General features: G+C 65.7%; 48 protein-coding genes (1 of these 48 only partly in view). 20 read left to right on the forward strand and 28 right to left on the reverse strand.

Features of this window, described 5'->3' with window-relative positions; all coding sequences use genetic code 11:
- Positions 1 to 92: the 5' end (the start) of a pentapeptide repeat-containing protein gene (locus tag ACYVN4_RS12420; protein WP_460720412.1), read on the reverse strand. The gene continues 589 nt to the left of window position 1, outside the view; the window shows 92 of its 681 coding nt (coding positions 1–92); its start codon is at positions 90 to 92; its stop codon lies off the left edge, out of view.
- 116 nt (positions 93 to 208) lie between these two features.
- On the reverse strand, positions 209 to 445 hold the full coding sequence (locus ACYVN4_RS12425; RefSeq protein ID WP_460720414.1) for a hypothetical protein: 237 nt from the start codon (positions 443 to 445) through the stop codon (positions 209 to 211).
- Between the two features lie 56 nt (positions 446 to 501).
- On the opposite strand from ACYVN4_RS12425, the gene ACYVN4_RS12430 reads away from it, so the two are divergent.
- Entirely contained in the window at positions 502 to 669 is a 168-nt protein-coding gene (locus ACYVN4_RS12430; protein WP_460720416.1) for a hypothetical protein, read from the forward strand.
- 61 nt (positions 670 to 730) lie between these two features.
- Here the strand turns inward: ACYVN4_RS12430 and ACYVN4_RS12435 are convergent, their stop codons facing one another.
- Entirely contained in the window at positions 731 to 1,873 is a 1,143-nt protein-coding gene (locus ACYVN4_RS12435; protein ID WP_460720418.1) for a DUF1254 domain-containing protein, read from the reverse strand.
- A gap of 132 nt (positions 1,874 to 2,005) precedes the next feature.
- Between ACYVN4_RS12435 and ACYVN4_RS12440 the strand changes: the two genes are divergently transcribed.
- A complete protein-coding gene (locus ACYVN4_RS12440; protein WP_460720420.1) occupies positions 2,006 to 3,622 on the forward strand; it encodes a carboxylesterase/lipase family protein in 1,617 nt (538 codons plus the stop codon).
- A 4-nt stretch (positions 3,623 to 3,626) separates the two neighbouring features.
- On the opposite strand, the gene ACYVN4_RS12445 is transcribed toward ACYVN4_RS12440, so the two are convergent.
- Positions 3,627 to 5,081 carry a DUF1214 domain-containing protein gene (locus tag ACYVN4_RS12445; RefSeq protein ID WP_460720422.1) on the reverse strand — a complete coding sequence of 485 codons (1,455 nt, stop codon included), beginning with the start codon at positions 5,079 to 5,081 and terminating at the stop codon, positions 3,627 to 3,629.
- 185 nt (positions 5,082 to 5,266) lie between these two features.
- Between ACYVN4_RS12445 and ACYVN4_RS12450 the strand changes: the two genes are divergently transcribed.
- Both ACYVN4_RS12450 and ACYVN4_RS12455 read left to right on the forward strand, forming a co-directional pair.
- Complete coding sequence (locus ACYVN4_RS12450) at positions 5,267 to 6,124, forward strand: enoyl-CoA hydratase-related protein (RefSeq protein ID WP_460720424.1); 858 nt, start codon at positions 5,267 to 5,269, stop codon at positions 6,122 to 6,124.
- A 149-nt stretch (positions 6,125 to 6,273) separates the two neighbouring features.
- Positions 6,274 to 6,921 carry an NADPH-dependent F420 reductase gene (locus tag ACYVN4_RS12455; protein ID WP_460720426.1) on the forward strand — a complete coding sequence of 216 codons (648 nt, stop codon included), beginning with the start codon at positions 6,274 to 6,276 and terminating at the stop codon, positions 6,919 to 6,921.
- Positions 6,922 to 6,948: 27 nt separating this feature from the next.
- Here ACYVN4_RS12455 and ACYVN4_RS12460 read toward each other — a convergent pair whose 3' ends face one another.
- Positions 6,949 to 8,034 carry a GGDEF domain-containing protein gene (locus ACYVN4_RS12460; protein ID WP_460720428.1) on the reverse strand — a complete coding sequence of 362 codons (1,086 nt, stop codon included), beginning with the start codon at positions 8,032 to 8,034 and terminating at the stop codon, positions 6,949 to 6,951.
- 224 nt (positions 8,035 to 8,258) lie between these two features.
- Here ACYVN4_RS12460 and ACYVN4_RS12465 point away from each other — a divergent pair, with 224 nt between their 5' ends.
- Positions 8,259 to 9,932: a hypothetical protein gene (locus ACYVN4_RS12465; protein ID WP_460720430.1), complete on the forward strand. Its 1,674-nt coding sequence runs from the start codon at positions 8,259 to 8,261 to the stop codon at positions 9,930 to 9,932.
- Positions 9,933 to 9,940: 8 nt separating this feature from the next.
- Here the strand turns inward: ACYVN4_RS12465 and ACYVN4_RS12470 are convergent, their stop codons facing one another.
- Positions 9,941 to 10,324 (reverse strand): hypothetical protein, encoded by a 384-nt coding sequence (locus ACYVN4_RS12470; RefSeq protein WP_460720432.1) that lies wholly within the window; start codon positions 10,322 to 10,324, stop codon positions 9,941 to 9,943.
- Positions 10,325 to 10,434: 110 nt separating this feature from the next.
- On the reverse strand, positions 10,435 to 11,376 hold the full coding sequence (locus ACYVN4_RS12475; RefSeq protein WP_460720434.1) for an amidohydrolase family protein: 942 nt from the start codon (positions 11,374 to 11,376) through the stop codon (positions 10,435 to 10,437).
- A gap of 227 nt (positions 11,377 to 11,603) precedes the next feature.
- On the opposite strand from ACYVN4_RS12475, the gene ACYVN4_RS12480 reads away from it, so the two are divergent.
- From ACYVN4_RS12480 to ACYVN4_RS12490, 3 genes are all read left to right on the forward strand, one after another.
- Positions 11,604 to 12,635 (forward strand): fused (3R)-hydroxyacyl-ACP dehydratase subunits HadA/HadB, encoded by a 1,032-nt coding sequence (locus ACYVN4_RS12480; RefSeq protein WP_460720436.1) that lies wholly within the window; start codon positions 11,604 to 11,606, stop codon positions 12,633 to 12,635.
- 135 nt (positions 12,636 to 12,770) lie between these two features.
- Positions 12,771 to 13,928, forward strand: a complete 1,158-nt coding sequence (locus tag ACYVN4_RS12485) for an FAD-dependent monooxygenase (RefSeq protein WP_460720438.1) — start codon at positions 12,771 to 12,773, stop codon at positions 13,926 to 13,928.
- 150 nt (positions 13,929 to 14,078) lie between these two features.
- Positions 14,079 to 14,447 (forward strand): hypothetical protein, encoded by a 369-nt coding sequence (locus ACYVN4_RS12490; protein WP_460720440.1) that lies wholly within the window; start codon positions 14,079 to 14,081, stop codon positions 14,445 to 14,447.
- A 73-nt stretch (positions 14,448 to 14,520) separates the two neighbouring features.
- On the opposite strand, the gene ACYVN4_RS12495 is transcribed toward ACYVN4_RS12490, so the two are convergent.
- Positions 14,521 to 14,709: a hypothetical protein gene (locus ACYVN4_RS12495; protein WP_460720442.1), complete on the reverse strand. Its 189-nt coding sequence runs from the start codon at positions 14,707 to 14,709 to the stop codon at positions 14,521 to 14,523.
- A 361-nt stretch (positions 14,710 to 15,070) separates the two neighbouring features.
- On the opposite strand from ACYVN4_RS12495, the gene ACYVN4_RS12500 reads away from it, so the two are divergent.
- Positions 15,071 to 16,120, forward strand: coding sequence for an AraC family transcriptional regulator (locus tag ACYVN4_RS12500; protein ID WP_460720444.1), 1,050 nt, complete (start codon positions 15,071 to 15,073; stop codon positions 16,118 to 16,120).
- A gap of 3 nt (positions 16,121 to 16,123) precedes the next feature.
- Here the strand turns inward: ACYVN4_RS12500 and ACYVN4_RS12505 are convergent, their stop codons facing one another.
- Together ACYVN4_RS12505 and ACYVN4_RS12510 are read right to left on the reverse strand one after the other, a co-directional pair.
- Positions 16,124 to 16,564, reverse strand: a complete 441-nt coding sequence (locus tag ACYVN4_RS12505) for a hypothetical protein (RefSeq protein WP_460720446.1) — start codon at positions 16,562 to 16,564, stop codon at positions 16,124 to 16,126.
- 92 nt (positions 16,565 to 16,656) lie between these two features.
- Entirely contained in the window at positions 16,657 to 17,148 is a 492-nt protein-coding gene (locus ACYVN4_RS12510) for a beta-class carbonic anhydrase (protein WP_460720448.1), read from the reverse strand.
- Positions 17,149 to 17,416: 268 nt separating this feature from the next.
- Between ACYVN4_RS12510 and ACYVN4_RS12515 the strand changes: the two genes are divergently transcribed.
- The gene (locus ACYVN4_RS12515) at positions 17,417 to 17,821 is read left to right on the forward strand and encodes a hypothetical protein (protein ID WP_460720450.1); all 405 of its coding nucleotides are present in this window, start codon (positions 17,417 to 17,419) and stop codon (positions 17,819 to 17,821) included.
- Between the two features lie 48 nt (positions 17,822 to 17,869).
- Here ACYVN4_RS12515 and ACYVN4_RS12520 read toward each other — a convergent pair whose 3' ends face one another.
- Genes ACYVN4_RS12520 through ACYVN4_RS12530 form a run of 3 tightly spaced genes read right to left on the reverse strand, consistent with a single transcriptional unit; the run spans position 17,870 to position 19,531 of the window.
- Positions 17,870 to 18,709 carry a helix-turn-helix domain-containing protein gene (locus ACYVN4_RS12520; protein ID WP_460720452.1) on the reverse strand — a complete coding sequence of 280 codons (840 nt, stop codon included), beginning with the start codon at positions 18,707 to 18,709 and terminating at the stop codon, positions 17,870 to 17,872.
- On the reverse strand, positions 18,706 to 19,224 hold the full coding sequence (locus tag ACYVN4_RS12525; RefSeq protein WP_460720454.1) for a DUF6879 family protein: 519 nt from the start codon (positions 19,222 to 19,224) through the stop codon (positions 18,706 to 18,708). Before ACYVN4_RS12525 ends, ACYVN4_RS12520 begins: the two co-directional genes overlap by 4 nt.
- Complete coding sequence (locus tag ACYVN4_RS12530; protein WP_460720456.1) at positions 19,172 to 19,531, reverse strand: hypothetical protein; 360 nt, start codon at positions 19,529 to 19,531, stop codon at positions 19,172 to 19,174. Before ACYVN4_RS12530 ends, ACYVN4_RS12525 begins: the two co-directional genes overlap by 53 nt.
- A 193-nt stretch (positions 19,532 to 19,724) precedes the next feature.
- Here ACYVN4_RS12530 and ACYVN4_RS12535 point away from each other — a divergent pair, with 193 nt between their 5' ends.
- Entirely contained in the window at positions 19,725 to 20,210 is a 486-nt protein-coding gene (locus tag ACYVN4_RS12535) for a hypothetical protein (protein ID WP_460720458.1), read from the forward strand.
- On the opposite strand, the gene ACYVN4_RS12540 is transcribed toward ACYVN4_RS12535, so the two are convergent.
- Both ACYVN4_RS12540 and ACYVN4_RS12545 read right to left on the reverse strand, forming a co-directional pair.
- A complete protein-coding gene (locus ACYVN4_RS12540) occupies positions 20,203 to 21,111 on the reverse strand; it encodes a DUF3558 family protein (protein WP_460720460.1) in 909 nt (302 codons plus the stop codon). The genes ACYVN4_RS12535 and ACYVN4_RS12540 overlap by 8 nt on opposite strands.
- A 361-nt stretch (positions 21,112 to 21,472) precedes the next feature.
- On the reverse strand, positions 21,473 to 22,078 hold the full coding sequence (locus tag ACYVN4_RS12545; protein ID WP_460720462.1) for a hypothetical protein: 606 nt from the start codon (positions 22,076 to 22,078) through the stop codon (positions 21,473 to 21,475).
- 383 nt (positions 22,079 to 22,461) lie between these two features.
- Here ACYVN4_RS12545 and ACYVN4_RS12550 point away from each other — a divergent pair, with 383 nt between their 5' ends.
- Entirely contained in the window at positions 22,462 to 22,881 is a 420-nt protein-coding gene (locus ACYVN4_RS12550; protein ID WP_460720464.1) for a hypothetical protein, read from the forward strand.
- 385 nt (positions 22,882 to 23,266) lie between these two features.
- On the opposite strand, the gene ACYVN4_RS12555 is transcribed toward ACYVN4_RS12550, so the two are convergent.
- The 3 genes from ACYVN4_RS12555 to ACYVN4_RS12565 all read right to left on the reverse strand — a co-directional run bounded on the left by ACYVN4_RS12555 (position 23,267) and on the right by ACYVN4_RS12565 (position 25,783).
- Positions 23,267 to 23,485 (reverse strand): hypothetical protein, encoded by a 219-nt coding sequence (locus ACYVN4_RS12555; RefSeq protein WP_460720466.1) that lies wholly within the window; start codon positions 23,483 to 23,485, stop codon positions 23,267 to 23,269.
- Between the two features lie 222 nt (positions 23,486 to 23,707).
- A complete protein-coding gene (locus tag ACYVN4_RS12560; RefSeq protein WP_460720468.1) occupies positions 23,708 to 24,043 on the reverse strand; it encodes a hypothetical protein in 336 nt (111 codons plus the stop codon).
- A 312-nt stretch (positions 24,044 to 24,355) separates the two neighbouring features.
- Positions 24,356 to 25,783, reverse strand: a complete 1,428-nt coding sequence (locus ACYVN4_RS12565; protein ID WP_460720470.1) for a tetratricopeptide repeat protein — start codon at positions 25,781 to 25,783, stop codon at positions 24,356 to 24,358.
- A gap of 190 nt (positions 25,784 to 25,973) precedes the next feature.
- Here ACYVN4_RS12565 and ACYVN4_RS12570 point away from each other — a divergent pair, with 190 nt between their 5' ends.
- On the forward strand, positions 25,974 to 26,420 hold the full coding sequence (locus ACYVN4_RS12570) for a hypothetical protein (protein ID WP_460720472.1): 447 nt from the start codon (positions 25,974 to 25,976) through the stop codon (positions 26,418 to 26,420).
- A gap of 96 nt (positions 26,421 to 26,516) precedes the next feature.
- Here ACYVN4_RS12570 and ACYVN4_RS12575 read toward each other — a convergent pair whose 3' ends face one another.
- Positions 26,517 to 26,918, reverse strand: coding sequence for a hypothetical protein (locus tag ACYVN4_RS12575; protein ID WP_460720474.1), 402 nt, complete (start codon positions 26,916 to 26,918; stop codon positions 26,517 to 26,519).
- Between the two features lie 185 nt (positions 26,919 to 27,103).
- On the opposite strand from ACYVN4_RS12575, the gene ACYVN4_RS12580 reads away from it, so the two are divergent.
- Entirely contained in the window at positions 27,104 to 27,307 is a 204-nt protein-coding gene (locus tag ACYVN4_RS12580) for a cold-shock protein (RefSeq protein WP_460720476.1), read from the forward strand.
- Between the two features lies 1 nt (position 27,308).
- Here ACYVN4_RS12580 and ACYVN4_RS12585 read toward each other — a convergent pair whose 3' ends face one another.
- The gene (locus tag ACYVN4_RS12585) at positions 27,309 to 28,151 is read right to left on the reverse strand and encodes a helix-turn-helix domain-containing protein (RefSeq protein WP_460720478.1); all 843 of its coding nucleotides are present in this window, start codon (positions 28,149 to 28,151) and stop codon (positions 27,309 to 27,311) included.
- A 205-nt stretch (positions 28,152 to 28,356) separates the two neighbouring features.
- Here ACYVN4_RS12585 and ACYVN4_RS12590 point away from each other — a divergent pair, with 205 nt between their 5' ends.
- Positions 28,357 to 29,178: an alpha/beta fold hydrolase gene (locus tag ACYVN4_RS12590; RefSeq protein WP_460720480.1), complete on the forward strand. Its 822-nt coding sequence runs from the start codon at positions 28,357 to 28,359 to the stop codon at positions 29,176 to 29,178.
- Positions 29,179 to 29,199: 21 nt separating this feature from the next.
- On the opposite strand, the gene ACYVN4_RS12595 is transcribed toward ACYVN4_RS12590, so the two are convergent.
- Complete coding sequence (locus tag ACYVN4_RS12595; protein ID WP_460720482.1) at positions 29,200 to 29,343, reverse strand: hypothetical protein; 144 nt, start codon at positions 29,341 to 29,343, stop codon at positions 29,200 to 29,202.
- Positions 29,344 to 29,627: 284 nt separating this feature from the next.
- Here ACYVN4_RS12595 and ACYVN4_RS12600 point away from each other — a divergent pair, with 284 nt between their 5' ends.
- The gene (locus ACYVN4_RS12600) at positions 29,628 to 30,374 is read left to right on the forward strand and encodes a lysostaphin resistance A-like protein (protein WP_460720483.1); all 747 of its coding nucleotides are present in this window, start codon (positions 29,628 to 29,630) and stop codon (positions 30,372 to 30,374) included.
- On the opposite strand, the gene ACYVN4_RS12605 is transcribed toward ACYVN4_RS12600, so the two are convergent.
- Positions 30,355 to 30,549 (reverse strand): SDR family NAD(P)-dependent oxidoreductase, encoded by a 195-nt coding sequence (locus tag ACYVN4_RS12605; protein ID WP_460720485.1) that lies wholly within the window; start codon positions 30,547 to 30,549, stop codon positions 30,355 to 30,357. The genes ACYVN4_RS12600 and ACYVN4_RS12605 overlap by 20 nt on opposite strands.
- A 220-nt stretch (positions 30,550 to 30,769) precedes the next feature.
- On the opposite strand from ACYVN4_RS12605, the gene ACYVN4_RS12610 reads away from it, so the two are divergent.
- Positions 30,770 to 31,678: a DUF389 domain-containing protein gene (locus ACYVN4_RS12610; RefSeq protein WP_460720487.1), complete on the forward strand. Its 909-nt coding sequence runs from the start codon at positions 30,770 to 30,772 to the stop codon at positions 31,676 to 31,678.
- 10 nt (positions 31,679 to 31,688) lie between these two features.
- On the opposite strand, the gene ACYVN4_RS12615 is transcribed toward ACYVN4_RS12610, so the two are convergent.
- Positions 31,689 to 32,513: a helix-turn-helix transcriptional regulator gene (locus tag ACYVN4_RS12615; protein WP_460720489.1), complete on the reverse strand. Its 825-nt coding sequence runs from the start codon at positions 32,511 to 32,513 to the stop codon at positions 31,689 to 31,691.
- A 199-nt stretch (positions 32,514 to 32,712) separates the two neighbouring features.
- On the opposite strand from ACYVN4_RS12615, the gene ACYVN4_RS12620 reads away from it, so the two are divergent.
- Entirely contained in the window at positions 32,713 to 33,948 is a 1,236-nt protein-coding gene (locus tag ACYVN4_RS12620) for an FAD-dependent monooxygenase (RefSeq protein WP_460720491.1), read from the forward strand.
- 33 nt (positions 33,949 to 33,981) lie between these two features.
- Here ACYVN4_RS12620 and ACYVN4_RS12625 read toward each other — a convergent pair whose 3' ends face one another.
- Both ACYVN4_RS12625 and ACYVN4_RS12630 read right to left on the reverse strand, forming a co-directional pair.
- Complete coding sequence (locus ACYVN4_RS12625; protein ID WP_460720493.1) at positions 33,982 to 34,884, reverse strand: SDR family oxidoreductase; 903 nt, start codon at positions 34,882 to 34,884, stop codon at positions 33,982 to 33,984.
- 161 nt (positions 34,885 to 35,045) lie between these two features.
- A complete protein-coding gene (locus ACYVN4_RS12630) occupies positions 35,046 to 35,942 on the reverse strand; it encodes a LysR family transcriptional regulator (RefSeq protein WP_460720495.1) in 897 nt (298 codons plus the stop codon).
- A gap of 156 nt (positions 35,943 to 36,098) precedes the next feature.
- Here ACYVN4_RS12630 and ACYVN4_RS12635 point away from each other — a divergent pair, with 156 nt between their 5' ends.
- On the forward strand, positions 36,099 to 38,210 hold the full coding sequence (locus tag ACYVN4_RS12635) for a DUF6351 family protein (RefSeq protein WP_460720497.1): 2,112 nt from the start codon (positions 36,099 to 36,101) through the stop codon (positions 38,208 to 38,210).
- A gap of 78 nt (positions 38,211 to 38,288) precedes the next feature.
- On the opposite strand, the gene ACYVN4_RS12640 is transcribed toward ACYVN4_RS12635, so the two are convergent.
- Positions 38,289 to 39,497 (reverse strand): FAD-dependent oxidoreductase, encoded by a 1,209-nt coding sequence (locus ACYVN4_RS12640; protein ID WP_460720499.1) that lies wholly within the window; start codon positions 39,495 to 39,497, stop codon positions 38,289 to 38,291.
- A gap of 316 nt (positions 39,498 to 39,813) precedes the next feature.
- Here ACYVN4_RS12640 and ACYVN4_RS12645 point away from each other — a divergent pair, with 316 nt between their 5' ends.
- The gene (locus tag ACYVN4_RS12645) at positions 39,814 to 40,518 is read left to right on the forward strand and encodes an enoyl-CoA hydratase-related protein (RefSeq protein WP_460720501.1); all 705 of its coding nucleotides are present in this window, start codon (positions 39,814 to 39,816) and stop codon (positions 40,516 to 40,518) included.
- Positions 40,519 to 40,716: 198 nt separating this feature from the next.
- Here the strand turns inward: ACYVN4_RS12645 and ACYVN4_RS12650 are convergent, their stop codons facing one another.
- Positions 40,717 to 41,268: a hypothetical protein gene (locus ACYVN4_RS12650; RefSeq protein WP_460720503.1), complete on the reverse strand. Its 552-nt coding sequence runs from the start codon at positions 41,266 to 41,268 to the stop codon at positions 40,717 to 40,719.
- 126 nt (positions 41,269 to 41,394) lie between these two features.
- Entirely contained in the window at positions 41,395 to 42,687 is a 1,293-nt protein-coding gene (locus tag ACYVN4_RS12655; protein ID WP_460720505.1) for a lipase family protein, read from the reverse strand.
- Positions 42,688 to 42,925: the final 238 nt, after the last annotated feature.

Consider the following 42,925-nt stretch of genomic DNA (forward strand, 5'->3'; position numbering starts at 1 on the left):
CGCACGAGGACACCCTCCGATCCGAGATGGCCGATCGCGGCGCTGAATCGCTCTGCCAGTTGTTTGTCGCGGTCGACCCAGAATTTGAACACCGCAGCGACGGTATACATCCCGCTTCGATTCGACATCGGTCGTGCTGCCGGCGACGGATTCGATGCCCTATTCGCGAGAGAGCACCTACTCCTAGCGTTTTCGGAGGTGGGTGAGGTTACGGGACGGGCGACCCGACAATCGGCAGCGACGAGAAGGAGAAGCCTATGCGTATGTCCGACAAGACAATTGTCGCCGGAATAACGGCGGCGCTGGTGGCGATCCCGGCGGCGGGGATACTCGCCGCGCCCGCGAGCGCGGCGCCCGTCACCGACAATCCGAATCCGGTGGTCGTGGACGATCCGCCGACCACCACGCCCGCCCCAGCCCCACCCGCGGCGCAGGCCGCCGACATCGGCGGCCTGCTGCAGACCTACGGCACCGGCTCGGCGGGCGGCGGCGCGGGGCGCGGTGAGCGGCGCCCTGGTCGGCGGTGCGGTCGGCTGTGCGATCGGCCTCCCGTTCATCCTAGTCGGCTGCATTGTCGGCGCACCGATCGGAGCGGCCATCGGCGCGACGCTGGGCGGCCTGATCGGCGGTACCGGGGGCACCATTCTCGGAGCCACCGCGAGTGGCTAGCCGCCTTCCCGCATGCGACAGGGCCGACACCGATGACGTTGTCGGCCCTGTCTTTCCGGCGCTACTGGATCGGCTCGGCCTGCGGGAAGGTCCAGCTGCCGTCGAGGATGCTCTGCTGCGGACGGTACATGCGCACCGTGTAGTTCCAGCCGGGCATAATCGGCAGGCAGTTGGGAATGGTCCCGTCGCAGCCGCCGAAGCGGATGTCCACCGATCCGTCGGAGTTGGTCTTGGCGGTCTGGTTGTTGACGTTGTAGGCGTTGAACGGGTTGGCCTCGTAGTAGCCCTGCGCGTTGTAGAGGCTGACCGACCAGAACCCGTCCACGGGAACGTCTTTCACGTGCAACCGGTAGTCCACGGTGCCGTCGTTCCGGGGCGGGGTGACAGTGAGATAGACGGCGTCTTTCTCCGGATTGCCACCCCACGCCGACGCCGCGCCGATCAAATGCCGCACCTCGTCCACCTGTCCCCGCGGCCCGAACGCGCCGTTCGTATTCGGCAGCGTGGCGGCCAGCGTGAGCAGTGCGTTGCGGACAGTATCCTGGCTGGCGGTATCCCACTGCGGAATCTCGAAGGTGCCCTTGGCCGTCTGCTCGAGCTTGATGGCGTCCTGCAAGCCGTGCACGGCGTCCAGGTCGGCAGGGTTGTTCGGGTCGGCGAAGATGCGGATGCCCAGCAGTACGTAGCGGGTGCCGATCTTCTTGCGGTCGAAGGTGTACCGGCCGGGCGTGTAGATGACCTCGGGCGTGTATTCGTCCTCGTCGATCACCTGCATCGACATGAACCGCTTGCCGGAATCGGGCAGCGTGACGGTGACCGGTCCCGCGTCCAGATCGATGACCGCGCTGGAGTACAGCGTGTCGCGATTGAGGCGGATCACGCTCTGCGCGTCGATGGGCGCGAGACCGCGATTGTGGTCGAACACCCCCAATCCGCCCTTCTTGACCAAGGCCGCGAATTCGCGGTCGGTCTCGGCCCGAACGAAGTTGTCGGCGGTGACGGTGATCGGCTGATTCAGCGGATAGTTGGTCGCGGTCGTGGTGGGCCCGACCGTCTTCGCCGACGTCGAGTTGTCCTCGGAGCCACTGGAACCGCCGCAGCCGGCGATCACCAGCGACACGGACGCCAATCCGGCCACGAGCGCGAAACTCCGTCCGGCGGTGCGCCGCAGCGCCTTCCCGGAACCGATAGGTAGCATCGTCATCCTCTTTCTGATACGGCGGCACAGCGACTATTCAGCGAACATACCGACCTGGAAACAAACCCTGGAACACCACTTAATCGTTTCGACAGCAAATCTTTAGAAATCACGCCGACGACACCGGGAGATCCACCCATGACCACTCCGCGCACCCGCCCGCGACACCGCTCCCGGATAATCCGCTGGGCCGCAGTCCTTTCGACGCTGTGCGCCGTCGTGAGCATGCTGGCCGCGTGGACGGCAGCCGCCGATCCGCCCGAGATCGTGGCGCTCGATTCGGGTCCGGTACGTGGCGAACTCCGGCCGGGGTACTGGGAATTCGCAGGCATCCCGTACGCCGCGCCGCCGGTCGGCGACCTGCGCTGGCAGCCACCGCAACCGCCCGCGCCGTGGCAACAGGTGCGCGAGGCGACCGCACCGGGGCCGCAGTGCCCGCAGGGCGCGGGCGGGGCGCCGAATCCGGTCGCGCCCGCGCAGAGCGAGGATTGCCTCTACCTCAATGTCTGGACACCCACGGCCGCGGCGACGAATCTCCCCGTCATGGTGTGGATTCACGGCGGATCGTTCACCTCCGGCGCCGGATCCGATTACGGCGCACAGCAATTCATGACGCAGTCGGGAACACCGATCATCGTGGTGACCATCAACTACCGGCTCGGCGCGCTCGGCACCCTCGCGGTACCGCAACTCGAGGCCGCCGACGGGAACGTCGGCAATTACGGTCTGCAGGATCAGCAGGCGGCGCTGCGCTGGGTCCAGCGCAATATCGCAGCCTTCGGTGGCGATCCCGGCCGCGTGACGGTGGCCGGTGAATCGGCGGGCGGCATCTCGATCTGTCAGCAGCTGGCCGCACCGAGTTCGTCCGGCTTGTTCCAGGCCGCAATCACCGAGAGCGGACCGTGCCTGCAAGCCCCCGACAAGGCGCAGGCCGAAGCGACGGGCACCGCGACGGCGGCGCACCTGGGCTGTTCCGATCCGGCGACCATGACCGAATGCCTACGCGCCCTGCCGGTCTCGGAGATCCTGCGGGACGCTCCGGACGCGAACTATGGCACCACCGGCACACCGTTTCTACCGATGAGCGGGTTCGACGCGCTGAATCGCGGTGCCTTGCACACCGTTCCGATCCTCAACGGGGACAACCACGACGAGTGGGCGATCCAGACCTGGTCGCGCTACAACGGGCCGGGCAAGCCCACGTTGAGCGCGGCCGACTACCCGTCTGCCCTGGCCACCGATCTCGGCAACCCCACCTTCTGGCCGGTCCCCGCCGACCAGATCCCCGCGGTCGTCGCCCAGTACCCCGTGACCGACTTCGCCCAGCCCGTAGACGCTTTCGTGCGCGCCACCAGCGACTTCTTCATTTGCGCCATCGGCACGGAGTCGACGACGCTGTCCGGCGGCACCCCGACCTACGGCTACGAATTCGCCGACCCGAATCCCCCGTCCCCGCCGAGCACCTTCCCGCTGGGCGCGTTCCACGCCAGCGAACTGCCGTATCTGTGGAGCGGCTCACCGATATTCGATGCGGCCCGGCTCATGATGACGCCCGCTCAGCATGCCCTCAGCGACCTCATGGTGCGCCAATGGAGCGACTTCGTCGCCAGCGCGGGCCATCCGTCGGGGTTGGTCGCCATGACCGGCGACAACCCGCAGCTGACGTCGTTCAAACCCGATGCGACCGCGCCCGAACCGGTTTCGGCCTTCGACGCCGACCACCACTGCGACTTCTGGGCCACGATCGGCCGGTAGCCGATCAGACGCGGTGGATGTCGGGTAGCTTCCAGGTCTTCTCCAGCAGTGGTGGTTGGGGGCCGTAGAAGCGGGCCATGATTTCCACCTTCTGGCCCGCCTTGGTGGGCAGCCAGTTGGACTTGCCGTCCGCGGGCGGGGTCGGGCCGAGGTAGATATCGACCGATCCATCGGCGTTGGTGTGGATGCCGGGGGTGTTGGAGGCACGACTGGGCCAGTCGACATCCTTGATGAGGGTGTCGGTTTCGCGGTTGTAGGCGGTGATCGACCAGTACAGGCTGACCGGGACGTTGGCGGGCACGGTCAGCTTGTAGTTCTTGGACCCGTCGATGTCGTTGCCGTCCGCGTCCTGGATGGCAACGAGGTAGAACTGGCCCGTGCCCAGGGATTTGGCGGCGAAGAAAATGAACGAGTAGGTGAGTCCGCGCGCGTCCACCGGGTAATTCGAGGTGTCGGCATAACCGCTCTGCAGCGCGGGGAGCAGTTTCGGATTCACCGGTAGCGCCCAGTGCGAGTTGTCGTAGAAGGCCGGGGTGAAAGCCCGCACATACTGCTGCTCGAGCCACGTGCGGGCCTCGGTGGCGGCGGCGTCCATCAGCCCGGTGAGGTGCGAATCAGGCTGGTACAGTGCACCTTCGGTGATGCCGAGAGCGGTCAGTTGATCGATCATCGCCATATCGCGGGGCAGCCACGCCTCAGCTTGGACCTGCCGGTTCAGCGCGGTGAAGAACGTCCGGTCGTAGGGGATGGTGGCGTCGAAGTCCTTGCCGTAGGCGTCGACATACGGTGTCGGGGGCGGGTTTTCGGCGGCGTCGAGGCGATAGAGCCCGGCCCGCTTGCCGTAAGCGACCGCGGCGGCCATATCGGCGTCGCTGCCGCTCTTCAGATTCGAGCGCAACAACGCGAAGCCGGCCTTGGTCTCCGAGCGCAACGGAATGAATCCGTCGGGGATCGGCGCGTCGTAGCCGGGCGGCAGGATCAGATAGCGCCCGCCCCGACCCTGGTCGGTCCCGGCCGGTCCGACATCCGCGAGCGGGGTCTGCCACGCGGAGTCGATGGACCCGGTGATGGTGGAATCGCCCTCGGCGGGCGGAATGTCGAGCACCATCGGCCCGGCCGAGGTGTCGTAGAAGGGCATCAGATAGATGGCGTTCGGATTCGGCGTCAGCGTCTGGTTCTTCCAGTCCAGCAGCTTCGACCAGTACACGACCTGGTTCGCACCGCCGCCGACCCCGATCGCGGCTTGCAGCATCCGATCGAAGTTCACGATCGGCATACCCCACACGATCGCCTCGAACGCTCGGGAGGAGACCAGGCCGTCGTCCACAGAACCGCGGTCCGACGCTGGGGACTTCGAGGAATCGTCGTCGCGTTTGGACACCGCGACCGCCCCGCCACCGATCAGCGCACCCGCCGCGGCGGACGCGGCAGCGCCAAGCAACGCGGCCCGGCGTGACACGTTCCGAGTCGAACCCGCAGGTAGATCACCCTTCGACCGTTCAGAATCCATCCCTCGACTCTAAAGTCAGCAACCATTCGGACACTTCACCCGCGGCGGGTGAGTTCTGCGGGGGTTGACCCGGTTCTGAAGCGTTGAGAGGCTTCAACTTCCGATATCTCGAGCTTCTGGGAAGCAGGTGCGGCATGGCGGCCGACGCAGTCAGTCAGACCGGCGTGACGTCGTTTTCGACGATCATCTACAGCGTCGAGGACGCGATCGCGACCATCACCCTCAACCGGCCCGCGGCACGCAACGGTTTCACGCTGACGATGGCCGATGAACTGGGCGCTGCCCTGACCACCGCGGATCTCGACGATGCAGTGCGGGTCGTCGTGCTGACGGCCGCCGGTGACTACTTCTGCGTCGGAATGGATTTCGCCGAACCCGCGCTCACCGACGTGGCCGATCCGGACGCGGACGAACCGGCCACCCGGGTGGTCCGCCCGATGACGAACCTCAACAAACCGGTCATCGTCGCGATCCAAGGCCCGGCGGTCGGCGTCGGCATCTCAATGACCCTGGCCGCGGACTTCCGATTGGCCAGCGACACCGCCCGTTTCGGCTTCGTGTTCGCCCGCCGCGGCCTGTTCCCCGAAGGCGGTTCCACCTGGTTCCTGCCGCAATTGGTCGGCCTGGCCAAGGCCAAGGAGTGGATGCTCACCGGCCGCGTCTTCGACGCCCCCGAGGCCCTCGTCGCCGGTCTGCTGACCAGCGTCCACTCCCCCGCCGACCTTCTCCCCGCGGCCTACACCCTGGCCCGCGACCTGGCCACCAACATCGCCCCCACCTCCGCCGCCGTCATCCGCCGCTCCCTGGTCGCCATGGCCTCCCACGGCGACCCCGAAGCCGCCTTCGCCCTCGACAAGAAAACCATCCCCTACGCCGCCACCAGCCCCGATCTCCTGGAAGGCATTTCATCCTTCCTCGAGAAACGCACCCCCCACTTCACCGGCATCCCCCGCACCGACCTACCCCAACTGCCCGACTGGCTCGCGCCGTAAGCACCGCAATGGTCCGGTGAGCTCGACCCATCCGGCAACCGATTGCGCCGTGACCAGCACGAACTACCGTGGGTTGCTTCCAGAACGAGCACAGCGCCGTGCCGATCATCCCCAGCAGCAGCTGGATTCGGTTTCATGGAGGTCCGACCATGGTCACTTTCGGGATTGTCGGCGCGGGCAGTATGGGCCGCGCCATCGCCACCCGCCTCGCCACCGCCGGTCACCCGGTTCTGCTCGGGGATCGACATCCGGAGCGCGCGCGGCAGGTCGCCGCCGAGATCGCCGCGGATCTGCCCGCTCCGGTGCGGGCCACAGAGGTGGCGGGTGTGGTCGGTGCGGACATTGTGGTGGTCGCGCTCTGGTATCCGGGCACCATCGATTTCGCGCGGCAGTATGCCGACGACCTGCGCGGCAAGATCGTCGTCGATATCGCCAATCCGCTCGACGAGACATACACCGGCCTGACGCTGCCGCCCACGACCAGCGCCGCTGAGCAGCTCGCCGGAGCGCTGCCCGCCAGTCTGATCGTCAAGGCGTTCAACACCGTTCCCGCCCAGGTGCTCATCGACGGTGTGCTCGACGACCTGCCGATGGACACCTTCGTCGCCGCCGACGACGCGGCCACCAAGGCGTACGTCCTGGACCTGCTCGAAGGCACCGGGCTGCGCGGTATCGACGCGGGAGTGCTGGCGAATGCGCGGTTGCTGGAACGACTGACGGCCTTCGGCATCGAACTGGGTCAACGCCACGGGCTAGGTTTCGGTTTCGGCTTCAAGTACCTGCCGACGAAGTTCTGATCCGGGACGAACGGGTGTGCGCGGGTTTCACCCGGGTACTCGCACCGATCCGGCGATGACGACGTTATTGCCGCCCTTCTGTTTCGCCTGATACATCGCGCCGTCGGCGGCACACAGGGTTTGGCGGATCAGTTCGCCGTGTCGGAGCGGGTCGGCCGGGGCGGGGAAGGGGGCCAGGCCGATGCTGACGGTGACGGCTACCGGTCCGATCGGTTCGGCGACCGCGCGGCGCAGACGGTCGGCGACCTCGACGGCCGGGTCGACGGGCAGCCGGACGATGACCGCGAATTCCTCTCCGCCGAAACGGGACACGATGCTGTCGGCAGGGGCGGCGCGGCGCAGGCGGTCGGCGGTGGAGACCAGCACCTCGTCGCCGATGGCATGGCCGAGAGTGTCGTTGACGGTCTTGAAACGGTCGAGATCGATCATCATCACGCAGGCCGGGGTCGCGCAGGGATGCGCGAACCAGATCGCCGAGTAGTAGTCCAGACCACGCCTGCTCAGCAGTCTCGTCAAAGGGTCGCAGAGCATTTCGCTGCGCAGCAGGGAGTAACAGAACTGGAGTCCGGGCGGCACCATGACCGCCGCCAGCATGCCGAGGAGCATGATCACCGCGGAGGTGATGTCACCGCCGCGCAGCAGCGGGAGCGCCAGTAGTACCGCCGCCAGCAGCGACCATATCGTCTGTACCGCAAGGACTTTCGGGCTGTGCAGGGCACTCACATAGATGCCGAGGATCAACAGCATCATCATGCCGACCGCGCGCACGGCGTAACCCGGACTCAACGCGCAGACTGCGGTGACGCAGACATCCGCGGCACCGGTCAGGATCAGCGATTCGGTCTCGGCGGGCCAGGGCCGCAGCCACCAGCGCGCACACCACACCAGCCCGATTCCCACCAGCAGCCACAGTGCCGCCCGCGACGCCGAATCCGTTGGCCGCGTGGGTGAGAGCACGATCAGCACGGCGATGATCGGGGTGGTCAGGCCGCACAATCCGACCGCGATTCTCAAAGCGTCGAGCGCCGAACGAGCGGCGATCGCGTCGACCACCCATCGATAGTCGACATCCTCACGCCACCAGTCACGAACCAACCGCAGATCACCGAGCACGTCCTGCCCCTTCGGCGTGGAACGGAACCTCCTGCTGTATCAATCACGTCCGCCCACGCCCCCGCCGGCCGGAACCCGCAGTCTACTCGGGAGTAATAACAGCGTCCGGCGAATCGTGAGTCAGGTCACAACCGAGTGGTCGCGGCCGTGGCGCGATGACCCACGCGACGACCGATGCCGGGTTTGCCGAGGCTGGATAGCTTCGCGGTGACGTAAGGAGAGGAATGAGACTGAAGTACTCGAAATCGTGTGTCGCACTATTGGTGGTGGCGGTCGGAGCCGCGGGCGTATTGAGCGGCTGTAGCAGTTCGTCGAATTCGGGCAATTCGACCGGCAGCACGAACAATTCGGCGAGCGGTGACGGCGCGGGGCAGGGACCGCCGCGCAATCCGTATCTGGCCGCCGACAAATACGCGGTGACCCATCTGGATTCCGCACAGAGCGACAGCTTCGCCGACCCGGTGCCGCGCGGCACGTTCCGGATCGACCCGAAACAAATGCCGCGCGTGGCCACCGGACCGGTCAACATCATCACCTTGGCCGCCACATCGCCGCAGTACCGGTGGATTTCGTCCTCACAGGGCGTGCGCTACGTCGACGTGTCGGGCGGCGGCTTCCGTGAAGTGGCGGCGATGAACACGCCAGGCTCCAAAGATCTTTCCCCGCAACAGCTGGACCAGGTGCTGGACCAGAATTTCACCAGCACCGATCAGATCCAGACCGCCGTGCGCGACGACTGGGGCATCGACTGGACGCGCCTGATCAACGGCGTCTACGGCCTGGTCGACAAGGACAACCGGGTCTACTACACGACCCAGGACTCACAGCTGCTGGTCTTCGGACTGAAGAACCAGGACCGGCCCGAGGACGGCATCCAGCTCGCCGGGCAGGTCGATCTGAAACCGTTCCTGAGCAAGGACGCCACGGAATTCGGTCATCCCGAGGGCGTGGTCGGCGTGAACATGACCTACGACGGCCATCTCATCGTCGTCTCCAATCACGGCGTCATCGCGCTGAACCGCGATCTCACCGGCACGCCGCAGCGCATCGATTTCGGCCCGGGCGAGACCGTGTCGAATTCGATGGCCATCGACGACAAGAACGGCATCTACGTCGCCTCCGACAAGGTGATGCGCAAAATCGTGTGGACCGGCACCAAGCTCTCCACCGACGAAGCCGACGGCGCCTGGTCGTCCCCCTACGATTTCGGCCGCCAACCGCCGACGGTGAAATTCGGCATCGGCACCGGATCGACACCGACCTTGATGGGCTACGGCACGGACAAGGACGAACTCGTCGTCATCACCGACGGTTCCGACCACATGAAGCTGGTGGCGTTCTGGCGCAACAAGATTCCGGACGGCTTCCAGCAGAAGCCGGGCACGAAATCCGTCCGCATCGCCGATCAGGCGGAAGTGACCGCCGGATTGCCCGATCCCAAGCCGGAATTCATTCAATCCGAGCAGTCGGTGGTGGTGAACGGCTACGGCGCGTTCGTAGTCCAGAACATCGGCGCGGGCGGCGCACCCGATCGACTCACCGATGTGCTGGCCAACGGACCGGTGGACGCACCACCGCACGGCATGCAGCGCTTCGAATGGGATCCGAAAGCCCACCAATGGAATTCGGTGTGGGCGCGCGGCGACGTGGTCTCCACCTCCATGGTTCCGGCGGTCTCCACCACCTCGGGCATGGTGTTCGTCAACGGCTACAGCAAGTCCGACGGCTGGGAGGTCACCGGCCTGGACTGGCAGACCGGAGAAACCGTGCACCGCACCATCTTCGGGCAATCCAACCTCGGCAACGGCGCCTACGCGATCGTGGAGGCGCTGCCGAACGGCGACCTGCTGTTCAACAGCATCGGCGGTCCCTTCCGAGCCCGGATCGCCGACAAGTAGCGATCAGCTCAGCTGGTCTTGCGGACCAGCGGCACGCGCCGCCGTCGGCGACGGCCCGGCGGCGGTGCGGGCGCGCGCCGGGAGCGGCCGTAGCGCAGCAACTGCATCAGCAGATCCTCCGCGGCGCGGTAGCGGGGAATGTCGACATACAGCCGCCAGGCCACCTCCGGGTCACCGGCCTCGAGCACGGTGACCCGGACCGGGAGGACGTATCCGGCGATACTCGCGTCCGACAGCGCGAAAAGCACGCGATAGACCTGGGATTCGTCCAGATCGGCCAGCGCGGCGAAGGCGCGGGCCTGGAGGCCGTTGCTCAAGCCGCGGGCCGGGACCCAATGCGTGGTGCCGCGACGCTCGGCCCAGGGATCGGGAATCTCCCGTGCCGCCGTCATCGCGCCCCACCATCCCGACCGTCGATCGCTACCACTCCTCGATTCTCACCCGAATCGGCCGCGGGCGTCGCATTCCCGGGGACGCGGGGCTGGCGGCCTCGAGCGGAGGGCTAGCGGCCCAGCACCGCGGCCGCATTCGCGTCGAGCACCGCGGCGGCCTCGGCGGCGGGCAGCGCGTCCTGGATCGAGGTCACGGCCTCGCGCAACAGATCCCCGCTCTCGTAGGGAAAGTCGGTGCCCAGCAGCAGCCGATCGGCGCCGAAGGAGTCCGCGGCCGCCCGGATCGCGGGGACATGCCCGTGCCCGACGGTGTCGAACCACATGCGCCGCGCCGCGACACTCGGCTTCTCCGGGGTCTCCGGGGACTCCCACTGGTATTGGTTGTCGGCGCGCTGCAGGATCATCGGCAGCGCGCCGCCCAGGTGCGAGCCGATGATCTTCAGGTTCGGGTAGCGGCTCGGAATCCCGGCCAGGATCAATTGCATTGCCGCGATGGTGTCCTCGACCGGCGCGCCGACCATCCAGCGCATGTGATGGTCACCGATCAGCGCGGTCCCCGCGTCGTGGCCGGAGGGGTGGATGTAGAGCACCGAGCCGCGACGGTCGAGCTCCTCGAACAGCGGCGTGAACAGCGGGTCCGCCAGTGAACGCCCGAGGATGTCGGTGGTGACGGTGGCACCGGCCATGCCCAGCTGATCCAGTGCGCGCGTGAGTTCTTCGAGTGCCGCGTCGACATGCGGCAGCGGCAGTGCGGCGAACGCCGAGAACCTTTCCGGCCACTCCGACACCACCTCGGCATACAGATCGTTCGCGACCCGGGCCGAATGGATCGCGGCGGCCGGATCTTCGAAATGCGGGTTCTGCGGCGACACCGACAGCACCTGATGCGCGATGCCCGCCGAATCATTGAGCTCGAAGCGGGCCGTCAGCTCCGCTTCGCTGCGCCCCGCGCCCAGCCCGCGCTGCACCGCCGTGTCGGTGCGCCCGTAGCTGTCGAGCAGATCCAGGTACTCGTCGGTCCACAGATGCGCGTGAATGTCGATACGGGTCATGCGGATTGCCTTTCGTCGCGATAGTGACAATGGCGGAAGCCATCCCCTTTCGGACGGTAGTGCGCGTGACCAGCACATATCGCTGGCCCTTCGCGCCAAGAACGGGGCATTCGGCGCCACTGCCACCCGACGCCCATCGTCTGTGAGAAGGTGTGCTTTCACTCGCGAATTCGGCACCGCCGATGCCGGTTACGGGTGCCGAAGGAATCCCCGGATGAAGGAGTGGCTTGGTGGAAGCAGCGTTCGATGTGGATCAGCTGGTCGGGCATTGGTACCGCACGGACGACTTCTACGAGGTGGGGCGGGAGAAGATCCGCGAGTACGCACGCGCGGTGCAGGACTTCCATCCCGCGCACTGGAGTGAGGACGCGGCCGCGGAGCTCGGCTATTCGGGTCTGATCGCGCCGACCACGTTCATCTCCACCACCGCCATGCTGGCCAACCGCAGACTGCTCGAGACGCTGCTGAGCGGCTACGACATTGTCGTGCAGACCGATCAGGTCTTCGAGATGTATCAGCCGGTGGTCGCGGGCGATCGGTTGAACAGCGAGGTCGAACTGTCCTCGGTGCGCCGCATCGCGGGCAAGGACCTGATCACCATCACCAATACGTTCACCGATCAGGCCGGGCACGTCATGCAGGTCATGAACACCACCGTCGTGGGTGTGACCGGTGAAGAGGTCGGCGCCGATATCGGCGAGACGCTCGAACGGGTCATCATGAGCGGCCTGGACTCCGCGTCCCGCACAGTCATTTCGGCCGACGACGAGCTATCGGCCGCGAAGCCGGAAGCTGGCGCGCGCCTGTCCGCGATGTCGCGAACCCGGTTGCCGCGCACCACCCTTCGCTTCGAGGACATCGCCGTCGGCGACGAGCTGCCGGCCAAGACCGTCCGCCTGACCCGCGGTGATCTGGTGAACTACGCCGGGGTCTCCGGAGACGCGAACCCCATCCACTGGCACGACGAAATCGCCACGCTGGCAGGACTTCCCGATGTGATCGCGCACGGCATGCTCACCATGGGACTGGGCGCGGGCTTCGTCACCGGGTGGCTCGGTGATCCGGGCGCGATGATCCGCTACGGGGTCCGGCTGTCGAACTACACGATCATCGAGGCGGACACCGCCGGGAGCGTCGAGTTCACCGGGCGCATCAAGTCGGTGGACGCCGAGAACCGGACCGCGGTCGTCGTCATCGTGGCAAAGTCGGCCGGGCGCAAGGTCTTCGGACTGGCCACCGCCGAAGTCCGCCTCGCCTGACCTACCGCTCGCGCTAATTCGGCCGCACCGATGAATTTCGACCGGGTGCATCGTCGCTACCTCTGGATCCACCGACGGGGGTCCATGCACAGCAGACGATCCGGCAGTGATCCAGACGGGTGAGCAGGAGGCGCAATGAGCGGTACCAGGGTGTTGGTGGCGGGGGCGAGCATCGCGGGGCCCGCGCTGGCCCACTGGCTGCGCCGGCGCGGAGCCGAGGTGACCGTGGTGGAACGGGCACCGGAGCTGCGCCCCGGCGGGCAGGCGGTGGACGCGCGCGGGGTGGCCCGGGAGGTCATCCGGCGCATGGGACTGGACGAGGCGATCCGCGCGGCGATCACCGACACCGCGGGCGCGTACACCGTGGACGCGGACGGCACGGTGCTGGAGACCTTCCGCGCCGCGGACGACGGCGGCGACGGCTACATCTCCGAGATCGAGATCCTGCGCGGGGACCTGTCCCGGGTGCTGTACGAGGACACCCGTGATGGCGTCGAGTACCGCTTCGGCGACCGCATCGCCGAGCTCACCCAGGACGCCGACGGGGTCGACGTCGTCTTCGAGAGCGGCGACCGGCAGCGCTACGACCTGGTGATCGGCGCCGACGGGCTGCATTCCTCGTTGCGCGCCATGGCCTTCGGACCGCACGAGCAGTACGTCCATCACCTCGGGCACGCGCTGGCCTTCTACACGGTGCCCAACGAATTCGGCCTCGACCGCTGGCTGCTCGACTACCACGAGGCCGGTCGCACCGCGGGCCTGCGCCCGATCCAGGACGCGACCCGCGCCATGGCCATGTTCTCCTTCGCCGCAACCGAACTCGACATCGACTACCGCGACATCGAAGCCCAGAAGCGCCTGCTGCGCGAGCGCATGACCGGCATGGGCTGGCTGGCTCCGCGCATCCTGACCCACCTGGACGACACCCCCGACTTCTACCTCGACCAGATCGCCCAGGTGATCATGGACCGCTGGTCCAACGGTCGCGTCGCGCTGCTCGGCGACGCCGCGTTCAGCTCTTCCCCCATGTCCGGCCAGGGCACCGGCCTGGCCCTGGTCGGCGCCTACCTGCTGGCCGGGGAGCTGGCCGCCGCCGACTGGAACCCCGACACCGGTTTCGCCGCCTACGAGAAGCGCATGCGCTCCTTCGTCGAAGCCAACCAGGAGATCGGCCGCCTGCACGCCCGCAGCCTCGACATCCCCGACCCGGACCTCGAACCGGCCGAACCCGAATGGGACATGGACCTCATCAACCGCGCGATCAACGGCATCGACCTGCCCGAGTACCCGTAATCCGAGATCATCGACGGCACATGGTGCGCCGCATCGAACCCTGGAAGAATGACCTGATCAAGGTCGGGACCATCGATCGACTCGAGGCGCACCATGTTCCACCTTCCCATCCCCTGTCTCGCGATTTTCGCCGCGACAGCATCCCTTTTCGTGGCCGCCGGACCTGCGGGCGCTGACACCGCATCCATCACGGTAGAAACCCAACTCGTCTACAAAGTCACCACTTTGACCATCAACGGCACCGCCACCTGCGAGGGCGGCGGCTCCGCAGGCGTCACCGTCGTAGACGGCACCCTGGACCAAATGTTCCAAGGCGGCATCGGCGGCCCGATCGCCATCCAACTCGACGCCCCCGTCTACGTCACCTGCGACGGCACCCTCCAACACTGGTCCGGCAACCTCACCGCCCCCGGCCGAGTCCTCCCCAACAGCTCCGGCGGCCAACTCACCGTCACCCTCTCCCAAGGCCAAACCACCCTCGCCACCACCGGCCCCCACCCGGCCTACATCACCAACTGAACCAGACACCGTGGCATGAACATCCGCCACCGGCGACAGGCGGGCCGAACTCGACCGGTGCGGGACCGATCAGCTAGTTGCCGGGCGTCACCAGGGCATGGCGGGGGCCGCGCACGGGAGTGTCGAGGCGCGGCAGCTCCTGGGTCGGGGCGTCGAGGGCGCGGTGGAGTTGGTGCAGGAAGTCGTCGAGGGTGTCGTAGTGACGGAGGATTTCGGCCAATACCCGTAGCGCGCCACCGTAGGTGGGGTCAGCGGTCGTCATGGTCTCCATCCGAGGCTCGGAGCCCGCGTGGGCGGTCGGACATGAGGCAGCCCCGCCAGGCGGGGCAGGACGGGCTGCGGTTGGGTAACACACCCGCCTGGCGAGGACTACCGGATGTGAAGCGACCCCGGTTCGAGGGTGGGGTCCGGCGTGTCGAAAGGGGTGGTCGACACGCCGCGTCATCAGGCTATGAGGTGGTGGGCGCGACGGCGGGCAAGGCGGCGGCCAGGTTCCTGCGATTTTCGGCCAGTCCGGGTGCGGCCTTCGCTTCGAAGTCGATCCACGAGCATCCACCGTTTGGTAGCTCTAGAATTGCTAGGTTCGTGACCGGGATCGAATCAGAGGGGGGAGCATCCGCGGCATGCCCGACGACCCATGGTGTGTGCGTTCGATTCACAGCGCCGCGGCGCTGGTCGGGTTCGCCCGTGACCGATCTTTGAGTGCCGCCGCGGTTTTGGCGGGCACCGGTCTTCAGGAGGACGATCTCGAGGACCCCGGCCGCGAGCTCGATATCGCGCAGGAGTTCCAGGTCGTCGCCAATATCCTCGCCGCGATCGGTGACGAACCGGGATTCGGTCTGCTGGCGGGCTTTTCGGTGCGGGCGCCGATGCTGGGCGGCCTGGGTCTGGCAATGACGAGCTGCTCGACCGTGCGGGAGATGGTCGAGCTGTGGGTGCGCTACTCGGAGCTGTCGTTCGCCTACACCCGCTTCGGCATGACCGACGCCGGTGACACCGTGCTGGTGACCCTCGATGCGGCCACCGCGCCCGAACCCTTGCGCCGCTTCGCGATCGAACGCGATCTCGCGGCCGTGCGCACCATTCAGCGCGACCTGCTGACCTGGGACATCCTCGTGCACCGGCTCGAACTCACCTTCCCCTACGCCCCAGTGTACGAGGCGGTCGGGACCCTGCTCGGCGTCCGCGACATCCATTTCGACCGCCCCGCCAACGTGCTGACCCTCGACGCCGCCGACCTGCGGCGGCCCATGCCGCACGCGAATCCGGTGCTGCGCAAACAATACGAGCAACTGTGCGAGGAGACCGTGGCCCGCCGCCGGGCCCGAACCGGCCTGTCCGGCCAAGTCCGCGCCCTGCTCGTGCGCGGCGGCCGCACGGTCGATCAATCCATGGTTGCCGACGAATTGCACATGAGTGTCCGCACGCTGCGCCGCCGTCTCGCCGAGGAAGGCACCACCTTCCGCGAACTGGCCTGCGAGACAACGGGAATCCTCGCCGAAGAACTGCTCACGGCGGGCTTCACCGTGGACGCGATCGCCACCCGCCTCGGCTACACCAGCACCTCGGCCTTCGCGACCGCGTTCCGTGACTGGAAGGGCCAGACCCCGGGCCAATTCGCCCGTTCCACCCACGGAACCCGAAGGCCGTACCGATCACCGCACAACGGGTGAGGCTCAGCTGGTCTGTGTGCCCGACCAGCCGAAGCTGAAGCTGTGCCCCTTGGACTGGCAACTGGTGCCCCCGCGCCCGCCGCCGGAGCAGGTGGCTCCCGCGTAGGAGACGGTGGTGCCGTAGCCGTTCCCTTGATCGAGGGTTCGGGCGTCCGCGCGACCGTGCGGCCCGAACGCGCCGAAGGTCGGGTGCGCGGGCAGGAAGGACACGTCGATGACCAGGTCGGTGACAGGGATGACACCCAACCAGGTGGCGATGCCCGGTGCGATATCGCAGCCGGTGTCACCGTTGGGGCGAATCGAGCATTGCGCCGGGCCCGAGTTGAAGTACACGGTGTCGCCGATCAGATAGTCGCCGGTGTCCGCACTGGCCGTACCGGTTCCGGTCAGCGAGACCGCGACCGCCGCAATCGCCACTCCGACAAACGCACTACGAGAATTCAATTCATCCACCTTTGTTCGGGAACCCTCCATCCTGCCTGCCTTCGCTGGCAATCCGCTGTCAAAACGCCTCGGGCCGAGGATCTTTCGATCGGTCAGGAGACGACTTCGGCAAGCTTGCCGGTGGCGACATCGAAGACGAACCCGCGCAGCGAGGTCGTCTTCGTGAGGAACGGACTGCGCTCGATCCGCCGGATCGACTGCCGCACATCCTCGTCCAGATCCGGAAACGCCTCCGCCGACCAGGTCGGTTTCACCCCGACCTCGTCCTGAATGTCGCGCTTGAACTGATCGTCGGTGAAAGTCAGCATGCCGCAGTCGGTGTGGTGAATCAGGATGATCTCGGTAGTCCCCAGCAACCGCTGACTGATCGCCAGCGACCGCACCTCGTCATCGGTGATCACCCCACCCGCATTCCGAATGACATGCGCCTCCCCGTCTTTCAACCCGAGTATCCGATACACGTCGAGCCGCGCATCCATGCACGCCACAACCGCGACATGCCGACTCGGCGGCAACGGCAACGGCCCCCTGAACTGGGCGGCGTAATCAGCATTATTGGACAGGTATTCGTCGGTAACAGACATTGATCACCCTTCGCCGAACCGGTGTGGATCCATGCACATGTACGCATCGACAGTGACCACACGCGGCCCGCGCGGCAAGGAATTCACGCACCGTGAAATCAACGCTGTCCGACAGCCACACCGACAAAATCGGGCAGGCGTCCGGAGCGCATGGTGAAACGTTGACAATGCAGGTCAGATCATTGTCATCGCAGCCTGGAATGACGGAACGCACCGATCAGCAGCGGGCATGGAACAAGAGGGTTGCAGCTATGGATATGATGCAACGATGAGACAAGCGTTCGACGCTTGGAAGCGAATCATCACCCGAGGTGCGAGCACCCGCTCCATCGCGGAACGCCTGGACTCCAACGGCCCCCGCATCAAGCGCCACCTCGAAGAGTCCGACCCACCCGTCGCGGGCACAGTAATCGAACTGGCCCGCGCCTACGGAGCAAACCCCGTCGAGGGTTTGATCGCGGCCGGACTGCTCACCCGCACCGATGTGGACCGCGCAGCAACGAAGGACTCCCTCTCCGAGGTGCCGATGCTGCAACTCCTGGAGGAGGCCGTAATTCGCGAGCGGCAAGCCGTCGAGCGCCGCTCCCCCGCCCTCAACCCGGGATCGGACACCGACGAGGAGCGGTACAGCAAGCGCTTCAAGAAGCGTGAGATCGGAGAGGCATTGTCGTGACGACGTCGAACCCGCTGACAGACACTGGCGGCTCGCCATTCGACTGACTCACTCGCCGTTCCGTTTGCTGATTGCGTTGCGTATCAATGCCCGCGCCGCGTCACCGGTCGCAGCCTGGCGGGCCAACGTGTCGAACGCGTGACCGTAGATGGCGATTTCTCTTGGTTGGGTTACCTTCAACTCCGCGGTGACACCTTCAACCATCACCATGCTGCGGTCGTACATCACGAAGTTCATCGCGGGCGCCGGGCAGTAGGCCTCGGCAGGAACGATTCCGAAGGTCACCCGCGGCAATCCGATGATGGCCGTGAGCCGGTCCAGTTGTCCCGTCATCACTCCCGCATCGGCCACGCCGGTCGACAGGGCTTGCTCGCCCATGAGGATGTGGAATCGCCGGTCACCGCTGTACAGGATGCGCTGTCGCTCCATTCTTTTCGCGACACCGTCTTCGAGATCGTCAGGTATGCGGTAGAAGTCGATGGCCTGCCGCAAGATCGCTCGTGCGTAGTCGGCTGTTTGGAGCAGACCGGGCACGACATACGGTTGATAGACCCTCATGAGCTTCGTACGCTCTGCCAGCTTTGTCAGTGCGTGTTGTCCACGCCTGGTTCCGGCGCTCAGGACACGTCGCCATTCGACATGGGCACTGTCGATATTCCGGATCGTCGCCAGCAGGTCCGGCAGCTGCTCGGGAGTTTCGAGGATCTCGCAGTAGGTTCGTACGTCGGCTTCCGATGGCGGGCGAATGCCGTGCTCGATCTTGCTGACCTTGGACTCGTGCCAGCGCGCCCGCTCGGCGAGGACGCGCCCGGACATGCCCACGGAACGGCGTAACTCCCGAAGCCGTTGTCCGAGCGCTTCTCTCGCTTCCTGGACGCTTCCGGTCACGTCACCGTCTGTGCCACGTACTCGGAGTAGGGGGTCGCAAGCTTCCAGAGTCGCTGCTTGACAGCCTGGCAGTATTCGACGATCCCCGGATCAGTCGTTATCGCGGCACCGGCCGACTTCGTCCGGCTATCGACCAGGTTGAACACCACGGTCTCATTGTCCATGAGCCACCAGTCATCCGGCGGCACCTCTCCCGCGAGATGTCGCGGCAGGTATCGAATATCCTCACCCGCCGCGACATTGCGTGCTGCGACAACCAGGCTCCAGCGCTGGTAGTCGGTGTGCGGCACCGTGATGACGCGAGCCCGGCTCATCGTCACGCCTCGCCGAGTTGTCCCCCGTACCAACGCATCCCAGTCCTCGAACCATGCGTAATCGTCCGGCTCGTTCGCGAGGAAACGGCGGAATGGTTCGGACTCGAGCGGCACCGCGTAGTCGTCTCTGACCTCGAGATGGAACGCCTCACTGCGACATTGCTGGAACAGGTCCGACCAATCGCCTTGCCGCAGCTGCACCGTAGAAGGTCCTTTCCAGCTTGGGTACTTCGATGACTGCCTCGTCGTCAGCCAGTTCGAGCTGACCGAGGGTGTCGGCATCCGTGATCGGCCGTCCGGTAACCGTGAAGGTACCCCTGCCCGTGTCCGTCAACGGAGAGCCGAGAAAGGTTCGGGGATCGAGGAATCCGAGCAGCAAATGCGGTATCTCCACCGTATCGGGCCGGTCGGTACTCCACCCCTGGACGAGATAGGCGGATTCGGTCGCATACAGACTCGGGCAGTCGTTCACCTGCGAGCCGCCCTTGCCCAGGAACTCGAGGCACATGGCTTCGCCTCCTACTTGTCTGGCATTTCCGCGCCGGTCTGCGGCGCCTGTCAATCGTCCCGCCGATGGCCAAGTTTCGTTCCCACAACGGCCCAATGTGGGCAAGTTCAGCCAAGTTCATGGTCTCGACGGTCCCCCGGTTTCTAGCGTCGATGACAGGGGGAGCTCGACCCACGGCAGACAGGGGCACCGGATGAACAGACGTACAAGGCTCTTCGAGTTCCCTGGTGGCGTCCTCGAGCTACAGAGCAGCGGTGACTCCGCCGAGGACTACGGCGGGTTCTACCTCCAACTCCACGACCACACGGCCATCGACGGCCACGATCAGAGGGCGGTCATGCGGTACACACCCACGGCGCTCGGATACCTGCGCACGGATGTTTCTGGGGTCTCACAGCTGTGGGACGAGACCGAAATCCGCAGGCTGGCAGCGCGATACGGCTACGACCTGGCTGAGATCGTGGTCTACGACCCCGCCGGTGGCCGACCGCCGCTGGCGCGGTTGAAGGCGCAGGCCACGAGGTTGGATGCGGAGGCGGTGTTCGTACCGTCGCTGGCGCATTTCGACGGCTGCGACGTGCCCGGCCCCTTGGTACAGCGGTTGGATGTGGTGACCGTGCATCCGGAGTCGACCTATTCGCGGCGGGTGGTGGTGAATTCGCGCTTGCCGCTTACGTAGTCGTCGGCAGCGAACTCGACAGGATGCCCACGACTCGGGTCAGTTCGTCGCACAGTTCCGCCTGGGTTCGGTGCTCGGAGAGCGATGCCTCGAAGGTGAGAGTTCGGCCGCCCTTGTCGGGAAGATCAGCTTCGGTGGGGAGTTCGAAGACGAGGGCGCAGACGAGGTCGCTGTCGCGCCACTGCACTTGGACCCCGTGACGGTTGTCGATGGTCACCGGCTTCGGGCGCACATAGGTGGAGTTCTCGTAGGCCGACCATTCGAAGGGGGAGACGCTCGAGGAGACCTGCAGTCGGTACCACCCACCCTCCCACATGCATGTCGCGTGGCTGCTCATCTGGTCGCCTAGACGCACTGATCCGACGTCGAGCCCGGCTCGGGTGAGGTTGTCATCGGAGATCTGGCAGGGATTCCACACCGGTGCAGCGACTTTCGTCGTGGGGGTGGTGATGCCGGTGGTCAGTGAAGTTCTGGTCAGCTTCGCTTTCGGTAGCGCCGAAGGGATCTGCTGGGCAATGGATTTCGCGATCGCCTCGGTGCCGGTGTGCAGGTCGGTGCGCAGCTCCGGGGAATTGGTGATCGGGTTCGTCTCCGGGACTCCGGACCAGTCCTTGCCCCAGGTTTCGACGGTCACCATCAGGTTGTCGATGCTGAACAGCACGCTGACCCGCGCCGGATCCTTGGTCTCGTCGACCCAGGTGATCGCTTCCTCTCCGATCCCGGCAATGGGTGTGGTGCTCGGTTTAGTCGATCCGGGGATGTAGTCCGGAAGGTTCCGGGGTGTCTTGCTGATGCCGATCGGATCCAGGAAGAGGAAGTAGGAGACCGAGACGTTGCGCCACATAGGCGTCCGATACGTCTTGACGGGTTCACGCTGAACCGATGCGCCGAACTTCCTCACACAGTCCAGATCCTGGCTGATGCCATCGTCTTCACGACCGGTGTCCGCCGATTCGGCAACGGACCCGTAAGCCTCGCCCGCAAACGCCCTGATTGCCTGCTCGGCAGGTTGCAGCGCTTCGGAGCAGCGAACGGGTAGCTCCGAGATCCCGACCTCGGCCTGTTGTGTGCTCCCCAGTGAACACCCGGTCACCCCGACCAGTAGGAGCAACGCAACTACCGCGGACACCGCGCGACCACAAAAGACACCCACGAGATCAGGCCCTCCCCCGAACGAGCCGCCCACGGCGACAAGGTGTTCGAGTCTGTCCGGAGGTCGTGAGCAAGTCAAACCACTGCATCGAACTTTTCGAGAGTACCGATCAGAACCATATGGTCAGCGAGACCAGCCCAAGACCCTCGGCAGCGGCGCGGCGGACCAAGTGCAGGGGGCCGTCGAGGAGGTCGGCGGCGTCGAAGTCGTTGCCCGCGTCCGACATCCCGGCCATCCAAGCACCGATCCGGTCGATCACCCGATCGCGGCGTGCACCGTCGAGGGCGAGGGCTCGCTCGATATCGGGCGCCGCCCGTGCGACCTCTGCGGCGAGCAGCAGGAACTCGCCGAATCGCCCGGGCAGCAGGTCCGTGGCCGCGGGCCCGAGTCCGTAGCACAATGCCGCGGTGGGATCACCCTTGCGGGCGCTGGCCACGTACCTGAGCTCGGCGGGAACCGTTGCGGCGAGATCGTTCCAGGCCTCCCACAACTCATCGCCACACTCACTAAGCACCAGATTGCCGAAACGCTCGGCCTCGGCAGTGCACACCGTTCCGCGGCCACCCGCCTCGACCGCGAAGTCACCGCCACTCGCCCGCCACCACTCCATCCCTGACACGTCCGGTTCCCAGCCCTCATCCCCGACATGCGCCCCCAGCGCCCGGACCGCATCATCGGGTAGCGCGGTGACGAACCAGAACCCTGTCGCACCCATAGCCCGATCACACCACGGCGACGTCACCCGGCCGTGCCCCTTCCAAGATCAGGGAGTACTCACTGCGGAATTTTGTCCGCTTCCCCTCGCTGACGACTCCCTGACACCCGTCACACACCCGATACGCGAAAGGATGACCGGGAAACCCTTTGATCGACAGGTGCAGTTCCGGTCGTTTGCGCCGGCCTGTTCTCGCGGCATTGTCAGGCCTTCGAGGGCTCGGTGACCTGCGTCATTCCCCTGGCACTAGCCATCCGACTCGAGGTCGGCAATTATTTAGCAATCACTTTGCTTCGGGGAATGAGACGCGTCCGCGACTGTCGGACGCTCGCCGTTGACCGGCGTGTGGTGACCGGTCGATCCATCCCGAACAGGAGTGGCTGATGCGGGACCCGACAGACAACGAATCGTCGGCGATGCTGTGGAAGCGGCTGCGCGAGTTGAACAGACAGAAACGGAGGGAGAATCTCTTCAAACTGAGGCGCCCCACTCGCTGGGAGCTTCTCATCGCGGCCCTGCTCACCGCCCTGAACGCCTCGACGATCCTGAGTGTCCTGCACGGCGACCGCAACAATCTCAATTGGGCGAATGCGCTCGCCTGGATCAGCGCTATCACTGTAGCGCTGCTGTGGGCGCTAACCGCATACGCCGCACTGCGCCACCGCCGGCCAGAGCAACCCAGCGACCTGCAGGCAGAAATCCTTTCCGTACTCGAACAAATTCGCTCCGCAGGAACGGTTTCCAATCCCGGCCAGACCCAGGAACCGACCGAACCCAACGGCGGTCCCACCGGCGTGACGTGAACCCAGCCACCCGCCCGCCCCTATCGTCGCGAGTTAGCCAATCCCCCGCACGCTCATCGACAGCTCAATACGTTCGCCAGCGGGCACCGCGGCGGTCCCGAACCGAGCGATCAGCGGCAGTTCCGGATGCTCGAGCATTGCCCCCCGCCCCCACCCCCTCCCACCAATACCAACGTCGTAATCACGAGCACCAGAACATATCTCGTCGCCGAGTGGCACATTCTGGAGGTGAATTCCTGATCTGTCCTCCAGGATGTGCCACTCGGCACTCGGCAATGCAGGACGTTTCCGCCGGCCCCCGGATCGGTTCGGCCCGTTGATCTTCGCGCTGGCCCGCCCTGGCCGGTCGGGTCAGCGAGCCACGCGGCAGGAGGAGGATGTTCAGTCAGTGCTGAGGCACAACCGACGGCGGCTCGTTAGACGGCAACGGTGAAGTGACCGCCGGTAGGGGCGCGACCGGCGCATTCGGGCCGAGGTCCTGGCCCCACGTTGACAGCGCGAACATGAGCCCCGCCAGAATCAACACGACCGCGACGATCAACCACATGATTCGCCAACGCAGGTCGTACAAATGCTGCTTCAGTGCTGCGGTTCCGGTAACCACGCCCCTCCTCCACGAATGCATTCACCGACCAGATCGCGTTGGGGCCCACCGTCGTTACCGGTAGCTGGCCGCACCAAACTCGGCAATTTGAGGATCGTGGCCGGCCTCGGATCAGCAACGGCCGGTTGATCTTCCGCCGCGCTGCGCTGGCCGACTCGGTCAACGCGCCACGCGGCAGGAGCGATGTTCGTCAGTCGATTGCTCGTTGCCGAGGTCCCAGGTTCATTGCCAGTCCGTGGTCACCGGAATAAGACCCTCCAGCCGGACATCGAAGGCGAACGGCAGACCTCGTCGGCTGATCGTCCACCACGGGCTGACCGTGGCGATGTCGCCGTTGATCTCCTCAATTGCACACATAATTCGGGTCGGGCGCGGGTAGGTCGAGGTCGGCGACAAGTCGCTTCCGAAGATTGCGCACTTGTCGATCAACCAGTGGGGGCGACCAAGGGCATCGACGAACTCGACGAGGACCATCCCTGGTTGCGGCTCATCGCAAAGCCAGAGGGCAGCGGTGGCCGGTAGTTCACACTTGTCGCCTACGGCCCATTTCGATTTCACGGTGGGACCCTACCGACGTAGGTGCGTGGCAGCCACATGACGGTCGGAGTTCTCGACTGGCCTGATCACACACTCCGACATCGGAACTGGCCAAAGCTACCCCGTCGAGACGGGTTTGTGTGGGCTGCGGCCAGTCACCCCTGCATTCGGCATGATGGTGTGTTCAGGCGACCCCAGATCGATTCCGCCCGTTGATCTTCGCTTCGACCGCGCTGGAGGGTTCAGTCAGCGCGGGATGCGGCACGCGAGCTCACTTGTATGAGGTATCGCCAGTCTCGGGTTATGCGTCGCGGATCGGGGAGGTAGGTCCTCTTACCGGTCCTGGTTCCGGTTCCTCATCAACTCCTGCGCGGTCGCCAGACGGCTGCGGTTGTCGAGGATGGCGGAATGGAACTCGTAGTGATCTTCGGCCAGAAGGGCAAGGTTGTGTTCGTAGAGTGGGATCGCTCGCTCAGGACTGCCTGCCAGCGTGTAGGCATTGGCCAGGTTTGCGCGCGCGGACAGGACTGCGGGGGCGTCGGGCGGTGCGCTTTCCACAAATCCGGTAAGGGCCAGCTCGTAGAGCGGGATTGCCCGTTGCGGATTCCCCGCCGACAGATAGGCGTGGGCAAGGCGGCTACGGTCGCTTGGTAGGTGGACGAGGTCGGCCTGGTCTCGATCGAGGACGATTCGTTCCAGAAGCGAGATTGCCTTGACCGGATCTCCCGCTGCCAGGTACGCCTCAGCGAGTCTGCTCCGGACAGCGCCGGTCTTCGAGTGGCGGTCGCCGAGCAGCCGGGCGTGATCGGCAAGGACCTGCTCGAAGATCGTGATCGCCCGAGGCAGGTCCCCCGACGACTCGTAGGCCACGGCGAGCTCCCACCGAGCATGCACGGTGGCAAGGCTATCGAGACCGAGCGCCCGCTCCCGCTCGGCAACGACCCGTTCGTAGAGTGCGAAAGCCTGGCCCGACGCTCCCGCCGAAAAATAGGTGTCGGCCAGGCTGCCGCGTACGACCCCGGTCTCGTACGCCTCGGCGCCGAGCACTCGCTCGTGCTCGGCCAGCGTCTGCTCCAGCAGTGGTATCAGCCGCTCGGGATTCCCCGCAGGACCGTCGGCGCCGGCCAGTCCCAGTTGGGCGCAGGCCAGCCTGCCACGGGTGATCACGGTGTCCGGGTGGTCTCGGCCGAGAGCCTGTTCCCGATCGGCGATGATCTGTTGGTACAACTCGATCGCCGGGGCCAGATAGCCGTGTAAGTCGCAGGCGATGGCGAGGGGCCAGCGCAGGGCTTGGGTGGCGGGGTGGTCGTTGCCGAGGACTCGTTCGCGGCCGGCCAAGTCCGCCGCCAACCCTGCAACGGGATGATGTGCCCGGGTACGGGCCGGGGCGGTGCCGGTTCGGATCGCGCCGGTCAATCGGGGCACCAACTGTTCGATCAGCAGCCGCCGGAGCCGCTCGATCTGGTGGGGATCCTCCGACAGCAGTTGCTGGAACTGGTCTTGCCACTGCCGGGTTGTCGTCTCCCGAGCCCGGTACCCATCGGTCCCGATCTCGTGAGCGAGCTGCTCGAGATCGGCGTCGACTTGGTTGGCCCGATCGGGGTCGATCGTCCACCACCAGCCGACCACAACCTCCTTCGCGTCGAACCACGCGTCGGTGGCCATCAGCTCCATCAACCTCGTCCCCGCCTCCACCGCAACAGGATTCACTGATCCACCCCCGAGTTCCAAGTAATCGACACACTTATCATCCACGTCCATCCGTGCCACCTCCAGCACCCGCCGAATGTGGCAACACCGGGTGTTCCCCCGTCGAGATGGCTACGGCACGTTGATCTTCCAGCCGCAGGCACCGACCGCATGGAACCGCCAGACCAGCGGCATGACCGGATACTCAGGTGTAGGCATTAGGAGCCTTGTCGCCCTCGGTTCGGGTGCCTACGGTGTAATCATGGCGACGATCGTGATAGGCGACCTGCCGGGAGCAGCGGCGAAAGTACTGCGGCGACGGGCCCGAGCGGCCGAACTGCCTGCGATTGCGTACATCAGAGCAGAGCTGATCCGACTGAGCCGGACACGTATCCCGCTGGATTCCGTGGTCGAGTTCCTGGCATGGGAGCGGCCCGGGCACCCCATTGCCCAGATCGACGCTGATGCAATGGCATTGATCCATAGCTACGAGTTGTCCGCAGAGATCTGGACGGTCTTCGCTCGCCGTGCAGGTGCGGCTGGGATGCCGCTGAGTGACTATGTTCGGCACGAACTGATCGCCTTGGCTCGCCGTACCACGATCGAGGACGTGTTCTTCGAGTTTCAGGAAGCCCAGGAACAGAATCCGGACCTGGCGATCGACATGGACGCGGTGCTGTCTGCCGCGCGGTACGCCCGAGCGGAATGATTACCCGGGTCCACGGCGGCTGATTGCGGCCGGTTGGACTTCCGCGGTGTCGCGCTGGACGGTTCAGCCGGCGCGACAGGCGGGAATGTGGGGTTTTCATGAGCCCCAGGAGATTTCCCAGACTCCATCGGCTCTCTTTTCGATGCCTTCGAAGAAGGTGTGATGGACGTCGGTGCCGCCGAACCACTGTGACTGCTCGCGGGTGGTCGTTTCTGTCTCGGCGATGGCGGCGGCGAGGTCGCGCACCGTGAACCACTTGCCGTTGGGGGCTCGGTGTTCGACGGGGGCGCCGGAACCGCGCAGGTTCAGGATGGGCAATTCCAGGACGACGCGGTTGAGTTCGTTGGCGGTCAAGTCGCGGGCCTCCCCGTTTTCGAACACGTTCAGCGTGAACGAGACTCGCTTGATTGCCGCGGTTGATGTCGTGCGCTGGTTGGACAGGGTTGCCGCGATGCTTTCGGTCGGTTCCGTCAGCTCGATCGACAGCGTCCCGGACAACCCGTTGAAGAACTCCAGTGACATAGGTGGATGATGGCATCGAGCACCGACACTGGGCCGCAATCGATGTCGGTTGGCTCACAGTTCCCGTGTGAAAGACGCGGGGCATGACATAGTCGGTAATTGAGAACGGGTGGCTTACCAAGAATTTGCCCGGCTCACAACAGAAAAGAAGTTATAACAGCATGGCTCAAGGCAGTGTGAAGTGGTTCAACGGCGAAAAAGGCTTCGGCTTCATCGCTCAAGACGGAGGCGGCCCTGACGTCTTCGTGCATTACTCGGCCGTCAGCGGCTCGGGTTACAAGTCCCTCGAAGAGGGTCAGCGTGTCGAGTTCGGTGTAGAGCAGGGCCAGAAGGGCCCGCAGGCACAGGACGTCCGCGCCATCTGATTCAGCTTGAATTGTGAGAAGCTCCGCGCCATTCATGGTGCGGGGCTTTTTTCGTGGCGTAGTCACGCATGAAGGCGGCGGTGTCCGGGTCGGCGGGGAAGACCAGGTCCAGGGTGAGGTCGGTGAAGGCCGGGTTGGTGGCGGTGCCGAAGGTGAGCAGGGTGCTGTAGAAGCTCAAGATGCGGTCGCCGCGGCGGAGCTGTCCGGACAGCAAGACGCTGCCGAGCGCGTCGGGTGCTGCGGTGGCGGGCGGGGAAGGGTACGACTCGCATTCGATCAGTAGTGCCGCGATCCGGGGGTCGGGGCGGGCGGACAGCTGCGCGCGCAGGTATTCGAGCATGGCGGCGCGGATCGGAGCCAGGTTCAGCAGGCGGGTCGAGAGCCCTTCGGGGTGCAGGACCATCCGCGCTACGTTGCCGCCGATGCCGTTGTCTGCGAGCAGATGCGGGGCCAACCCTTCGTAGAAGATCGCTACGGCGGGATTGGCCCGGACGATATTCCGCATCGGGTCGGTGACCAGCGCCGGAAACGGCATGTGACTGTCCAGGATTCGATCGACGACTTCCCGGACCTCCGCCATTTCCGGTGATTCCCAGACACTTTCGACAAAGTCAGGGGCGTGCCCGGCGGAGATGAGCAGCGTATTGCGTTCTCGCGCCGGTACTTTCAACTCCTCCGCCAGACGCAATGTCATGGCCCGACTGGGGGTGGCGCGACCGGTCTCCAGGAAGCTGAGGTGGCGCGTGGATACGCCGGTACCACCGGCGAGTTCGAGTTGGCTGACGCCTTGCGCTCGCCGCCAGGCCCGCAATAGATCGCCGAACGAGGTGGCGGCCTCCGGCATGCGTGCCCCCTGCGTTCTGATCGTGACGTGGCCGCGTGACCGTACCCAGACCGGCATATCCCCCGCAACCATCTGTGCGATAGACCGCACCGCGCGGATTCGCGGGTAACTCGCTGCCAGGTTGATTTACCTCCGACGTAATCGTTTCGCAGCACCGCGCTCATTAGAGTCGGACACGAACCGCCATCGACCCCCGGGATTTCACATGCCATTCTTCGAAACACCTACCGACGGAACACTTCTCGCATATGAGGACTACGGCTCGGGCGCACCGATCGTCTTCGTCGCGAGCTGGGTGCTCAATGCCGATATGTGGGAATATCAGGTCCCGTTCTTCCTCGAGCGCGGCTTCCGCTGTGTCCTGCTCGACCGCCGTGGGCACGGCCGTTCCGACCGGCCTTACTCGGGCTACGACATCGATACTCGCACCGACGATCTCGCGGCTCTCATCGATCTGCTCGATCTTCGCGATGTCACGCTGGTCGCGCATTCGGCAGGCAGTGGAGAGGTCGCACGCTATCTGACCCGGCACGGTGACGAGAGGATCGCGCGCGTCGCGTTCCTCGCCGCGACGCTGCCGTACCTGCGGCTCACCGATGACAACCCGGAAGGCTTGCCCGAGGCGATCAACGAGGCCGACATCGCCCAGCTCCGCACCGACCGCCCCCGCTGGTTCGCAGATCGCGCGCAGGGCTACTTCGCGACCCATCTGGACAACAACGTCAGCCAGGCGATGATCGACAACGAGATTCGCCGCTGCCAGACGGCCTCTCCTTACGCCACCGTCGCGGTACGCCGGGAACTGTTCGACACCGACCATCGTGCCGATGTCGCCGCCATCAAGCTGCCGACCCTCATCGTGCACGGCAACGCCGATCAATCCGTCCCGATCGACGCGTCCAGCCACCGCACCGCGGCACCGATCCCGCACAGCGTCTACAAGCAGTACCCAACCGCCGGACACGCCATATACGCCACGCACGCAGCACAATTCAATGAGGACCTGCTCGATTTCATCAAGAGCTGACCCCGGCTCGCGGCGGCTGGCTCAGCGGTGGCGACGCTCGCCCAGGAGCACCCAGATGGTCAGCGCGGCGAGAACGATGAGGATGATCGCGGTACCGATGGCGACCGCGGCGCCGGAGTAGCTGGGTACCGTGGCCGTGACGGCCGCTGCGGTGTGGAGCAGCACGCGGATCACCTCGTTCCTCGGTTGGATGCGCCTCCGAAGATCCATGATCCGCTCCGGATTTCTCTCGGTCGCGGATCTTTACGGGATGATGACGGCCGGTTCGGCGTGGGGCGGCGACGTCGAACCGAACGCCACCGCGGGAGCGCGTGTCAGGTCCATGTCAGCGATATGACTGCCCGGCCGCGGACAGTCGTGACATGCACCCGAGGCCAATCCCAGCGAAGACCGATTCACCCACCTGTTCTCCTGCGAATCCTGACAGCCGCGGCGGCGTCATCAGCCGAGTGCTGCTGAGCGACCGCCACCCGCTGCCACTGTCGATCCTGCTGCACCTGGTACCCGGCGCCCTGATCGTCTCCGCCTACCTGCTCATCGCCCACCCGTTCGTCGAGGCCATTCACTACCCGAGCCTGCTCGGCTGGGCGATCGCCCTGTGTCTGGTCTTGATCCCGATCCTGCTGGGACTGCTATTGCTCGGCCGGAAGCTCAACGGCCACTTCTCATTCCAGGGCGTACTCCGCTACACCGACCGGCCACTCCCCCGCCGGAAGCTCATCGCGCTGGCTCTCCCCCTCATCGCGTGGATGATGGTGCTCAGCGTCATCACCGCACCCCTGAACCGCTTCTTCCTCCACCGCTTCTTCACCTGGGTCCCGTTCACCGACGGTGCGGGCAGCTTCACCGGATTCCTGGCCGGTAACTCGCATTCGACCATGGTCATGGCGATGCTGATCTGCCTGCCGCTGACCGGCATCGCCTTGCCGCTCATCGAGGAGCTCTACTTCCGCGGTTTCCTCCTCCCCCGCATCGCCCACCTGGGCAATTGGGCCCCGGTCGCCACCACGGTGCTGTTCTCCCTCTACCACTTCTGGACACCCTGGGTCTTCGTCTCCCGAGTGATCTTCATGTTCCCCGGATTCCTGTTCGCCTGGCGCACCAAGGACATTCGAGTCTCGATCGGAATGCACGTCGGCGTGACCTCCACCATGGCGATCCTCGGCGCCCTGGCCGTCACACTGAATCTCGTCTGAGCAATAGCCGGCGAGCGAGCGCCATGCGGGGCGGATCAGGTCGAAGTAGTGAGTCGCCGTGCAATTCGTGGCACAGGGCTTCGGTGTAGCCGCGGACTGCGAATTTCGATGCGCAGTAGGCGTTTTGGGTTGGGAAGGCGATCAGGCCGAGCAGGCGGGAGATATTGACCACCACGCCGGATCGCTATTGCACCAGGTGTGGAAGGAACGCCTGGGTCCTTCGGAAAGCGCTCTCCCGACGCCACGAGTAGCCGGAATTCAGCTCCACCATCCAGTTCGGCGCGCCCGCGCAGTCACGCGGCACCGGGTTGTTCTACCGCTATGGTTGCTGGAAATGAGCCAGGCAGTTGATGCTGATCGAAGACTCAGCCCGCCGGGCTGAAGGAGGCGCGACTGTGCTGCATCTGCGGATCATCTCTCCGAACGAGCGGAGTGGCGAAGTACTGCGCATCCTGGCGGCGGAACCCGGGGCCACCCATGTGCTGTTCGGCCGCGGTGATGCCATGGATCCGCAGGGTGATGTGATCGAGGCGGATTTGGCGCGGAGCTCGGTGAACGATGTGCTCACCGCGTTGACTGCGCTGGATTTGGTTCGGACGGGCGGTATTTCGCTCACGCCGACGGGCACCGTGCTGTCCGAGGCGGGGGAACTGGCCGACGCCGCGGCTTCGCAGCGGCCGGACCGATCGGTGGTGTGGGCGCAGCTACTCGGCCAAGCGTGCGAGTGGGCCCGATTCACGCCCACGTTCCTGGCGTTTCTGACAATCGCGATCCTGCTGTCGGCGGTGGGCGTAACAACGGCCTCGCCACTGACTTTGGTCGGCGCGATGGTGGTCGGTCCCGAATTCCGCCCGCTGGCAGCGCTTTCGGTGGGGTTGGTGCGCCGCGACACCCGACTCGTGCGGACTTCGGCACGCACCCTGGCCATTTCGTTTCCGGCCGCGATGGCCATCACCGTGCTGGCCACACTGCTGTGGGTTCGTCTCGGATGGATCGGGGTCGACAATATCGAGGACGCCCGCGCCTTCGACTTCATCTACCATGTCGGGCCGTTCTCGCTGGTGGTGGCCCTGTTGGCGGGAATCGCGGGCATGCTGGCGGTGGTCACCTCCAGTTCCGCCGTCCTGGTGGGCGTGTTCATTTCGGTGACCACGGTGCCCGCCGCCGGGCTGGCGGCGGTCGCGGCCTTCGCAGGAAAATGGGGTGCCGCGCTGAGCTCCCTTGCTCAACTCGGCGTCAATCTGATCGGGATCGTGGTCGCCGGGGTAGCCGTACTACTGCTGTTGCAGCGCGCCAACGGGTGAGGATCGGTCGTTATCGGCCCGACCATGACCGACCGTCGGGCTCGGCGGTGAAGGCCACGATCCGCTGCCGGGCCGAGCCTGCGAGGTCGAAGTTCTCGTAGGACAGTCGCAGGACGCCCAACGTCGGATGGCGGAAGGGCTTGGCACCGTGGGTGCGGACCTCGACGTCACCGTCGTCCCACAGGCGACGGAATTCGGGTGCAGCCTCGGATAATTCGGCGATCAGGGCCGCCGCCTGGGTGTCGCACGGAAATCGACCGGCGGTGACGCGGAGTTGGGCGACAGTGACGGCGGCGACTTCGCCCCACTCGACATAGAAATCCCGGCTCGAGGGGGAGCAGAACAGGTAGCGGGCCAGATTTCGCTCGGACTCGGGCATGGTCGCGACGTCGGCGAACAGCGCACGTGCCGGATCGTTCATGGCCAGCACATCGAACATGTCATTGATGACCATGGCGGGGACGCGGTCCATCAGGGCAAGCATCCGGGACAGTTCCGGACGTACGTCGGGGCTCGGGAACGGCTGTTGCGCAACAAGACTCGGCGCGGTCATGTTGCGCGGCGGGTAGGCGAGCCGGTGTAAGTGCGCGTGCTCTACCTCGTTCAGGCCAAGAATGGTCGCCAGCGCGCCGAGGACCTCGTCGGACGGCCGGTTCGCGCGCCCCTGTTCCAGCCGCTGGTAATACTCCACGCTGATGCCGGCGAGCTGGGCCAATTCCTCACGGCGCAGCCCGGATACGCGCCGACGTGCACCGGTGGGCAGACCGACGTCGGCGGGCGAAACCTTCGCACGCCGGGTCCGGAGGAAGTCACCGAGGGTGTTGCTGTCGATCATCCGGCGAGTATGCCCGCCCGGCGCACCCGGAACCGCAAGGTGGGCCTGGCAGTACCCGTAAAACCAGGGTCTGGATGGGTGCTGCGCCGAGCGGCAATCTCGTCCCCATCGATCACTCGACTTATTCCCCCCGAGACTAGTTGCGCAGATACTAGTTTCATGTCTACTATTGCCGCAGAAGGAACGTCAGGAGCAGCAAATGAGCAAGGCGACAACAGCATTGGTGATCGGCGGCGGCGTGGCCGGATCGGTGATCGCGCTGGCACTGCGCAAGGCAGGGATAACGGCCACCGTGTACGAGCGCTATCCGGTGGCCGCGGATGGCGTCGGGGCCGGGTTGAGCCTGGCCCCCAACGGGCAACAGGCGCTGCGGATCATCGGCGCCGACAGTGTCCTCGACGCGATCGGGCTCGACATGCCCGGATCGATCTTCGGCGACGCCAACGGCAACATCTTCACCGAGTTCGCGGGCTTCCCCGATCTGCCGGGCACGAAAGTCATGGCGCGCGCGGATCTGTTCCGGGCGCTGGCCGACCACGCGGCAGCGGCCGGAGTGCGGTTCGAGTACGACAAGAAACTGGTCTCGGTCACCGACACCGCGGAGGCGGTCACCGCGACCTTCGCCGACGGCAGCACCGCGACCGCCGACATCCTGATCGGTGCCGACGGAATCCGTTCCACCGTACGCACTCTCATCGACCCGGACGCGCCGGGACCCGAGTACGGCGGTGTCCTGAGCTTCGGCGGCATCGCTCGCGGGAGTGATGTGGCGACGAAGGAGGGAATGATGTATTTCGCCTTCGGCCGCACCTTCGTCGGCTTCTACCAGATCCCCGCCGGCGCGAATGTCGGCGTGGGCCGCGGCGGGCAGGACGACCCGGACCCCACCAACGCGGACGCCAACATCGCCTGGTTCGCCAGTCTGCCCCGCACCGAACCCTTGACCACCGCCGAAACCAACGCAATCTCCAACGCCGAGTGGCTGACTCGGCTGCGGGAGTTGTACGCGGGCCACGTGCCGGGCGAAAACCTGCTCGACCACACCGCACCGGAGGATCTGACCGTGGTCGGCCCGATGGAACTGATGCCGTCCGTGCCGACTTGGCATCGCGGACGGATCGTACTGGTGGGCGACTCCGCACACGCCCCGTCGTCCAGTTCCGGCCAGGGTGCCTCGCTAGCCATCGAAAGCGCCGTCGAACTCGCCCGTTGCCTGCGCGACCTCCCCATCGCCGACGCCTTCACCGCCTACGAGCAACTGCGCCGCCCCCGAGTGGAGGCGATCGCCGACGGCGCCCGTGGCGCGAACAAGGCCAAGGCCGAAGGCAAGTCGGCCGGCCAACCGGCCCTGCCCGCACCGGAGGAGATGTTCCGCGCCACCCACCGGCACGTCATCGACTGGGACCGACCCGTCACCGAGAACCCCGGCGAATAGCCGCTGGCGCCGGTGACTTCGGGCGGTGCGATGTCAGGCGACCATCGGGCTGTCGAAGTATCGGCCGTGAGCGAGGTCTTCGAGGAGGCCGGGATGGGTCGGCTCCCAGCCGAGGCGTTCGCGGGTCAGGGTTGCGGAGGCGGGTGAGTCCAGGCCGAGAACGCCTGCCAGCCAACCGAAATGCTCGACGGCGGTGGCTGCCGGGACCGATCTGACCGGAACGCTCAGGCCCCGGCCGATGTCTTGCGCGATGTCTCGGATCCGCACTCCGTCCTCGGCGACACCGTGCCACACCGAACCCGCCGGTGCGGCTTCGAGTGCCAGCCGGAACAGGCGTGCCGCGTCGAGCCGGTGGACCGCCGGCCAGCGCTGGGTTCCCTCGTCGATGTAGCCGGAAACTCCGTGAGTGCGAGCGATATCGACCAGTCTGGCGACGAACCCCCGCTTCGCCTCGCTGTGCACCGACGGCGCGAGCCGCACCACCGATGCCCGGACACCGTGCTCGGCGGCAGCCAGTGCCGCCTCTGCTCCGGCGGCTCGGGGCATCAGGGATCGATCGGCGACGTCCTGCTCGGTCCCCACCCGCCCGATCGCGAGGCCTACCGTGCCCGAGGCGATGACCAGCGGGCGATCCGAACCCCGCAACTCCGCACCCAGCGCCGTGATCACGTCCGTATCGGCTCGGACAGCGGCCGGATAGTCGGTGAAGGTGTGGTCGAAGGCCAGATGGATGACGCCGTCGGACATCCGGGCACCTGCCCGCATGCTGTCGAGGTCATCGAGACTGCCCTGCAGTACCTCGGCCCCGGCCGCGGCGAGGATCTCGGCAGCGGCCTCCGATCGCGCCAGACCGATGACCGTGTGCCCGGCCGACCGCAGATCGGCGACCACCGCGCTGCCGATGAATCCCGTTGCCCCGGTGACGAATACGTGCATCGTGTGCCACTCCTGCCGTGTCGAAGGTCCGGCCGCGATACCCGGCGGTCCGGTGATTCCACAGTGCGGCAATCCGCGCCGGCAGTTCCAATGACTCTTTCGCACCGCGCGATGCGCGTTCGGTATTCCCGCAGGCAGGGTTCGAGAAGCCCCGCGCGCGCCTACGGACCGGTCAAATGAGTCCGGGCGCACTGCTCGAACGCGGTGAGCAGACGGTTACGGTCATCTACTCGAGTCGCGAGGACGACGTGGCTGGGTTCGACACCCGCCAGGGGAATCGCCACGAGATCGGGTCGTAGATGCCGGGGCCGCACCGTCGCGGCGATGGTGAGCGCCCGCCCGGCGGCCACCAGTTCGAACCTGTCCTCGATGTCATCGACAACGGGCCCATCGGGTGCGCGGCGACCGTCGGGCCGGGGATCCAAGCGCCAGAACGCACTCCACATCGGGTCGGATCCACGCACCCGCACCAGCGGTTCGTCGGCGAAGTCGTCGACGGTCACCGACTCTGCCTCCGACAAGCGATGGTCGCTGGGGACCACCAGTACTCGGGGTTCGTCGTAGAGAGCGACAACCCGCAAGAGATGCGTCGGAAAAGGCATTCGTGCCACGACGGCATCCACCCGTCCTTCGAGCAGCGACGCACGGGGCTCTGTCGAGTCCAGATGCGCAGTGTGCACGTCGGCACCCGGGTACCGATCACGCAAGGCGCGCACGGCCGGCGTGATGACCAGTCCGGAGGTGAACCCGATGGTGACTCGGCTGGGCGCGGCCGCTGCCCGCGTCCGCGCCACGGCGATATCGCCGGCGTGCAGCAGCGCCTCGGCCAGCGGCAGCAATACCGCGCCGGCCTCGGTCGGACGCGCACCCTGCGGTGTGCGATCGAACAATCGCACCCCCAATAGCCGTTCCAAGCGGGCGATCTGACGACTGAGCGCGGGCTGGGTCAAGTGCATGGCCTCGGCCGCACGGCCGAAGTGGCCGTGTTCGGCCACGGTCGTGAAGCACCGCACGAGCCGCAGATCGAGGTCGGTGGGCGGCACGGGCGGCTGCGTCATTTCTCGAATGTAATGCCCATCCGGTCTGTTCGACGGCGGTGAACTCGAACGATGTCCGAAGCGGAACGCGCTGTGCAGAACAGTCATTGGACCGATCCCAAGCGACACACCGATGATGGCATCGACTGATAACAACGGCCGCAAAGGAATTCGCCCATGCTCGTCCTTCGAAGACGCCGACCGGTGTTCGGTGCGCTAGCACTGTGCGTGGCGCTGCTGGGTGTGGCGGTTTTCGTCACCGTCCAGCGTGGCGGTTCCACCGGTCCGGTGGTTGTCGCCGTGTCGAATCCGCGCCCCGAGCTGGTCGGCGGCGGGCAGGTGCTGGTTCGGGTCTCCGGCGCCGATCCGGTCCACGTGCGCGCCGACGGACACGACGCCGCGGCCCTCGCACGTCAGCCCGACGGCACGACCCTCGCACTGGTGACCGGACTGCGGCCGGGCGCAAACCGGATCACCGCCACCGCCGACGGCCGATCCGCCACCCTGACCGTGACCGACCACCCAAGCTCCGGCCCGATCTTCTCCGGACCCCGGCAACTCCCCTTTTATTGTGAGACAACCGCATTCGGTCTGGCATCGGCCACCCAACCGCTGTGTGAAGCACCGACGGTGATCGGCTACCGGTATCGGACCACGGCCGGCGTGCTCACACCGCTGGCCGACCCGGCCGCCCGACCCGCGGACCTGGCGACCACCACCGTCGACGGACGGTCCGTGCCGTACATCGTGCGGGTGGAGACCGGCACCATCGACCGGGCCGTCTACCAGATCGCTGCGCTCTACGACGGCTCCGATCCCACTCCCCTGCACCGGGATTCGAGCTGGAACGGCCGGCTGATCTACACCTTCGGCGGCGGCTGCAACGGCGGCCACCAGCAGGCCGACAGCACAGGTGGCGTCCTCGACGACCTGTTCCTGTCACAGGGCTACGCGGTGGCCTCCTCCACCCTCAATGTGCTCGACAACAATTGCAGCACCATCATTTCGGCGGAGGCGGCGATGATGGTCAAGGAGCATTTCATCGTCACCTATGGCCCGGTCGCGCACACCATCGGCTGGGGTGGCTCCGGCGGCGGCATTCAGCAATACGACATCGCCGACGCCTACCCGGGCATCCTCGACGGCATCATTCCCGCGTACGGATTCCCCGACATACCGACCACTATGAAGGTGGTCGGTGATTGCCGCCTGCTGGACCGCTTCTTCGCCGGACCCGGAGTCGCCTTCACCGCCGACCAGCGGCGTGCTGTCGCGGGCTTTGTGGATTACGACAGCTGCGCGTCCTGGGATCGCTTCTTCGCCGATCGGCTCACCGCCGCCGACAGCTGCGACAAGCCGCTGCTGAGCCGCGATACCGCGATACCGGCCGCCGACATCTGGAACGCGATCGACAATCCCGGCGGGGTCAAGTGCGCCGGAATAGAGTCCTACGCAAACCAATTCGGCCGCAACCCGGGCACCGGCTTTGTGCGCGACACCCTGGACAACACCGGTGTCCAGTACGGGCTCGCGGCCTTGCGTGCCGGGATCATCGACCCCGACCAATTCGTCGCGCTCAACGCCGCCATCGGCGGCTACGACCCCGCGGGGACGCCTGTCCCCGCACGAACCGATGCCGACCCAGCCGCGTTGCGTGCCGCGTATCAGGACGACGTCCTGCTGAGTGCGGGCCTGGGCTTGGCGACCACGCCGATCATCGATCAGCGCGTCGACATGAATGCCGGTGGGCCGCTATGGGACGTGCACACCACCGGGTGGGGTTTTGTCCTGCGGGACCGTCTGGTCCGCGCCAACGGGTCCGCCGCCAACCAGGTGATCATCGAGAACCACAACACCCCTGCCGACACCGCCGCCGCGAGCGTCTACGAGCTCGCCGCGATGGATCGGTGGCTGACCGCCATCGACGCGGATGGTTCGGGAAAGAGCCAGCGGGACAAGGTGATCGCGGACAAGCCGACCGATCTCGCCGACGGCTGCTTCCGCTCACCGAAAGATCGTGTCCAGCAACCACTCACCGACCCCGGGGCGTGTGCAGGCGACTTTCCCGCCGGGACCGATCCACGGCAGCAAGCGGGCGAACCACAGCACGAGAGCATCCTGAAATGCGCGCTGCGCCCACTCGACTTCGCCGCGTATCCGGTCCCGTTCACCGCCGCCCAACAAGACCGACTACATCGGGTGTTCCCGACCGGCGTATGCGACTACACCCGACCAGGAATCGGACAAGAACGGCCACCCCGCGCGTGGATCGACTACGGCACTCAGTAGGCGACCCCTGATCACGGAGACGAAACTCCGGGTAGCTCAACTGCCGTCGAGCTACCCGGAGTTCGTTGTTCTGAGCGGTTACGGTGCTTCCATCGGCAGCGGAGCTTGCCCCATACGCTGGCGGCCGAACTCCGCGGAGGTCCGCACGGCCCGGAAACCGTATTCGATCATTGCTGATTCGTAGTCACGCAACGTCGGGACGAGCTCGGCACCCCGCGCTGCCTTACCCAGTTGCGTCGCGAGCAGGGCCGCATCCCGCAGCGCGGTATTCGCCCCCACGCCCACGGCCGGGCTCATGGCGTGGATGGCGTCGCCGAGCAGGGTGACGGTGCTGGTCGGCCAGGGCGCCAAGGGCACGCTGGATCGGATGGTGAGCGGGAATACCGTGGCGGTGTCCCACATTTCGAGGATCGCGCCGATCTGCGGACTCCAGTCGCGGGTCTGGGATGTGACCAGATCGCGCAGCTGGGTTCCGCTGGCTTGCCGCAACTGCTCATCCGACATGGGCAGCAGATCGGCGCGCGCCGAGAACAAGCACATCATGTAGTCCTCGGTGTCGGTGAACGCGATCGAGGCACCCAGCTCGCGCACCGCCTGACCGACCGGTGGGCGGTATTGCACCGGGGCCAGTCCGAGATGCCGATGGTCCGGGCCGATCACGCCGGAGTAAAGCGTGAACAGGCGCTCGGGAATCGCCGCCATGGCCGCCTCGGTGAGCGGGAGTCGGCCGTAGATGGTGCGGACTCCGGTGTCCATCACCCGCGCGTGCGGCAGATACTGTCGGCGTACCGATGAATTCACGCCGTCCGCGGCCACGAGCACATCACCGGTCGCCCGCGACCCGTCTCGAAACCGAGCGGTCACCGTGCCGTCGGCATGGGTCTCGTACCCGGTGCACTCGCGACCGAACGAGACGATCTCGCCCAGACCGTCGAGCAGGATCTGCCGCAGCGTCAATCGGTTGACCGCCACATTACGGCCGCCACCGTGCCCGTGGCCGGGGTCGGTGCTGGGTATCGGTTCGAGCCGGTCATCGAAGTACACACTCGGGGGTTGTATCGAGCAGGTCGCCGACACCAGAGCGTTGAGGTGTTGCGGCAGTAGCTGTTCCAGGGCGGCGAGCCCATCCGGGTTCAGTCGCAGCCGGTAGCCCTGAACACGGGAGGTGGGCGACGCGTCTCGTTCGTAGACGGCGACATCGATGCCGTCGCGATGCAGGCCCTGCGCCAGAGCGAGCCCGCCCAGCCCGGCGCCGATCACGATTACACGCAAACCAGAGTTGTTCACAGTTCTTCCCTTTTCTGGATTCACAACAGAAAGGGATGTTCTGGACACAAGAACTGTGTGTACGAGCGCATCGCGCCACCCGGACTACCCACCGGGCCGTGGCTTTCGACATCCACCTCAACCATAACTCCGAACCCGCGACAGTCAAGCCTGCAGTGCCCCAAGGATTTCGGTTATGAGCCGAAGTCGATGCGGCCTTCCCACTGGGCCACCAGCGGCACTCGCAGACCGTCGGCATGGGTTCAACTTGGGCCGTTGATCTTCCACAGCGTGGTGCTGGCCAAGGCCCGTCCGGCTGGTGGGATATGTTGGCGCGATGCCGTACTTGCAGCGTGAGGGACAGGTTTTCATCCTCCAGTTGGGTAACCGCGGTGAGCGCGATACCGAGAACCGGTTTCATCCGGATTGGGTTGGCGAAATGGACGCTCTGCTCGATGAGGTCGCTGCGGGCTCCGGTCCCTGCGGGCTGGTCACGATCGGTGACGGGAAGTTCTACTCCACTGGCTTCGATGTGGAGTGGGCTGCGCGAAACCCGGAGCGGATCAACGAGAATGTTGCCGATCTGCTGCGGTTGTTCGCCAGAATTCTCACACTGCCGATCCCGACTGTCGCCGCGATCAATGGTCATGCCTACGGCGCCGGGGCCTTTCTCGCTGTCGCACACGATCACCGGATAATGCGAGGCGATCGTGGCTATGTGTGTTTTCCCGGCGTCACGCTCGGCGTCAACTACGCTCCCGGGATGGTGGAGCTGGCACAGTCGCAGTTGCCCCTACCCGTGGCCCGTCGTGCTCTGGTCACCGGGCACCGCTACGGCGGAACGGAAGCGATGACGACGGGCTTGGTCGACGCGGTCGCTGACGAGCACGATCTCCTGAAATCCGCTGTGGAGCACGCACAGAGCCTGGCCGCGACCAGCGGCCCCGCCCTCGGCCACGTCAAGTCCTCGCTCTATCGCACTGCCACCGCGGCCCTGCTCGGATCCGTCGCGGAATACAACCACGATTCCGCCGCAGGCTGAGGGCCGCACACATCGCGCCGAACTCGGCATCTCAGTGCGTTCAACATCCAGCAGATCGGGTCAACCCGTCGATCCTCGCCTCGGTTCGGTCAGAGCGGTCAGCGGCAGATGAGTGCGTTTGCGATGGCCGTGCCGTGTCGGCGGGGGGTGGGTCAGACAGCGATGTCCGATCCCTGACCGAGAATCGCGACCGACAACTTACTGCCGATCCCCATGAAGCCACCGCTGGAATCCCTCGGCACGCTGGCGCAGGAGCTCAGCGTATTCGGGAGCGTCGAATTCGAGCTGTGCTTCATTCCACCGATGCGCCGGAAACCGAACATCGTTGGGCGCCTCGCGAATCGCTCGCAGCACAGCAGGGCGGTAGATCAGTGCTACGCGCCAGCCGCCGAGGTAGCGGGCTGCGATGTTCGCGGTCACGATGCGACCGTGGTGATTGGTGCCGACCACTGTCACGACCTCATGGCCCATGCCGGCGAAGCCGCCGATGACGTGAAGCTTCGCTCCGGCGGGAAAGATCTTCTGGCTTCGATGGTGCTCATGGGGGCCTGGGTTGTAGGGGTAGGGCAACAGGTTGGCCACGATGCACCATTCCGGCCCGCCAGAGTTCGATTGTGGTGGACTCGAGGTCGGCCCGTCATCGGGCTGGTGATTCACCTCTTCGGGAGGCGGGCTGTGCTGTGTTCTCTGGAACAGCCACCAACCGGTCGCCAATGCGACCACGACAGCGACAATCGCCACAAGGTGCACAAACCGGAGCCTATCGGAGGCCGGACCAATCCTGATCAGTGACAACGGCACGTTCGGCAAGCCGAACTCAAGCCTGTCAGGATCTTGACGCAAGACACAGTGATGGGTCGTCGCGGCGCCATCGGCCTACATGGACGGCACCGTACTCGTCGAGCAGCCAGCCGGTGCGGGCTGGCCCGCCATGCGGTCGTCGATCCAGCGCAGGGCTGCGGGCGTCCCGGTGACCGCGAGGCTGACGTGGTCGCTCAATTGGTCTCGCATGTAGGTGATTTGCGCCCCCGCCGCGCACCACTGTGCCACCGCCTGATCGCTCACCGCGATGTCGACGATTTCGTCGTGCACGGCGTGATAGTGGAGCATCGGCGTGGTCGGTACTACCGGACCGAAGTCGAGATCGGCGAACAAGGGCTGTACCTCCTCGAGCAGTTGCGAGAAGGGGATCGTCAGGTAGTCGTCCATGCGCAGGAACGGATGCTGGCCCACGTTCGGCGTCGCGCATTTGCTGTCACCCGCGGCCATCAGGGCCTGCCCGGCGGGCGTCAGATACTTGTCGAAAACGGCCGCCAGACGCGGATCGGCGCGCATCATGCCGGGCAGGATCGCTGGCATGAAACCGGAGAACGGACCGGAATCCAGCACCTTCAGGTAGCTGCCGAAGTCCGTTCGCCAACCACCGAGGACGGCCCCGGTCAGGCGTAGATCGGGCGCGTAGATCGGTTGCATCTGCGCAGCCGAACTGGTGCCGAGCGACCCGCCGGAGTAGCCCATCGCGGCGACCGGAGTATCGGTGCCGGGCAGGCCGAGTGGCTCGAAACGCTCGGCTGCGCGCACTCCGTCGAGTGTGAGGTAGCCCGGCTGTCTCGCGGCGATCAGCGTCCCCTTCGGCCCCTCCCAGTCGGGGATGGAAATCGCGTGACCCGTCGATAGCATCTGCTCGATCGGCATGAGATCCAGGCTGGAGTCGTATTTGTTGTCGACCGGCGCTCCCTTCCGCAGCACGAACGAGGGAGCGCACTGTGGAGCCGAGGCGTCTTCGGCGGCCTGATAGGAGATCAGACCTTTGACCTGCCCGTTTCGCGGGCGCAGCACCGTCGTCACGGTCGCCATGGGGTTCCCGTCGACATCGGTCGTTCGATACAGCAGCTGCCAGGCGTCGGCGTCCTGCGCCTGCGGCCCCATCGAGGCCACCTCGACAGGTCGCGAATTCAGAATGGCGCCCGGAGCCTGCGAGTCCCACCCGGCGGGCGGGGTATAGAACGGGTCGCTCTGCGGAGTCAGCACCGGATCGGCACTGCCGACCGCCGTCGGTGTTCCGGCCAAGTACAACACGGCCGAAGCCGCGATCAGGGCCGAGCGCAGCTGGCTGCGCTTGATCGCCGAACTCGTTGCGCCACAGCTGGATACGGCAGTGTCCACCACTTGACTTCCCCTCCCCAGGGGGGCGACTCCCTAAGCCCCCAAGATGGCAGTCACGGTACCTCCTCAAACTGGAACAGGTGTCAGAAACGGCGGCAAAGATCGCTCGGCCGGTGTCCTATTCGAACCTCCTTATTGATCAACCGAGGTACCGAGCCAGCCTTTTCGACGAGCGATCAGCGGTGCGGGTTCAGGCGGTCATCGCAACACTTCGTCGAGTGCTTCTGATGGTGTGTGGAAT

The sequence above is a fragment of the Nocardia heshunensis genome, assembly GCF_054782115.1.

Excerpts from the sequence above, each read along its gene's own strand:
- ACYVN4_RS12425 (WP_460720414.1), bottom strand. The coding sequence starts at position 445 with ATGTCGGCGGCCTGCGCCGCGGGTGGGGCTGGGGCGGGCGTGGTGGTC.
- ACYVN4_RS12435 (WP_460720418.1), bottom strand. The coding sequence starts at position 1,873 with ATGACGATGCTACCTATCGGTTCCGGGAAGGCGCTGCGGCGCACCGCC.
- ACYVN4_RS12440 (WP_460720420.1), top strand. The coding sequence starts at position 2,006 with ATGACCACTCCGCGCACCCGCCCGCGACACCGCTCCCGGATAATCCGC.
- ACYVN4_RS12450 (WP_460720424.1), top strand. The coding sequence starts at position 5,267 with ATGGCGGCCGACGCAGTCAGTCAGACCGGCGTGACGTCGTTTTCGACG.
- ACYVN4_RS12455 (WP_460720426.1), top strand. The coding sequence starts at position 6,274 with ATGGTCACTTTCGGGATTGTCGGCGCGGGCAGTATGGGCCGCGCCATC.
- ACYVN4_RS12465 (WP_460720430.1), top strand. The coding sequence starts at position 8,259 with ATGAGACTGAAGTACTCGAAATCGTGTGTCGCACTATTGGTGGTGGCG.
- ACYVN4_RS12470 (WP_460720432.1), bottom strand. The coding sequence starts at position 10,324 with ATGACGGCGGCACGGGAGATTCCCGATCCCTGGGCCGAGCGTCGCGGC.
- ACYVN4_RS12475 (WP_460720434.1), bottom strand. The coding sequence starts at position 11,376 with ATGACCCGTATCGACATTCACGCGCATCTGTGGACCGACGAGTACCTG.
- ACYVN4_RS12485 (WP_460720438.1), top strand. The coding sequence starts at position 12,771 with ATGAGCGGTACCAGGGTGTTGGTGGCGGGGGCGAGCATCGCGGGGCCC.
- ACYVN4_RS12495 (WP_460720442.1), bottom strand. The coding sequence starts at position 14,709 with ATGACGACCGCTGACCCCACCTACGGTGGCGCGCTACGGGTATTGGCC.
- ACYVN4_RS12500 (WP_460720444.1), top strand. The coding sequence starts at position 15,071 with ATGCCCGACGACCCATGGTGTGTGCGTTCGATTCACAGCGCCGCGGCG.
- ACYVN4_RS12510 (WP_460720448.1), bottom strand. The coding sequence starts at position 17,148 with ATGTCTGTTACCGACGAATACCTGTCCAATAATGCTGATTACGCCGCC.
- ACYVN4_RS12515 (WP_460720450.1), top strand. The coding sequence starts at position 17,417 with ATGAGACAAGCGTTCGACGCTTGGAAGCGAATCATCACCCGAGGTGCG.
- ACYVN4_RS12530 (WP_460720456.1), bottom strand. The coding sequence starts at position 19,531 with ATGTGCCTCGAGTTCCTGGGCAAGGGCGGCTCGCAGGTGAACGACTGC.
- ACYVN4_RS12535 (WP_460720458.1), top strand. The coding sequence starts at position 19,725 with ATGAACAGACGTACAAGGCTCTTCGAGTTCCCTGGTGGCGTCCTCGAG.
- ACYVN4_RS12545 (WP_460720462.1), bottom strand. The coding sequence starts at position 22,078 with ATGGGTGCGACAGGGTTCTGGTTCGTCACCGCGCTACCCGATGATGCG.
- ACYVN4_RS12550 (WP_460720464.1), top strand. The coding sequence starts at position 22,462 with ATGCGGGACCCGACAGACAACGAATCGTCGGCGATGCTGTGGAAGCGG.
- ACYVN4_RS12565 (WP_460720470.1), bottom strand. The coding sequence starts at position 25,783 with ATGGACGTGGATGATAAGTGTGTCGATTACTTGGAACTCGGGGGTGGA.
- ACYVN4_RS12570 (WP_460720472.1), top strand. The coding sequence starts at position 25,974 with ATGGCGACGATCGTGATAGGCGACCTGCCGGGAGCAGCGGCGAAAGTA.
- ACYVN4_RS12580 (WP_460720476.1), top strand. The coding sequence starts at position 27,104 with ATGGCTCAAGGCAGTGTGAAGTGGTTCAACGGCGAAAAAGGCTTCGGC.
- ACYVN4_RS12585 (WP_460720478.1), bottom strand. The coding sequence starts at position 28,151 with ATGCCGGAGGCCGCCACCTCGTTCGGCGATCTATTGCGGGCCTGGCGG.
- ACYVN4_RS12590 (WP_460720480.1), top strand. The coding sequence starts at position 28,357 with ATGCCATTCTTCGAAACACCTACCGACGGAACACTTCTCGCATATGAG.
- ACYVN4_RS12615 (WP_460720489.1), bottom strand. The coding sequence starts at position 32,513 with ATGATCGACAGCAACACCCTCGGTGACTTCCTCCGGACCCGGCGTGCG.
- ACYVN4_RS12620 (WP_460720491.1), top strand. The coding sequence starts at position 32,713 with ATGAGCAAGGCGACAACAGCATTGGTGATCGGCGGCGGCGTGGCCGGA.
- ACYVN4_RS12625 (WP_460720493.1), bottom strand. The coding sequence starts at position 34,884 with ATGCACGTATTCGTCACCGGGGCAACGGGATTCATCGGCAGCGCGGTG.
- ACYVN4_RS12630 (WP_460720495.1), bottom strand. The coding sequence starts at position 35,942 with ATGACGCAGCCGCCCGTGCCGCCCACCGACCTCGATCTGCGGCTCGTG.
- ACYVN4_RS12635 (WP_460720497.1), top strand. The coding sequence starts at position 36,099 with ATGCTCGTCCTTCGAAGACGCCGACCGGTGTTCGGTGCGCTAGCACTG.
- ACYVN4_RS12645 (WP_460720501.1), top strand. The coding sequence starts at position 39,814 with ATGCCGTACTTGCAGCGTGAGGGACAGGTTTTCATCCTCCAGTTGGGT.